Raw genomic sequence first — 57,671 nt, 5'->3', positions numbered from 1 at the left:
CGCCCGAGCTGATTAAGCAACCACAGCGGTAACGTGCGCTCGTGTCCCGCGGTAAATGTTGTGACGATGATTTCGTCAAACGAGAGTGCAAACGCCAGCATCCCCCCGGCCAGCAACGCCGAACCGAGATTCGGCAGGACCACGTAACGGAAGGTTTGCCAGCCGTCGGCCCCCAAATCCATTGACGCCTCGACCAGACTCCAGGAGGTGCGCCTGAACCGGGCAATCACGTTGTTAAACACCACCACCACGCAGAACGTGGCGTGACCAACCACGATGGTGAAAAAACCCGGCTCAAGGTCAATGGTTTTAAATGCCGTCAACAGCGCCAGACCGGTGATAATCCCCGGTAACGCAATCGGCAACAGCAGCAACAGCGAGATCGCATTTTTGCCAAAAAACGCGCTTCGCCACAGCGCCGCTGCAGCAAGCGTGCCAAGCACCAGCGCGATAGCCGTCGACAGTGCAGCGATTTGAAGTGACAACGTCACTGATTCAATGATGTCGCCACGCCCCGCGGCCACGGTGAACCACTTCAAGGTCAACCCCTGCGGCGGAAAACTGAACGCGGCGTCTTCGGTGTTAAAGGCGTAGGTCCCAATAATCAGCAGCGGGAAATGAAGGAAGATAACGCCTCCCCAGGCTGCCACTTTGAGGAACAACAGTGCGCGTTCAGAGTGCATCGAATGCTCCCAGACGTTTCACGAACGCCAGATAAAGAGAGATGAGGACAATTGGCACCAGGGTGAAGGCCGCGGCCATGGGCATATTGCCGATAGCGCCCTGCTGGGAATAGACCATATTGCCAATAAAGTACCCCGGCGGCCCCACCAGCTGTGGAACAATGAAATCGCCCAGCGTCAGGGAAAAAGTGAAGATTGACCCTGCGGCAATGCCCGGGATTGCCAGCGGCAAAACGACGTAACGAAAAGTCTGGTGTGGTCGCGCGCCGAGATCGGCTGAAGCCTGCAGTAACGACGCGGGCAGCCGCTCCAGCGCCGCCTGTACCGGCAGGATCATAAACGGCAGCCAGATATAGACGAACACCAGAAAACGCCCCAGCCCGGAGGTGGAAAGCGTGTTTCCGCCAATGGCCGGTAGCGTAAGGATCGCGGTCAGGATCGGCTCCAGCCCCAGGTGGCTCAGAAACCACTGCGCCACCCCGTCTTTCGCCAGCAGCAGCGTCCAGGCATAGGCTTTAACAATATAGCTGGCCCACATTGGCAGCATCACGGCGATATAGAAGAACGCCTTCCACTTGCCGCGAGTGTAACGTGCCATGTACCAGGCCATCGGAAACGCGAGGATAGCGCTGGCGATGGTCACCGCAATGGCCATCATCAGCGTACGCAGAATGATGTCATAGTTTGCCGGATTAAAAAGCGCCAGGATATTGGCGAACGTCAGGTCCGGCGTGACCGCCATGGTGAAATCGTCAAAGGTATAAAACCCTTGCCATAAAAGCGTGAGAAGCGATCCCAGATAAACGATGCCAAACCACATTAGCGGCGCGAGCAGCAGCAGGAACAGCCCAAGCGATGGCTTACGCCAGAACAGTGCGGTAAGGCGGCTCATGCGGCTACGGTGGGCGGGAGGCGGCGCGACACGCGTGTTCATGTCACCTCTCCTCTTGCAGGCGAACCATGGCATCACGTGACCACGACGCCATCACCGCCTGCCCCGGCGTCACGCCGCTCAGCGTTGCGGCATCGCTAAAATTGGCCTGGCTGACCAGCAGTTTTGCACCGTCAGCGAGTTTTAGTTCAAGTCGCGTTGCCGCCCCCTGATACTGTACTGCCTGCACCACGCCCTCAACCTGAACCTCACCGCTCTCATTGAGGCGAATATGTTCCGGCCGTAAAGAATAGATGCCTTCCATCCCGCACACGTTGTGTGCCATACCGGCGTCAAACACGTTTGAGGTCCCGACAAAGCTCGCCACGAATGGCGTTCCTGGACGCATATAGAGATCGCGCGGGGTGTCGACTTGCTCAATGCGGCCATTATTGAAAACCGCGACCCGGTCAGACATCGACAGGGCTTCCCCCTGATCGTGAGTGACGAAAATAAAGGTGATGCCGAGCTCCTGCTGCAGCTTTTTCAGCTCGAACTGCATCTGCTCACGCAGTTTAAGATCGAGCGCGCCGAGCGGTTCATCCAGCAGCAATACCCGGGGTTCATTGACCAGCGCCCGCGCGATGGCGACACGCTGACGTTGCCCGCCGGAAAGCTGCGAAGGCTTACGCGTGACAGCAAAGCTTAGCCCCACTTTTTCCAGCGCTTGACGCGCCTGCGCATGCCGCGTTTTCTTGTCGATACCTTTGACCATGAGTCCGTACGCGACGTTATCGAGGATCGACATATGCGGGAACAACGCATAATCCTGGAACACGGTATTCACATCGCGTTCCCATGGGGGAAGTGCGCTCGCCTCTTTACCGAAGATTTTGATTGCGCCGCCTGACAGCTGCTCAAAACCGGCTATCAGACGCAGGCAGGTAGTTTTGCCGGAGCCCGAAGGCCCCAGCATGGAGAAAAACTCTCCGTCATGAATAGCAATGGTGACCCCATCCACCGCCCGCACGTCACCGTACAGACGGGAAACGTCATTAAACTCTACTGCGTACGTCATGTTCTGCTCCTGCGATTAACGGCCGCCCATGATGGCGATGTAATCCTGTGTCCAGCGGCTGTAAGGAACGAATTTGCCGCCTTCTGCAATCGGGGTTTTCCAGAACATGATTTTGTCGAAATAGTTGTAGCCGTTCGTTTCGCAGCCTTTATCGCCAAGCAATGCGCTGGCTTTACACCCTTCCGGTACCACGGGCAACGAGCCAAACCAGGCCGCCAGATCGCCCTGCACTTTAGGCGTCAGCGACCAGTTCATCCATTTGTAGGCGCACATCGGGTGCTTGGCCTGCGCGTGCAGCATGGTGGTGTCCGCCCAGCCGGTTACCCCTTCTTTCGGGAAAACAGTGGCGACAGGCTGGTTCTCCGCTTTCAGGGCATTGGCCTGATAGGGCCAGGCGCTGGAGGCCACTACGCCTTCATTTTTAAAGTCGCTCATCTGAACGGTGGTGTCATGCCAGTAGCGGTGGATCAGCGCATGCTGGTCACGCAATACCTTCAGTACGGCGGCATACTGTTTTTCTGTTAGCTGGTACGGGTCGGTGATACCCAGCTGCGGCTGCGTGGCTTTGACAAACAGCGCCGCATCGGCGATGTAAATCGGGCCATCATAGGCCTGCACGCGGCCCTGATTGGTTTTACCGTCAGGTAAATTCTGTTTCGTAAAGACGACGCTCCAGCTGTCCGGCGGCGTCGGGAACGTTTTGCTGTTGTACATCAGCAGGTTTGGCCCCCACTGATACGGCGTGCCGTAGACGTTGCCGCCGACGTTAAACCATTCACCTTTGACGATCCGCGGGTCGAGGGTTTTCCAGTTTGGGATAAGGTCGGGGTTAATCGGCTGAACGCGTTTCCCCATGATCAGGCGCAGTGAGGCATCGCCCGAGGCAGTGACCAGATCGTATCCGCCTTTCGCCATCAGGCTAACCATTTCATCCGAGGTGGCCGCGGTTTTAACGTTCACCGCGCAGCCGGTCTCTTTTTCGAACTGCGTGACCCAGTCATAATTTTTATCGGTTTGTCCCCGTTCGATGTACCCGGGCCAGGCAATAATATCCAGTCGTCCTTCCCCGTCGCCGATTGCCTTCGGTGGCTCTGCGGCGTGCGCTGTCATGAGGGTCATGCCGAGCGCGCACAGGCTGCTGCGGGCAAATTTTTTGCTCATAAGAATTACTCCTGTCGCAATGAAATTTAGCGGCAGCCGTGCCGTAAAAATATCTCCCTTATTAAACGTAGACCGCGCAAATGCGCCGCACCGTGCGGCTTAAAGAAATTTCATCAAGGTGTGACCGAGGGCGCATTCCCCGTTAACTGGATTATAGACAAGGAGTTAGCGTTGAGAGGCGGTATGCAGATTTCCTATGATGCGGTACTGCGGAATATTCGCCCTACCGCCATCAGGATAAGGAATGATTATTTTAGAAAGGTGCGGAGATTATTATTCGAGCATGCTGCTAATTAATTTCCCTAACTGAATCACAGCCTGTTCTTCCCGCTCCCCCCACGCCCAGGAGGTATTAAACCGGAAGAACGGTGTCCAGGCGTCAGAGGTCGAAAACATCTTACCGGGGGCAATACTGATGTGGTGCATTAGCGCTTTCTCGCTCAGCAGCCCGGCATCCAGCTGCGCCGGGAGTTCCAGCCACAAAAAATAGCCGCTGTCGTTGTGATGAATTTTGACGCCTGCCGGCATATGGCGCAAAAGCGACTGCCACGCCTGCTGTTTGCGTTCGGCCAGCGTGCGGCGCAGGCGGCGAAGATGGGCGTCATAGCGTTTTGTCGCCAGGTAATCCACCAGCGCCAGCTGCATGGGTGAACTGGTCGATAAGGTGCTCATCAGCTGTAGCTGCTGAATGCGTCGTGCATGTTTACCTGCCGCCACCCAGCCGATGCGAAACCCCGCCACCAGACATTTCGAGAAGGACGAGCAGTGCAGCGTCATATCGTCACGATCCCAGGCTTTCGCTGGCAGGGGTTTCTCCCGGCCAAAATAGAGTTCGCTGTAGACATCATCTTCGATCAGGGTGACGTTGTGCCTGGCGAGAAGCGCGACCAGGTGCGCTTTTTTCTCTGCGCTGAGCGTGAAGCCGAGGGGATTTTGACTGTTGGTCATGAGCCAGCAGGCTTTGACCGGATACTCATTGAGCGCCTGCTCAAGCGCATTCAGATCGATCCCTTCGCGGACGTCCGTCGCCACCGACAGCGCTTTGAGTTTCAGGCGTTCCAGCGCCTGTAGCGCACCGTAGAAACAGGGGTTTTCGACAATCACCCAGTCACCAGGCTCGGTAACGGCCTGCAGGCTAAGATTCAGGGCTTCGAGTGCGCCTGCGGTAATGACAATCTCATCCGGCGAGATATTCATTCCCTGCTGCGCATAGCGGCGGGCAATGGCGTGGCGAAGGTCAACGTTACCCGGAGGCAGGTTCTCAATTACGCTCATTGCTGTGGCGGTTTTACTGACATTGGCCAGCGAACGGTTAAGTTGCTGCAACGGGAAAAGCCGGGGGTCGGGGAAGGCCGAAGCGAAAGGAACAACGGACGGGTCGCGGCTGGCCTGTAATACGTCGAAGATATAGGTGTTGATATCCACCACTTCGTCCCGCATCACCTGGGCAGGCGGCGCAGGTTGGTGTGCGGTCGGGCGCGAGGCAACGTAATAGCCCGACTGCGGCCTGGCGACGATACGCCCCTGGCTTTCCAGCATCTGATACGCGTGGCCAACGGTCATAAAACTCATGCCGCTGCTCGCGACCTGCTCTCGCAGAGAAGGCAGCTTATCGCCCGGCAACCATACGCCAAGCTCGATCTGCGAGATAATTTGTTGCGCCAGACGCTGGTATTTTTTCATCAGATTCTCCTTATGACCGACAGTGTATATCAGCAGGAGAAAAAGAGAAGATTTTGCTAACTGTTATAGTTAGCCAGATGCATTACTTACGCAGTTCGGTGACGTTACGCTGAGCGTGGCAGGCAGCGGCCAGATGATCGAGGGTAATCATCGACGATTTGCAAAAAATGCATTTTGCACCGAACGGGTTTTTCTCAGACACATCAAAAGCTGAGGTACGGTACTGCGAACCATGGCAGCATGGGCAGCGGAAATGGATATAAGAAGTCATAGGATTCTCCTGTAAACGTAAAAACGTTAATTGCTTAATGGGCCCTTCAGGCGATAGTGGTTTGAAACAAAAACTAATCGGAGTGTAGAAAAAGACCCAAGAGAGGCTGCGGAGAGGCACAACGTGATGAGAACTGCTTTATAAAACTACGTCAGATGTTTATTTGGACTCAAACCCAGAGGGCCATTAACGCATGTTGTTGATAACAAGGCAAGCTGTTTAATGCATAAATTTCATAAAAATAATTTTTTTATTCTTTCACGCAAGCTATATCAGATGTGCAAAGCGTGATGTTTTCATGAACTGTTATAGGTAAATTTCGCTTTTCTGCGTCTGATACTCGTTATTTCGCCCCTATACCATAACAGCACACCGTTTGACATTGAGGTTGTGCATGTTTGGTTTAGATGCTTTTCATCTTGCACGGATACAGTTTGCCTTTACCGTATCCTTCCACATTATTTTCCCGGCTATTACCATCGGTCTGGCGAGTTATCTCGCTGTGCTAGAAGGCCTGTGGCTGAAAACCAAAAACCCGGTCTGGCGTTCGCTGTACCATTTCTGGTCGAAGATTTTTGCCGTTAACTTCGGTATGGGCGTGGTCTCCGGGCTGGTCATGGCCTACCAGTTTGGGACCAACTGGAGTGGGTTTTCACAATTTGCCGGCAGTATTACCGGCCCGCTCCTGACCTACGAAGTGCTTACTGCCTTCTTCCTCGAGGCAGGATTCCTCGGCGTTATGCTGTTCGGCTGGAATAAAGTCGGGCCGGGTCTGCATTTCTTTGCAACCTGTATGGTGGCACTGGGGACCATTATCTCAACCTTCTGGATCCTCTCATCAAACAGCTGGATGCAGACGCCACAGGGATTTGAAATCGTCAACGGACAGGTGGTGCCGGTAGACTGGTTTGCCGTGGTGTTTAACCCCTCCTTCCCGTATCGCCTGCTGCATATGTCGATAGCGGCCTTCCTGAGTAGCGCCCTGTTTGTCGGCGCATCCGCAGCCTGGCATTTGCTGCGCGGAAACAACACCCCCGCCATCCGCGCGATGTTTTCCATGGCGCTGTGGATGACCCTGATTGTGGCTCCCCTTCAGGCGATGGTGGGTGATATGCACGGGTTGAACACCCTGAAGCACCAGCCCGCTAAAATAGCAGCCATTGAAGGCCACTGGGAGAACCCACCGGGTGAACCCACCCCGCTGCTGCTGTTTGGCTGGCCGGATATGGAACAGGAGCGCACCCGCTATGGGGTGGAGATCCCGGCGCTTGGCAGCCTTATTCTGACGCACAGCCTCGACAAACAGGTTCCGGCACTGAAAGAATTTCCAAAGGAAGACCGGCCAAATTCCACCATCGTCTTCTGGTCATTCCGCATTATGGCGGGCTTAGGCATGCTGATGCTGCTGCTTGGGGTAACGGCGCTCTGGTTACGTTATAAAAAGCGCGTGTACGCTTCGCGTCCCTTCCTGTGGTTTGCCCTCCTGATGGGACCCACCGGGCTGATTGCCATCCTGGCCGGATGGGTCACTACCGAAGTGGGCCGCCAGCCGTGGGTCGTCTACGGGCTTCAGCGAACGAAGGATGCGGTTTCTGCCCATGGTGACTTGCATATGAGCGTGAGTCTGCTGGCCTTCTTCGTCGTCTACACCTCCGTATTTGGCGTGGGTTACAGCTATATGGTCCGCCTGATTAAAAAAGGACCTCAGCCTCATGAATCGTTTGCCACCGAGTCCGATGGACGTCCCGCACGCCCGCTTTCTGCCGTTACTACTGAACATAAGGAGCAACCATAATGGGTATCGATCTTTCCATTATCTGGTTTGTTATCATCGTCTTTGCCACGCTGATGTATATCGTGATGGATGGTTTTGATCTGGGGATAGGTATCCTGTTCCCGGCTACGCCTGATGCCGACGATCGCGATGTGATGGTGAACAGCGTTGCGCCGGTCTGGGACGGCAATGAAACCTGGCTGGTGCTCGGCGGTGCAGCGCTGTTTGGCGCGTTTCCGCTGGCCTATGCGGTCATTATTGATGCCCTCACTATTCCGCTGACGTTAATGCTGATCGGACTTATTTTCCGGGGCGTGGCATTTGAGTTTCGTTTTAAAGCCACGCCGGCACACCGCCCTTTCTGGGATAAAGCGTTTATTGGCGGTTCGATCCTGGCGACCTTTACCCAGGGCATGACGGTGGGCGCAGTGATCAACGGCTTTAGCGTCACCGGGCGTGCCTACAGTGGCGGACCGTTCGACTGGCTGACCGTTTTTAACCTGTTCTGCGGCGCAGGTCTGGTGGTGGCCTACGCGCTGTTAGGCTCGACATGGCTGGTGATGAAAAGCGAAAACGCGCTGCAACAGCGAATGCGACGGGTATCCAGAACGCTCCTGATCCTGCTTCTGGTATTCATTGCAGCAATCAGCCTCTGGACGCCACTGGCGCAGCCGGCCATCGCCGCACGCTGGTTTACCCTGCCGAATCTTTTCTTCCTGCTGCCCGTGCCGGCACTGGTGGTGATCCTGAGCCTGTGTCAGTGGCGTTGCCTGAATAATCCCGACAGCCATCATCTGCCGTTTATCCTGACGTTAGGGCTGATTTTTCTCGGCTTTAGCGGACTTGGGCTCAGCATCTGGCCGCACATTATTCCCCCGTCAATCACGCTCTGGCAAGCGGCGGCTCCGACACAAAGTCAGGGCTTTATGCTGGTGGGCGCGTTGTTGATCATTCCCGTGATTCTGGTCTACACCTTCTGGAGTTACTACGTGTTTCGCGGAAAAGTACAGCATGGAGAGGGTTATCACTGATGCAACAACCTTTCTGGAAAAGAGTCATGTGGCTGGCCATTATCTGGGGCGGCAGCGTACTGGCACTGGCGGCGGTCAGTATGCTCTTTCGCATGTTAATGACGGCCGCAGGGTTTAAATCGCACTGATCGTATTGCGGGCAACGACAACGTTGCCCGGTACCCGCCCGCACTTTCAGATAAACCCCATTAACGCACGGCAGAGTATCGTTACACTGAAAAAAAGATTCACAGTATCTATCGTCTGAGAAGAAAAATGAAAAAGCTCATTGCGTTAAGTGTTATCAGTCTTGTCCTCACCGGGTGCGTTAATCCTGGTAAAGCCTCCGTTCAGCCGGACCAACTTAAGAGCCACCGTTTTGTACTGGAGAATGTGGACGGGAAAGCCGTTAAGGCCACGACAACGCAACCAGAGATCAGCTTCAAAGCCCTGTCTGATATCAGCCTGGTTAATAACATTAGCGTTTCCGGCGTGATGTGTAACACGTTTAACGGACAGGGGAAATTGTCCGAAGGTGAGCTCAAGGTCAAAACGCTCGCCATGACGCGCAAGCTCTGTACCGAACAACAGTTGAACGAACTGGATCAGGCCATTGGCGACATGCTGCGCAAAGGGGCGCAGGTCGACCTGACTGAAGACCAGTTAACGCTGGCGACAGCCGATAAAACGCTGATGTTTAAGCGTGCGGAGTAATCAGTAGTTTCCGCAGGATCCTACGGCAAGCGACTGTTCACTGCAGCGTTTGCCGTTTGGCAATGCGCACATCCCGATAGCTGAGCCGTCAAGCTGGCGGGCAACAGACAGCGAGCCGCCAATCATCGCGCAGTTGGCTTGTCCGGAGCTGGACATCGCCGCTTTCATTCCCGGCGTTACGTGTGCCGCCGTTGCCTGCTGAACAGGTTCACTGCTGCATGCCGATAATAATAACGCGGCACACCCGACCCAAAATGCTGAACGCATGCTCTCTCTCCCCCATTAATAATGCGAAACCTATGCATAATAGGCATCACATGCCGTGTCGTCGAGAGCGAAAGTGCGTATTTATGCGCTCCTGAAACAATTTCTCGCAATTTTTTCGCCAAAAGATTGATCTACTCATTGATGTCGAGAATACCGAGGACACAAAAGCGAAAATCGTAAAATCCGACCTTTGCTAAACTAAGGGAATAATATTCAAAGCCCGTTGTGTTTTTTTCGGGCTCCTTTTTTTGCGCAATGTAAGGGTGTTGTCCTATGCAAACTATTGACGGTAATGGTGCAGTCGCGTCCGTCGCGTTTCGCACCAGTGAAGTTATCGCCATCTACCCAATTACGCCAAGTTCTACGATGGCCGAGCAGGCCGATGCCTGGGCGGGAAACGGACTGAAAAACGTCTGGGGCGACGTCCCAAGAGTCGTGGAAATGCAGTCTGAGGCTGGCGCTATCGCGACCGTCCACGGGGCGCTGCAGACCGGTGCTCTGTCGACGTCATTCACGTCGTCGCAGGGATTATTGTTGATGATCCCGACGCTCTATAAACTGGCAGGACAACTTACCCCGTTTGTGCTTCACGTTGCCGCACGAACCGTTGCGACACACGCCCTCTCCATCTTTGGCGATCACTCAGACGTGATGGCCGTCCGCCAGACCGGTTGCGCCATGCTGTGCGCCAGCAGCGTTCAGGAAGCACAGGACTTCGCGTTAATTTCGCACATGGCGACGCTGAAGAGTCGCGTGCCCTTTATTCATTTCTTTGATGGTTTTCGTACCTCTCACGAAATCAATAAAATTGTTCCGCTGGCTGACGACACCCTCCTCAATCTTCTGCCGCAGGCGGAAATCGACGCGCATCGCGCCCGTGCGCTGAACCCGGAACACCCGGTGATCCGCGGGACATCGGCCAACCCGGATACCTATTTCCAGTCCCGGGAAGCAACGAACCCGTGGTACAACGCCGTTTATGATCACGTTGAGCAGGCGATGGATGATTTTGCCGCGGCCACCGGACGTCAATACAAACCGTTTGAATACTACGGTCATCCGCAGGCGGAACGGGTCATTGTGCTCATGGGGTCAGCCATTGGCACCTGTGAAGAGGTGGTGGATGAACTGCTGACCCGTGGTGAAAAAATCGGCGTGCTCAAAGTGCGGCTCTACCGACCGTTTTCCGCGCGACATTTGCTCTCCGCCCTGCCGGAAAGCGCGCGCACCGTGGCGGTGCTCGATCGCACTAAAGAGCCTGGCGCCCACGCAGAACCTCTGTATCTGGACGTCATGTCCGCGCTGGCTGAAGCGTTTAATTGCGGTGAGCGCGAAACACTGCCCCGCGTGATCGGGGGTCGCTATGGGTTGTCCTCCAAAGAGTTTGGCCCGGACTGTGTGCTGGCGGTGTTTAATGAGCTGAGCGAGGCTAAACCAAAACCGCGCTTTACCGTCGGTATTTATGATGACGTGACCAACCTCTCTCTGCCCCTGCCGGAAAACACGCTGCCTTCCACCGCAAAACTTGAGGCGCTGTTTTATGGACTGGGCAGCGACGGTAGCGTCTCCGCGACCAAGAACAACATTAAGATTATCGGGAACTCCACGTCGTGGTATGCCCAGGGGTATTTTGTCTACGACTCCAAAAAAGCAGGTGGGCTGACCGTTTCCCATCTGCGCGTCAGCGAGCACCCTATCCGCTCGGCGTACCTTATCTCGCAGGCTGATTTTGTGGGCTGTCACCAGCTGCAGTTCATCGATAAGTACCAGATGGCAGAGCGCCTGAAACCGGGCGGTATTTTCCTGCTCAATACGCCATACAGCGTGGATGAAGTCTGGTCGCGGCTGCCGCAGGAAGTGCAGGCGGTGCTGAACCAGAAAAAAGCCCGCTTCTACGTCATTAACGCTGCAAAAATTGCCCGCGAGTGTGGCCTTGCCGCGCGAATCAACACCGTGATGCAAATGGCCTTCTTCCACCTGACGCAGATCCTGCCGGGAGACAGCGCGCTAATGGAACTGCAGGGGGCGATTGCCAAAAGCTACAGCAGTAAAGGTCAGGAGCTGGTCGAGCGTAACTGGCAGGCGCTGGCGCTGGCACGCGAGTCTTTATTTGAAGTACCGCTGCAAGCGGTTGATGCGTCCAGCCCGAACCGTCCACCGGTGGTTTCTGACGCGGCACCGGATTTCGTGAAAACCGTGACGGCAGCCATGCTGGCCGGGCTGGGTGATGCCCTTCCCGTCTCCGCGCTGCCGCCGGATGGCACCTGGCCGATGGGCACCACGCGCTGGGAAAAACGCAACATCGCCGAAGAAATCCCCATCTGGAAAGAGGAGCTGTGTACCCAGTGCAACCACTGCGTAGCAGCCTGCCCGCACTCGGCCATTCGTGCCAAAGTGGTCTCCCCGGAAGCGATGGAAGACGCCCCGACCAGCCTGCATTCACTTGATGTGAAATCCCGTGATATGCGCGGACAGAAGTATGTTCTGCAGGTCGCTCCGGAAGATTGCACCGGATGTAATCTGTGCGTTGAGGTCTGTCCGGCGAAAGATCGTCAGGATCCGGACATCAAAGCCATCAATATGATGTCGCGCCTCGAGCATGTCGAAGAAGAGAAGGTAAATTATGACTTCTTCCTGAACCTGCCGGAGATCGACCGCAGCACGCTGGAGCGTATTGATATTCGTACCTCGCAGCTCATTACTCCGCTGTTCGAGTATTCAGGCGCCTGCTCCGGCTGCGGTGAAACGCCGTATATCAAGCTGCTCACGCAACTGTACGGCGACAGAATGTTGATCGCTAACGCCACGGGCTGTTCATCAATCTATGGCGGTAATCTGCCTTCCACGCCGTACACCACCGACGCCCATGGCCGCGGTCCGGCATGGGCGAACTCGTTGTTTGAGGATAACGCCGAGTTTGGTCTGGGCTTCCGTCTGACCGTTGACCAGCACCGCGCACGCGTGATGCGGTTACTGGAACAGTTTGCTGGCCACATCCCGGCGGAGCTGAATGAGGCGTTGCACGCCGATGCAACGCCAGAACGTCGTCGTGAGCAGGTTGCGGAACTGCGCAATGCTCTGCAGGGCGCGGAAGGTGCCGGGCAGCTGTTGACCGACGCTGACGCGCTGGTGGAAAAATCAATCTGGCTGATTGGCGGTGACGGCTGGGCGTATGACATCGGCTTTGGCGGGCTGGATCACGTGTTAAGCCTTACCGAAAACGTCAACATTCTGGTTCTGGATACGCAGTGCTATTCCAACACCGGTGGCCAGGCGTCAAAAGCTACTCCGCTTGGCGCAGTAACTAAGTTTGGTGAACACGGCAAGCGCAAGGCGCGTAAAGATCTCGGCGTCAGCATGATGATGTACGGCCATGTATATGTCGCGCAAATCTCGCTGGGCGCGCAGCTGAACCAGACGGTGAAAGCCATTCAGGAAGCGGAAGCCTACCCGGGTCCGTCGCTGATCATTGCCTACAGCCCGTGCGAAGAGCATGGCTACGACCTGGCACTCAGCCACGATCAGATGCGCCAGCTGACCGCAACCGGCTTCTGGCCGCTCTACCGGTTCGACCCGCGCCGCGCCGATGAAGGTAAATTGCCTCTGGCGCTGGATTCACGCCCGCCTTCCGATGCGCTGGCCGAAACGTTAATGCAGGAACAGCGCTTCCGTCGCCTCAACGCGCAACAACCAGAGGTGGCCGAGCAGTTGTGGAAAGATGCCGCCGCCGATCTGCAAAAACGGTATGATTTCCTGGCGCAAATGGCCGGAAAAACGGAAAAACCCACCCGCGACTGACTCTCCGTCTGCCCGGCTTGTCCGGGCATTTTTTTGCCATAAAAAAAGCCCGATGTATTCACACCGGGCGAGTCCAGATAATTAATGAATATCACGTTAAATCACTAAATGACATTCACATAAATTATGGATGAAAAATCTTAAAGGCATATAACGCCGCTGAGATTATCTGATTTAAGGGGCAATTAATAATTTTTATTTAATATGATTAGCTTTAAATCATTCATAAAGCCAATGACTATTTCCGCCGCATAATCCGGTTAAGAATTAACTTAACTCGTAACAATTATATTTTATTGTTCTTGGTGAGGAGTGATTTAGCATGAGACAGCTTTCTCGTGTGGAAAGTTCAATACGTAATTAAATAAAAACAACTGCAAAGGAATTCCAAAATGCAAAGAAAAGTACTGGCCCTGATGATTCCAGCGCTGTTAATGGCTGGCGCTGCGCATGCTGCAGAAATTTATAATAAAGACGGCAATAAATTAGATCTGTACGGAAAAGTAGATGGTCTGCATTACTTCTCCGACGATGCCTCTAAAGATGGCGATCAAACTTATATGCGTCTGGGCTTCAAGGGTGAAACCCAGATCAACAACATGATGACCGGTTACGCCCAGTGGGAATACAACATCCAGGCCAATAACACTGAAGGGTCTAATAACCAGTCATGGACGCGTCTGGCCTTCGCCGGTGTTAAAGTCGGTGACTATGGCTCCTTCGATTACGGTCGTAACTACGGCGTTCTGTACGACGTGGAAGGCTGGACCGATATGTTGCCTGAATTCGGTGGTGACTCTTACACCAATGCAGACAACTTTATGACTGGCCGTGCCAACGGGGTTGCAACCTACCGTAACACTGACTTCTATGGTCTGGTACAGGGTCTGAACTTTGCCCTGCAGTATCAGGGTAAGAACGAAGATGCCAGCAACAACCAGGAAGGCACCAACAATGGTCGCGACACGCGCCATGAGAACGGTGACGGCTTCGGTATCTCCACCACCTATGACTTTGGCATGGGTATCAGCGCGGGTGCTGCCTATACCTCTTCTGACCGTACCAACGAACAGGTGATGAATACCACTGCCGGTGGCGATAAAGCGGATGCCTGGACTGCAGGCCTGAAATATGACGCCAACAATATTTATCTGGCGGCAATGTATTCTGAAACCCGCAATATGACCCCTTATGGCGATAATACGGATGCCGTGGCCAATAAAACACAAAACATTGAAGTGACCGCGCAATATCAGTTCGACTTCGGCCTGCGCCCGGCAATTTCTTATCTGCAGTCTAAAGGTAAAGACCTGGCCAACGGTCAGGGCGATCAGGATCTGGTTAAATATGCTGACGTAGGCGCAACCTACTACTTTAACAAAAACATGTCCACCTACGTTGATTATAAAATCAACCTGTTGGATGAAGATGACAGTTTCTACAAAAATAACGGCATTAGCACGGATGATGTCGTTGCATTAGGTCTGGTTTACCAGTTCTGATCCCAGGAGCCCGCATCGTGATGCGGGCTCGTTATTTTCGTTGCGACGCCTGACGCCAGCCCTCCTCTTCTCTCCCATCATATTTCCCTCTCTTCGCGCCTCTCGGCTCAGTGAATGTGTGAATCATCTCAAAAGGAAAATTTATGACGGTGTCGTTAAGGGTAAGTTTAAAGAAACCCATGTAGACTAGCCTTATAGACTTTGCTTCATTAAGGATAACTGCATTGTTTGGTCGTGTATCAGTTGCCGTACTTACCCTTCTGGCGATTATATGGATGGCGTTAATTTTTGATTTTGGTGGTGTCGTTGGGCATCTCGGCGCGCTGTTGAACCATCTGGATGGCAATTAAGGTTTTCCCCAAACAATACGCCACCAGCAGGGCCGGTGGCGGGAAACGTATCAACGGACTATTTTTTGACCGGCTGAGGCTTTTTATCACCTGACTCAGGCGCCTCACGCGGCTCGTCTTTCTCAACATACAGCATATTTCTCTCCTGTTTCGGATACCCACTCCCCACTATAGGCCGCATTGTATAAATCTGGCCAGGCGGCAGTTACGCTTCTTTTTGACGAAAAGAGAGGTAGCCGAAAACCCCGCTGTCGCCATCCGCGGGATGATTAACGCCGTCCATCACCGTCACTTCGGCAAAATCAAAGGGGGTCACATTTTCAAAACAGGCCACATTCACGCCGTATTCGTTGGGATTTGAACGCCGCTGATGGAAGGTATAAATCCCGCAGACCGAGCAGAAGAAATGGCGTGCTGTTCCTGTGTTAAAACGATATTCCGTGAGCTTATCCGCCCCTTTCGTTACGGTAATGCCCGACAGCGGTGCCGAGACCACCACGGCGCCCCGCATCCGGCAAAAAGAGCAGCTGCAGCGCCGGGCGGTATTTAATCCGTCTGAGAGTTCAACGGTAAACGTCACCGCGCCACAATGGCACTGTGCATGACGAATATCAGCCATCGGTTACACCCCCTTTCTCACGAGCTCGGCAGCCTTAACGAAAACCTCATCTTCAACGCCATCGCCTTTCTGTCTGCCGAGTCTGACCAGTTCACTCACAATACTGTCGCGATGGATGGGTTGCTGTGCTGAAACAAGACCGATAACGGCGGCACCAATCGCCAGTCCCACTAATCCCGTTTGTTCATCTTTGTTCTTCATGTTTGTGCTCCCTTGTACAACACAAAAAGCGTAGCAGGATTGTGGTAAAACGTGGCGTTGTCACGGATGCTATTTATTCTGTGATACAGGGCGTAACCCCTTAGCTAACAGGTGATGAGGTCGAGGTGTACGTGTCAGAATCGCGGCGCGAGGCCGTATTTGGGCGCATTAATGTTCGCGGCCCAGACCTTGATGTCGTTTTGAAGAAGTAAGGTAAAATCCGATTTCAGATGGTTAACCATGCCGTTAACGCTCTGCGCATCTTTCACCGAAAAATGCTCTATCCGGTTCTGCCCGACCTGAACACAATAATACGTGGCCGCAAGCACTTTGCCATTCACGTTAAGTTCTTGCCGGGTCCCGTCACAGCGCCCTTCGGTGATATAGGAGACCAGCAAATTTGCTGATTTCCGCTCAGGCTGAGAGATGCTCAACATGACCGGGAAACCGTCTGAGGTCTGGGTCATATCGTAAAGAACAGCATTTTTTATATACCAGGTATTATATTCCCGCTCCTGAAAAGCTGACCTCGAAGGCGCAGAAACGACCACCAGCATTGCCAGTGTAATAGTTTGAATTTTCATGAGATGTTGTCATCCGTGTCGTTGCACACATTATTCAGATCGTGCAAAAAACAGCAACACCTTAAGAATATTCCTACTACTATTGGCAGTCGTTTTTAGTTATCTACCGTGGTCATCGCGTTATTGCATTCCGTTTGTACACGCTCAGTACGTTAAAACAGGAAAGAGTTGGTACACCGCCACCATCGCTGAAATACTGACGATGACACTGACAATGAAGTAGGTTTTGAAGGGCTGCTTTTGCGTTTTATGGCGAAACAGTTGCTGACCTATAATCGCCCCGGGCCATCCGCCGATAAGGCCAAATACCAGCAGTGTGGCTTCCGGCACTCTGCGCATGGCCCTTCGCGCCGCCATTTTGTCGGCGCCATACATCGCTAACGTCAGTACGTTGATAAGCAGGAGCCACAGGATAAACGGATGCGAGGTGAATAGACTTCCGATTGCGGCGATCAACAGAAGCAAATAACAAAAGCGATTGAGGGTCATAGCACAAGCCACTGGAATGTTCAGAGTATGTCGAAGCCGCATTATACGCGATATCACAAAGCAAGGTTGCTGCCGTCCACAATTCAAAATCCTGTAAAACGTGCTGGCATTCGGCGCAACAATCCGTACCATACACGGCACACTTTCGCATGCTGGTGGTTAACCGCAGGCGCTGACCCGTCTTTTATTGCCAGTCAGATGGGGCACTAAAATGCGCAGAGGGTGTTTGAAATCTAAGCTTCATAGAGTGAAGAGATGAACAGCAAAGAGAGGGCCATGCTGACAGAAGCTGCCCCTCTAAACCGTTTGCCCCACTGGTGCCCCATTTGAAATTTGAGTACAGATTAAATGCAACAAAATCAAGATATTAATAAGAAAGAGCAATACAACCTGAATAAACTGCAAAAGCGTCTGCGCCGTAACGTTGGTGAAGCCATTGCAGACTTCAATATGATTGAAGAAGGCGACCGCATTATGGTCTGCCTGTCAGGTGGTAAAGACAGTTACACCATGCTCGAGATCCTGCGTAATCTTCAGCAAAGCGCGCCGGTGAAGTTTTCGCTGGTGGCGGTTAACCTCGATCAAAAGCAGCCTGGTTTCCCGGAACACATTCTGCCGGAATACCTGGAAAAACTGGGTGTTGAGTACAAAATCGTAGAAGAAAATACCTACGGGATTGTGAAAGAGAAGATCCCGGAAGGCAAAACCACCTGCTCACTCTGCTCTCGTCTTCGCCGCGGCATCCTGTACCGTACCGCGACAGAACTGGGTGCAACCAAAATCGCACTCGGCCATCACCGCGACGATATCCTGCAGACGCTGTTCCTGAATATGTTCTACGGCGGTAAGATGAAAGGCATGCCGCCAAAACTGATGAGCGATGACGGCAAACACATTGTGATCCGCCCGCTTGCCTACTGCCGCGAGAAAGATATCGAGCGGTTCTCTCAGGCCAAAGGGTTCCCGATCATTCCATGTAACCTGTGCGGCTCTCAGCCGAACCTGCAGCGTCAGGTGATTGGTGACATGCTGCGTGACTGGGACAAACGCTACCCGGGCCGTATCGAAACCATGTTCAGCGCGATGCAGAACGTGGTGCCTTCTCACCTCGCGGACGTTGAGCTTTTCGATTTCAAAGGTATCAACCATGAGTCGGAAGTGGTGAATGGCGGCGATCTGGCGTTTGACCGGGAAGAGATCCCCGTGAAACCTGCTGGCTGGCAGCCAGAAGAAGATGACAATCAGTTTGAAGAACTGCGCCTGAATGTCGTGGAAGTGAAATAGTGGAATAATGCAAACGCGTCTCAGACCACCGTCTGAGACGCGTTTAAACCTTATTTCAGCAGACGAACGCGACAGGTTTTACCCTTGATTTTCCCGTTCTGCAGCTGTTTCCAGGCCTTATGGGCAACCGACTGGCGAACAGCAACATAAACATGTGCAGGATGTACCGCAATCTTGCCGATATCAGCCCCATCCAGCCCCACGTCTCCGGTCAGCGCACCGAGCACATCACCCGGACGCATCTTGGCTTTTTTACCGCCATCAATACACAGCGTTGCCATTTCTGCTTCCAGCGGAACGAGACTGACGTTGCCCGGTGCATTCACCCAGTTAAGCTTAATCTGCAGCATTTCAGACAGAATATTGGCGCGCTGCGCCTCTTCCGGTGCGCAGAAACTGATGGCCAGACCGCTGTTTCCGGCACGCGCAGTACGGCCGATACGGTGAACGTGTACTTCAGGATCCCATGCCAGCTCGTAGTTCACGACCAGCTCAAGCGATTTAATATCCAGACCGCGCGCCGCCACGTCGGTGGCAACCAGCACGCGGGCGCTGCCGTTGGCGAAACGGACCAGCGTCTGATCGCGATCGCGCTGTTCCAGATCGCCATGCAACGATAACGCGCTCTGACCTGCGGCGTTCAGGGCGTCACAGACCGCCTGACAATCTTTTTTGGTGTTACAGAACACCACGCAGGAAGCGGGCTGATGCTGACTGAGCACCTTCTGCAGGAGCGCGATTTTTCCGTGCTGGGACGTTTCATAAAACTGCTGCTCGATAGCAGGCAGCGCATCAACACTGTCAATTTCGATGGTGAGCGGATTTTTCTGCACGCGGCCACTGATTGCGGCGATCGCTTCAGGCCAGGTCGCCGAAAATAACAGCGTCTGACGGTCTGCAGGCGCGAAACGGATCACTTCATCGATAGCATCGCTGAAGCCCATATCCAGCATCCGGTCTGCCTCATCCATGACCAGCGTGTGTAATGCATCCAGCGAGACCGTACCTTTTTGCAGGTGGTCGAGCAGTCGGCCAGGCGTCGCCACAATGATGTGTGGAGGATGCTGAAGCGAATCACGCTGTGCGCCAAACGGTTGTCCGCCACAGAGGGTTAAAATCTTGGTGTTAGGCAGGAATCGCGCCAGACGACGCAGCTCGCCCGCGACCTGGTCCGCCAGTTCGCGGGTTGGGCACAGCACCAGAGACTGCGTCTGAAACAGCGCAGCATCAATATGCTGTAGCAGACCCAGACCGAAAGCCGCCGTTTTTCCGCTCCCTGTTTTAGCCTGAACGCGTACATCACGCCCCTCAAGAATGGCGGGCAATGCGGCCGCCTGAACAGGCGTCATGGTGAGGTATCCCAACTCGTTGAGGTTATCGAGTTGGGCGGCGGGCAGTACATTCAGGGTTGAAAAAGCGGTCACAATAGTCTCTCGTGGTCATCTTTGCGGTCAGATGGCGCGTATCCTCGCAGATCTCGGGGTTCGATGCGACAATTTAATCGGTTCTTCATCGGGCGGCGGGTCAGGCATGGGTTGCGGACGCGGAACAGGATCGGGCATCGGTGTCGGATCGGTGGGGATCGGATCGGACTGACGTGAATACTGCAGTTGCAGAGCGAGTAAGATGCTCATCATTCCCTCCAGGTTTTACTGACGTCCCTTTTAGGGTAGACGCTGGGGAACAGGAGGCAAAAAAAAGCCGACTAGTTAAGTCGGCGTCGTACGAATCAATTGTGCTATGCAGTAATTCAAAAAAGGAAGTAAGACAATATGGAGCGCAACGCCCATCGCTTGACGTTGCATTCACCTGCGGGAGTAATATTGCACCTTACGCGGTCATTGTTTATTGACTTCGCTCAATTAAAAGAGCGTTTTGATCTCCGTAAAAGCTGAAAAAAGCGTAAATTTACAGCCATTTACTACGATGCAACCACCATGCAACACCACCGATCAAAACAACTAACATGACGCAAAATGCGGTAAAGCCATAATGGGCCGCGCCGCCGGGAATTCCGCCCAGGTTCACGCCAAACAATCCCGTCAGGAATGTGCTCGGCAGAAAGACCATTGCCATCAGCGACATCGTATAGGTTCTTCTTGCCAGCGACTCCTGCATCACCTGCGCGATCTCATCCGCCATGACGCCCGTGCGGGCAATACAGGAATCGATTTCATCAAGTCCGCGGCCCAGCCTGTCGGCAATATCCTGCATTCGGCGTCGCTGATCGTCATTCATCCAGTTGAGCCTTTCGCTGGACAGACGCGCGTATACGTCCCGCTGCGGCGTCATATAGCGGCGCATGACTATTAACTGCTTACGCAGGAGCGCCAGAAAACCGCGCGGCGGGATCTGCTGATCGAGCAGGTTATCTTCGAGGTCGATGATTTTATCGTGCAGCTCTTCGATAAACTCACTCGCATGGTCAGTCAGCGCGTCGCAGACGTCCACCAGCCAGCTTCCGCAATCGGTCGGTCCGGTGCCCTCTTTCAGATCGTTCACAATATCATCCAGCGCCAGAACTTTACGCTGACGGGTGGAGACAATCAGACCATCGTCCATATAAACACGCATCGCGACCAGCTGGTCAGGACGTTCATCGGTGCTGCCGTTAATGCAACGCAAAGTAATGAGCGTGCCGTCCCCCATTCTGCTCACGCGTGGCCGCAGGCTTTCACCCGCCAGCGCATCACGCACGTTGTTCGGCAGGAGCGGCGTCGAGGCCAGCCAGTCGGCACTGTCCGGATGGGTATAGTTAAGGTGTAGCCAGCAGGGATGCTCATTATCAATAACATCGTTGTCTTCCAGCGGTCGGGCACCGCCACGACCATCCAGCACCCAGGCAAAAACTGCATCAGGAACGTTTAGTTCTGATCCTTTTATACTCTCCACCGCGCCTCCCCCTTTTCAGCTCTTTCGTTGTCAGTCTAGCTTTCATCAGGGGTTAAGCAACAACTATGTTTCGCATCGCGCTGAATTCGCTCAGGAAATAACCGTATTCCGCCAGGCGCCTTTTCAGACCGCACGGGAGGGTAATTCAGTGGCGAGAAGTCCGGATAAAAGAGCCCGGTTGACCAGGCTCTTTTCGTGCATCAGAGGGAGTGACCGGGACGCGATTGGAATGACAGCGGGCCAGCATGAGAAGGCGTGGATTCAGCCTGATCCCCCTTTTCGAGCCGGAAGTTACGCGTCCGCGCCTGCAGTTCACTTACCTGATTACGCAGTACATCAGAGGATCCGTTGAGTTCTTCTGCCATCGTAACGTTACTTTGCGTGACCCGTTCCAGCTCAGACAAGGCCAGCGTAATCTGGGAAATGCCTTTCTCCTGCTCTGACGTCGAGGTGAAAATGTCATCCATCAACTGGCTGACATTGCCGGAGCCGGTCACAATTTCTTGCATATTCTTTTCAGCTTCGGACACAACGGTCACGCCCTGAGTAACGTTATTGCTGGTCACTTCAATCAGCGTTTTGATGTTTTTGGCGGCATCCGCGCTGCGGTGGGCCAGGTTTCGCACCTCTTCTGCCACCACCGAAAACCCTTTTCCGTGGTCACCGGCTCTGGCCGCCTCAACGGCCGCGTTTAGCGCCAGGATATTCGTCTGGAAGGCAATGCCGTCGATCATTGAGATAATCTCCGTCATTTGCTGTGCACATTCGGTAATGGATTGCATATTGGTGGCCACCTGCCCCATCAACTCGCCACCTTTACGCGCCTGCAGTGTCGCCCTGTTTGCCTGCTCGCTGGCCAGTCGGGTGTTATCGGCATTATTTCGGGTACTTGCTGCCATCTGCTCCATGCTGGCAGCCGTTTGCACCAGCGATGCAGACTGCTGCTCTGTTTTCACCGAAAGCTGCGCGCTACGCGCGGAGAGTTGATCGGACAAGGTCATGGCGGTTTGCGACGAGGCCCTGATCTCGCGTACCAGGGTCGCGATGTTGCTGGAGAGGCTGTTAATCCCGGGGATTAAACGCCCTGCACAGTTATTGCCAAATTCAGGGATAGTCACGCCAAGATTGCCTGCAGTCACTTCTTCAATACTTTTTTTCACCGTATTGATCGGCGTCACAAGATACTTTGTCATGTAGCCCCAGAGCAAAAATAGCGCAACGAAATTAATGATATTGAGTGAAATAAAGAGAGAGGATTTGCTGGAAAATAGAACAACGACACCTGCATCAACCAGGAAAAGACATAAAAGGAACCCGGCAATGAAGGTTCTGACACTAATATTTTTTAGCATGATTATATCCACGATTTTATATTTTGGTCGGCATTAAGATTTATAGCATTCGTGTTGTTGTTTGTCCTGATGAACAACGCTGGTTTCACCTTTCGCCGTTAGCCACCTGAGATTTAACTTAAGTCAGATAAAAACAGGGTATTAGTGAAAATGTTATATGCAGCATCCTGTGATACTGGTTTCCTGCCACTTTAAGCGATACCATCGCCTGCGATGAGACAATATGGCCGCGCTCATATTTAAGGAGCTTTGCTGCAATTATTCGCCTTTGTTTAGCAATGCTTAATAAGTGCCGGAAAGAATATATTTTATATTCACCGCCAGCCTTAACATTTTAATATGACCGGTCGTTTTGCACGATACCTAACTCATATTATTTGAATGCGCATGTACGTTGCCAGATAAAGACGTGCCCGGCAGGCGAAATCGGTAACCCTCTTTGGCGTGGGATTGCATAATGCTCAATATATCGTGGGACCCTGTGTTAATAGCCCTCTCGTATCTGGTGGCCTTTATCGCCTCATTTGTGGCCCTGGACGGCGCCGGAAAAATCCCGCTTTCCAGCCGTAAAACAGCGATGTTCTGGCGTATCGCCGGAGGCGTCACGCTTGGGATCGGGATCTGGTCAATGCACTTCATCGGCATGCTGTCGATACAAATGCCGATGATAATGAGCTATAACCTCTGGTTAACCCTCGCCTCACTGGGCGTGGCGGTAGTTGCATCCACGGTCGCCATCAATATTGCCGTAACGGGTAAAACCCTTTCCCCTTTTCGATTGATCGTTGCCACGGTGCTCCTGAGTGCTGGCGTGGTCTGTATGCACTTTATCGGTATGGCCGCACTGATGCTGGACAGCCATATTCTCTGGGATCGACGCATTGTTGCCGTGTCCGTGTTGATTGCCGTTATGGCCTCCGGCGCGGCGCTGTGGCTGGCATTTCGCCTGCGGGATATGCGCAAAGGGGTGTTTATCAATCGTATTCTCGCGGCCTGCGTGCTGGGTGTCGCCATCTGCGCGATGCACTACACCGGCATGCGTGCCGCCCATTTTCAGGAAATGACGCATACCCTGCCCGGCGGTATCAGCGAGTTGGGGTTATCGGTCTGGGTTTCTGTCACCACACTGTGCCTGCTCGGCGGTATGTTAATGATTTCGCTCATCGACTCGCACCGGCGGACGAACCGACTGACCGATAACCTACGCCAGCTTAATCGTCAGCTTGAACTGCAGGCGCGGTTTGATGCGCTCACCGGTCTCGCTAATCGCCACCAGATGGACATTCGGATGCAGGATTGCCTGCGCAGCGCATTGCTCAGCAAGAAGCCATTCGCCGTGATTTTCCTCAACGTCGATCATTTCAAACGCATCAACGATACCTGGGGCCACAACACCGGGGATGAGTTGTTAATCTCTCTCGCGCAGCGCATTACCGCCCGCCTTACCCGCGAGATGACCCTCGCCAGGCTTGGCGGCGACGCCTTTATCCTGCTGGTTCCCGAGTGTGACGACGATAAACTCAACCCGCTGCTCACGACATTGCTGGAGGATATGCGCCGCCCGTTTTCACTTTGTGGGCACACGCTGAGCACAACAATCAGCGCGGGTATCAGCCTCTACCCGCAGGATGGCGAGACGCTGCATGAGCTGAAGCTAAAAGCCGATGCGGCCCTGAATCGCGTCAAAGAGGATGGACGAAACGGCTGGGCCGTCTACCGGAACGAGATGTCAACGGCCATTCCGGCCAACCCCGGCTTCCTGCAGGAGTTAACTCAGGCGCTGGAACGCGATCAGTTTGAACTGTGGTATCAGCCGACCTGGCATGCAAAAGACACCACTATTCACGGTTTTGAAGCCCTTCTGCGCTGGCGGCACCCTGAGCAAGGGGTGTTGCTACCTAATCTGTTTTTACCGTCGCTGGAACAAACGGGGCTGATCATCCCGGTGGGGAACTGGGCGATTGAAGCGGCATGCCGTCAGCTTCATTTCTGGACAGAACAAGGTTTCAGCCAGTGGACATTGTCCTTTAACCTCTCCCCCGTCCAGTTCGAACAGCCGGATATCTTCCACATCATTTCGTCGATGTTGCATAAATATAATCTGTCGCCCTCCCGGCTTATCCTTGAGGTGACAGAAAGTACCGCACTGAAAAATCTCGACCGCAGTATTGAATTACTCAATGCGTTCAATCAAGCCGGGATTACCGTCTCGATTGATGATTTTGGCACCGGCTATTCCAACCTGTTGATGTTGAGCGTTCTGCCCGCTAAAGAGCTAAAAATCGACAAAAGCTTTGTGCACTCGATGCTGGTAAATGAAAAAAGCCGCAAGCTGGTGGAAACCATTATTAATATCGCCAGGACCATGGAAATGAATGTGGTTGCGGAAGGGATCGAGACGCAAGAACAACAGGTGGTGCTGACGGACCTCGGCTGTGATTACCTGCAGGGGTTTCTTTTCTCCCGTCCTTTACCTGCCGAACAGGTTCCCTGGCTGCTGCTGCAAAAAAACTCAGACAAACAAATTATACCCATTGGTAAAATTCACGCGGAACCCGCATATATTTCACAAAAAAATCATGCCTGACCGGGTTAAGTAGAGTATGTTTCAAAGGAGTCCACTCCCGTTAATTCTGTCATGATCCTCAGGCACATTGTGCCGATGTACAGGAATACGCTATGTCGCAAAATTGTTTTGATGCGCTGAATTTAATTAAAACCCCCGTGTGGCTCATTTCACCTGCTTCAGAACAGATCATTTTTGCAAATGTGGCCGCCGCTCAGATCATGGGCGATAAAACCCTGGATGACCTACGCAAAGGTACCTATTCCGCCAATGCGCATCACGTGCTGTCGATGTATGTGCCTGAACTGAAGAGTGAGCAGGAGATCGTCGAAATCTGGACCATCTCGCGCGATGGACATGAAACCGCGCTGAGCTGCCGTCTCTCGCTTGCCCATTTCGTGCCCCAGGGGAATGTTATTGTTTTTGAAGGGCTGACGCAGCAGGTTCTCTCCGGGCTTAAGGCCAGCCGCTCCGCGACCTACCAGCGCAAAAAACAGGGATTTTACGCGCGCTTTTTCCTGACCAACAGCGCGCCAATGCTGCTTATCGATCCGTCCCGGGATGGCCAGATTGTGGATGCCAATCTGGCGGCGCTGACTTTTTACGGTTATGCGCATGATGAAATGTGCAGGAAACATACCTGGGAAATCAATACCCTGGGGCGGGATGTGATCCCCGTAATGACGGAAATTGCCGCGTTGCCGGGCGGCCATAAGCCCCTCAACTTTATCCACCGTCTGGCCGATGGCTCCACCCGCCATGTTCAGACCTATGCCGGGCCGATTGAAATTTACGGTGACAAATTGATGTTGTGCATTATCCACGATATCACCGAGCAAAAAAGGCTGGAGCAGGAGCTGGAACACGCGGCGCTGCGTGATTCCATGACGGGCCTGCTCAACCGGCGTCAGTTCTATATCATCACCGACCAGGCCAATACCCATCATCTTCCCGCGCAGCAGCAATTTAGCCTGCTGCTGGTGGATACCGATCACTTCAAAAATATCAACGACCTCTTCGGCCACCTGAAAGGTGATGAGGTACTGATCTCGCTCTCGCGCACGCTGGAAGCCTGTAGCCGCAAAGAGGACCTGGTCTTCCGCTGGGGCGGTGAGGAGTTCGTCATCCTGCTGCCGCGCACCCCGCTCGACACCGCCCTGCAAATCGCCGAAACTGTGCGCGATGCGGTCGCCCGTATCACGATCCCGGGTTTACCTCGCTTCACCGTCAGCATTGGCGTGGCGCGATATAATCCGGGCGAGAGTATGGATGAGCTGTTTAAACGTGTGGACGATGCGCTTTATCGCGCCAAAAGTGATGGGCGCAATAAAGTCCTGGCGGCATGAAACTGGTGTATCTTCGTAAGCCCCGTTACAATGCCCCTCTCGAATAAATGGACCACAGGTGGGTAGATGTGCAATGGGAAAAACAGAAATAATACTCACCATAATTATTTTATTCGTTATTATATTTGGCTTCTGGTTTATTTTCAGCGGTGAGATCTGGTTTCTGGTGGAATACCTTGAGAACAGTATCTACCCCACCTTCGATGCGCTATGACGCATGTTTAATTCCTTGTTTCACCTACCGAATCTGTCAGGTATCAGCATCGGTAAGAGGTGCGTAAAATACGCAACGTTATCCTCCAACAAGTTGATAACGAATCATTAAATCATTTGCTTATTTCGCCCGTTCTCTGACGGGCTTTTTTTATTTCCGGCAATTCAGCCGTGCCAGGCTATATCTTAAACATCGTTAAACCTAAAGGTGAGAAATGATGAGCAAGAAAATCCTGATGTTGGTCGGCGATTACGCCGAAGATTATGAAACAATGGTGCCCTTTCAGGCTTTACAGATGATTGGCCATCAGGTGGACGCCGTCTGCCCGGACAAATCCCGTGGCGACTACATCATGACGGCGATCCATGATTTCGACGGCGCCCAGACCTACAGTGAAAAGCCGGGCCACCGTTTTATCCTCAATGCCGATTTTTCCGCCGTAAAAGAGCAGGATTATGACGCGCTGCTAATCCCGGGCGGACGAGCCCCTGAATATCTCCGGCTAAATGATGACGTGCTGAAACTGGTGCAGGCCTTCGACGCCGCGCGCAAACCGATTGCTGCGGTTTGCCACGGACCGCAACTGCTCGCTGCTGCCGGCATATTAAAAGGACGAACCTGTAGCGCCTATCCCGCCTGTGCGCCTGAAGTCCGCCTCGGCGGCGGGCACTATGCCAATATCGGTATCGATCAGGCGCACGTAGACGGTAATCTGGTCACTGCCCCCGCCTGGCCTGCGCATCCGCAATGGCTGGCGAAATTCAGTGCATTGCTAGAATAACGTTGCCCTGCTCCCGCCAGCAGCGCCTGGCGGGAGCAATCCGCGGGGAATAATGTGTCGCCCGGCGATTTAGCGATCCTGCTGCTCCCACTGCGCTTCCCGCTCACGCGCTTTTCTGCGGGCTTCATCTTTTTCACGATACAGTGGCGGATAGTAGATGTTCCCCCAGTCCCATTTACCGAACCAGAGACTCATCAGCGTACTAAAGATGAGTATAAGTACGGTATAAAACAGAACGGTTCCGCTTTCACCGCCGTGGCTGAACAGATCGATGACCAGCGAATGCTGCGCGTCGCTAAACCACTGCGGATGGTCATCAAGCATCATGAAAAACAGGATCCCAAAGAGTAAATCCCCGACTTTAAATCGTTCATGAAATTTCGTGCGCCAGTTTGCATTATGTTTTTCATAATAATTTAGCAGGAACTGGTTGTTTTCCTTCAACGCTAAATCAAGTACTTCGCCTGAAGGAACTTCACCCGACCTCTTCTGATAATCACTCTGCGCGCGCAAGAAATCCGGGAAGATACTGCTGTAGATGAGCTCATTGAGTAATAGCCTGACGATATTGGCTATAAAAGGCATCACGGTGGTGGCAATCAAACCTAAGGCGGCGAGCGCCACGCAGAAAAAACCCAGATGTTCGGTCCAGTTAAGTGTCTGAACAGGCCAGGTCAATATTCCTTGCCCGCTGTATACCAGCAGCGCCAGATCGGCGAAAAGGACAATATAGATGAAGCGGATAATCCATTGCCATTCCCAGATTTTATCCATAATCCCTAACCCTGCCGGGAAAGACGCTTTCTCTTTCTTTTCATCCGTCATCATTTACCTCCCCTTTGACTCACGGAACAAACATCCCTCGTTCAATAAAGAAAAACTGGCGCAAATGCGCCAGCTCTTAATTTAACGTTCACAACGAAGCCCGGCGGTTACCGGCTCGTCAGTGTTTCTCAATATACATCGTCCGGCTATAAGCCACGTCTTCCGGGTTATTAATGGGGTAACCTTTCACCCATGGTTTGATCAGGCGGCCGTTGGTGTACTGGTAAATAGGTGCGATTGGCGCTTTTTCCGTGAGGATTTTCTCCGCCATGTTGTAGTCTGCGTTGCGGGCTTTCGCCGTGTTTTCGAGCGTCGCCTGATGGATAATTTTATCGTACGCCGGATCGTTGAAACGCGAGATATTGCCGCTGTGGGTTGAGGTCAATAACGACAGGAAGGTCGATGGCTCATTGTAATCCCCGACCCATGACGCGCGGATCACATCGAAATTACCGGTATTACGGCTGTCGATGTAGGTTTTCCACTCCTGGTTCTGCAGTTTGACGTCAACGCCGAGGTTTTTCTTCCACATCGAGGCCACCGCAATCGCGATTTTCTGATGGTTTTCTGACGTGTTGTACAACAGGTTCAGCTTCAGCGGGCGCTGAGGGCCATAGCCCGCGGCCTGAAGCAGCGTTTTCGCCTGGGCATTAAGTTCCTGCTGTGACATTTGCTCAAACGGCGAGGTTTCTGGCGTAAACCCTGCCGTCACGTCTGGCGTGAAATGCCAGGCGGGCTTCTCACCGGTTCCTAACACTTTGTCCGCCATGATGCGGCGATCGATGGTCATGCTCAGGGCGAGGCGTACACGGGCATCGGCCGTGGGTCCTTTTTGCGTATTAAACGCATAGTAATAGGTGCCCAGCTGAGGCGGTGTATACACCTGTCCCGGAATGTCCTTGAGCAGCTTCTGATACATGTTTTTCGGGAACGATTCGGTGATATCAATATCATCCGCCAGATAGCGTTTAGTGGCCGAGGATTCCTGGTTAATCGGTACGAACGTCACTTTTTGCAGGACGGTTTTGGCGTTATCCCAGTAGTGTGTATTCGGCACCACAACCAGTTTTTCATTCACCACGCGATCTTTCAGAACGTAGGCGCCATTTCCGACCAGAGCCCCCGGACGCGTCCACTCTTTTCCGCTCTCCACATTGGCCTTTTGCACCGGATAGAAGGCAAAGTTTGCCGTCAGATTGCTAAACCACGGCAGCGGTTTATCCAGCTGCACACGTAAGGTTTTTGCATCTACGGCCGTCACGCCCAGCGTATCTGGCGCGGCTTTACCATCAATTATCGCCTGTGCGTTATGGATACCCGCCAGCGCAGCAAACCAGGCAAACGGAGACGTGGTTTTCGGATCAACCAAACGCTGCCAGCTATAGACAAAATCCTGAGCGGTAACCGGCGAACCGTCAGACCATTTCGCGTTATCACGTAAGGAGAAGGTCCAGATACGGTTATCATTACTCTGCCAGCGCGTCGCCACGCCTGGGGTCAGTTCACCTTTCTCATTCTGATTAACCAGTCCTTCAAAAAGGTCGCGAATGACCTGTATCTCGGGTAATCCCACGGCTTTTGCCGGATCAAGGGAAGCCGGCTCATCTTTAATATGTCTGACCAACTCCTGTTTTTGCGCCAGTACCGTGCCCTGTGGCACATCAGCGGCGTACGAAAGTGAAGAGAGTCCGCACAGCAACAGTGCAGCACAGAGACGCGAAACAGGATGCTTCATAAGATCCCCTTTTATGAATTCAGGTAATAAGCAGATGCGTAATTATTTGTTTCGACAATGAGAATTGCAAATACCTTCCTCCGGAAAGTTGATATCCGGCAATTTTCCCGCCATACGGAAACTATTTGATTAACCGCGAGTTTTGCACAACACTGCCAGTAGAGACTTCTTTATCAGGATTTCCTATGGCAATCACCCGACCCAGAGCGGAACGCGGCGCCTTCCCGCCAGGTGCAGAGCAGTATGGCCGTTCATTTTTAGGCGCATCGCTGATTTGGTTTCCGGCCCCCGATGCCGATCGCAACAGCGGTTTGATCATTGCCGGCACGCACGGCGACGAGAACTCGTCTGTCGTCACGCTCTCGTGCGCGCTGCGCACGTTGACGCCCAGCTTACGACGTCATCACGTGATTCTGGCCGTCAACCCGGATGGGTGTCAGCTTGGGTTGCGCGCCAATGCGCGGGGCATCGATTTAAACCGTAATTTCCCTGCAGCAAACTGGCGCGCCGGTGAAACGGTTTATCGCTGGAACAGCTCCGCCGAAGAGCGTGACGTTGTCTTACTGACCGGCGACACGCCGGGCTCGGAGCCGGAAACACAGGCGCTGTGCCAGTTAATCCATAAGATCCACCCGGCCTGGGTTGTCACCTTTCACGATCCGCTGGCCTGCATCGAAGATCCGCGGCACACCGAGCTGGGCGAATGGCTGGCGAATGCTTTCGCCCTGCCGCTTGTCTCCAGCGTGGGCTATGAAACCCCTGGCTCATTCGGCAGCTGGTGTGCCGACCTGGGATTACCTTGCATCACCGCGGAATTCCCGCCGATATCGTCAGATGAAGCCAGCGAAAAATATTTAAAAGCCATGGTGGAGCTTCTGCGCTGGCAACCTCAAAAATGAAGGACGCCGCTGGTAAACGTGAGTGCCGGTGAAACGTCAACCGCCAGCCATGTCGGGCCATCAAGATCGGCAAAACTGACATGATTTACCAGCGGCAGCGCCGCGTTGATCGCCCGGGATGTACACAGCATACATCCCAGCATGATTGAAAACCCCTGAGCTTGCGCCTGTTCTGCCAGCGCCAGCGCCTCTGTCAGCCCACCGGTCTTGTCGAGCTTGATATTGACCATCTCGTAACGACCCTGCAGTTCAACCAGGCTATCGCGCGTATGGCAGCTTTCATCCGCGCAGATAGGCAGCGGGTGGATAAAATTCTTCAGCGCCGCATCATCCTGTGCCGGCAGAGGCTGTTCCAGCATGGCTACGCCCAGGTCGGCCAGCAGCTGACATCGTGCGGCAAGGCCTTCGGGATGCCATGACTCATTCGCATCCACAATTAACGTGGCTGTCGGGACTGCCGAGCGGATAGCGACCATACGCTCGCTGATCAGACGATCGTCAAGCTTCACCTTTAACAGCGTCGCCCCCGCATCAAAGAGTGCTTTTGCGCTGGCGGCCATGTGTTCAGGCTCGCCAATCACCACCGTTTGCGCCGTGACAACCGATGTCGGCAACGTGACGCCTAGCAGCGTCGTCAGCGAGGTTTGCTGTTTGGCAGCCTCCAGGCTCCAGAGTGCGCAGTCAATCGCATTACGCGCCGCGCCGGCGGGTATACGCTGCTGTAACGCCTCGCGGGTGAGCCCTTTTTCCAGATCGGGAACGAGCGTCATGATAAGTGCCATTACCGACGCCAGACTTTCGCCATAGCGCGGGTACGGCGTGCACTCGCCGGCGCCCTTAATGCCGTCCTCTTCTATCTCCACCACGACCACACTGGCTTCGCTTCGACTGCCGCGGGAGATCACAAACGGGGTATGCAATGGCCAGGCTTCTTCATAGACCTTAACGCTTCTCATCACTGACTCCTTGCGGCCCGGAAAGGCGAAAAAATTGGTTTGCCGTGTTATCCGCTGATGGCATACACTAGCCCCGACGTTAACTATATGTAAACAGGAAGATATCTATGTCACAACTCGTTCATTTCCAGGGCAACCCGGTTACTGTTGCAGGTTCCATTCCACAGGCTGGCAGCAAAGCACAGGCTTTTACTCTGGTGGCTAAAGATCTGTCTGACGTCACACTGTCTCAGTTTGCTGGCAAACGCAAAGTCCTGAACATTTTCCCAAGCATCGACACCGGCGTCTGTGCTGCATCCGTGCGCAAATTCAACCAGCTGGCGACGGAAATGGATAACACCGTTGTGCTGTGTATTTCTGCCGACCTGCCGTTCGCCCAGTCCCGTTTCTGCGGTGCTGAAGGCCTGAGCAACGTCATTACCCTCTCCACCCTGCGCAGCCCGGATTTCCTGGAAAACTACGGCGTGAGTATCGCGGAAGGCCCACTGAAAGGCCTGGCAGCGCGCGCTGTACTGGTTATCGATGAAAATGACAACGTCGTGTTCAGCGAACTGGTTAACGAAATCACCACCGAGCCGGATTACACTGCCGCGCTGGACGTGTTGAAAGCATAATGAATGCTTAGCATTCTATATAGCTTAGCAATCTAATGAAATAACAGGGTTTATTTCTCTTTGCAGGCTCTGGAAGACGACACATGACAAACCTCGCACTGGCGGGGTTTTTTATTCCCTTTAAGCTGAATCGTTAAAGCTAAACCCTTCACTGTTCACATTTACTGTGCAATTAATTGTATTGAAGTTAACTTAATTGCGATCTTATTCTCATATTAGACCTTAAATATTCATATTTTCTTCCCTAGTGAAGCACATCACATTTCCCTTCAGGTCAAAACATTAGATTTGCTGACGAAAGTAAATAATCGTTTCAGCAAAAAGGAAAGGATATGAAAATTAAACTGGCTATTACGCTCCTTGCGGCTTTGATTTCGGGTCATGCTGCGGCGAAAACCTGGGTGCTGACAAGCGCTGAAAGCGGCGTGGAGAAAGGAAACTGGAAAATAACGAGCGATGCGCTGAAGGTAAAAGATCAGGCGTTCAGCATTGAACAAAAAGTGTTGCACGGTGGGAAACAGGAAGGCAGCAAAATCCTTGTTATCAGCAGTAAAAGTGGCCTGACCATTACCTTAAGCCCCTCTCGCGGTATGAACCTGCTCCATGTGGAAGGCTTCGGCACCAGAATGGGCTGGGATTCCCCGGTAAAAGAGGTCGTGAACCCGGCATATATTAATCTGGAAAGTCGCAACGGGCTTGGCTGGCTGGAAGGTTTCAACGAGATGATGGTGCGCTGTGGCTATGAGTGGACGGGCCACCCGGTCACGGCTGACGGCCAAATCTACACGCTTCACGGCAAGGCGGGCAATACGCCTGTCTCGCAGGTTGAAGTGGAGGTGGCTGACGCCGCCCCCCATGAAATTCGAATTCGTGGTTTGATCAAAGAGAGCACGTTCAAAAAAGCAGATTTGCAGACCATGACCGAACTGCGCTACGTCCCAGGAACCAACCAGTTCAGTTTGCATGATGTCCTGACAAACCATGCCGATTACCCGCATGATTATCAAATCATCTACCACAGCAACTTTGGTACCCCGATCCTCGAAGAAGGTGCGCGCTTCCTTGCCCCGGTCGCGAGCGTCAGTCCATTCAATGACTACGCGAAAGCCGGTGTCAACGACTGGCAGACCTATGCCGGGCCAACGAAAGGCTTTGATGAGATGGTGTTTAACCTCAAACCGCTTGCGGATAACAACCACGAAACCCTCGCGGCCGTGGTGAATAAAGCCGGTGATAAAGGGGCGTCCATTCAGTTTGATACCCGCCAGTTGCCGGTGCTGACCTTATGGAAAAACACCGACACCCTGAAGCAAGGTTATGTCACCGGTATTGAGCCGGGTACCAGCTACGCCTACCCGGTCACCATTGAGCGCGAACAAAAACGCGTTAAGCAATTGCAACCGGGAGCCAGCACACAGTTTGATCTGACCTATACCCTGCTCCATAACCCGCAACAGGTGAAAGACGTGGAGAACCGAATTGCATCGATTCAGGGAGAGACAAAGGTCGACATTAATAGCACTCCTATCGCAAAAGAATGAGTAAAAAAAAAGCCTCTTTACAGAGGCTTTTTACCGTTATTCGTCACCCTTCTTCTGATTCAAACCATACTCTCGCAACTTATTGGCAATCGCGGTGTGTGAAACGCCAAGGCGTTTTGCCAGCTTACGGGTGCTTGGATAGCTACGGTACAGTTGCGTCAGCACGGAGCGCTCAAAACGGCTGGTAATGTCATCCAGCGAACCTTCCATCGCCTCTTCACCTACTGATACCGTCCCGGCATCGTAATCCGGTAACAGAATATCCTGCGGACGCAGTTCATAACCTTCCAGCTGCGTCAGTGCGCGGTAAACGGCGTTCTTGAGCTGGCGAATGTTGCCCGGCCAGCCGTAGCGCATGAGCACCGTGCCGAGATCGGCTGAAAGCTTCGGACGCGGTACCCCCTGCTCGTCGGCAAAGCGCGCCACAAACAGTTCGGTCAGCGGCATGATATCCTGCGGGCAATCGCGCAGCGGTGGGATATTCAGGGTCAGGACATTCAGGCGGTAGTAGAGATCCTCGCGGAATACCCCTTTTTGCACCAGTTCGACCAGGTTTTTCTGCGTCGCACAAATCACACGCACATCCACATGAACTTCGTGATCCTCGCCTACGCGGCGGAACGTGCCATCATTGAGGAAGCGCAGCAGCTTGGCCTGCATGCGTGGCGACATTTCACCAATCTCGTCCAGCAGCACGGAGCCGCCGTTAGCCTGCTCGAAGAACCCTTTTTTACCTTCCGGCGCGTGACCAAATAATTCGCTTTCGACGGCATCTTCCGGAATCGAGGCGCAGTTAAGGGCCAGATACGGTTTTGCCGCTCGCGGGCTGGCCAGATGCACAGCGTGCGCCAGCAGGTCCTTTCCGGTACCGGTATCGCCGGTAATCAGCAGTGGCGCGGTCAGACTCGCGAGTTTGCGCGCCTGATCCACTACATGCCGCATTTTCGGGCTGACGGCAATAATCTGGCTGAATGCCCCCACATCCTGACTGGAGATATTTTGCAGCTGACGGCCCATGCGCACGGTGGAACGCAGCATGATCACGGCGCCGGTCAGAACGCGCGTGTCGGCCTCGCCTTTCAGATAGACCGGCGTTATCTCCATTAAGAAATTCTGTCCGTGGATAACCACATGCTCGCTGTGGGTGTTCTGCGGATTGCTGTCCAGCCAGCGCTGGAAATTAAAGCCGGGAATCAACTGTGCTGCGTTGTGGTTGCTGAGTTTTTCCTGACTCTGCGCGAACAGCTGGCAGCTGGCATGGTTAACACGCTCAACCTTACTTTTTAAATCCAGGGAGAGGAAAGGCTCTGGCATGGCTTCAAGCAATGCGCTCAATGCCAGATGCTCACGCTCCGACGGCATCCAGGGGATGGTGCGTACATCCGTAACGCCAGCGATACGGCGTATTTCTGCCATCAGGCTACTGAACGTATTAAATTCAATTTCGGCAAAATTGAGGTAAATTCGCCCGACAGGATCGATCTCAATGCCACGTAAATCAATGCTACGTAAAACAAGAAGATCGAGTAATTCGCGGGTCAGACCGAGACGGTCTTCACAGAAGACTTCAAGACGCATGGGAAATTCACCGTTTTAAGCCAATAACATTAAAATGATATGTCAGAACACGGTGATCGGGAAGATGGCTGTCAACAAATATTGACAGCCAGCACGATTAATGACCAAACCGGCTACTGAACCGGTTTTTTATTGAGCGTCTCTTTGAGCTGACCGATTAACTCACGTCGGAAATCCCCCAATCGCGGCTTATCGCCATCAATCCACGGCAGTGGACGGCACACTTCCATCGCTTTGATGCCCAGACGGGCGGTCAACAAACCGGCACCAATACCCTGCGCGGCACGGGCAGAGAGACGCGCCGCCAGATCCTGCGACATCCAGTCCATCCCCACTTCCCGCACCAGCTCGCTTGCTCCGGCAAAGGCGATGTTGAGCAATACCAGACGGAACAAGCGAAGGCGGCTGTAGTACCCCAGCTCAATACCGTATAAAGCAGCAATCCGGTTAATCAGACGCAGGTTACGCCAGGCGATAAACGCCATATCCACCAGCGCCAGCGGGCTGACGGCAATCATCAGGGTTGATTCCGCAGCAGAGCGGCTGATTTCGCGCCGCGCCTGGGCATCCAGCACCGGCTGCACCATGTGGGAATACAGCGTCACCACTTCACGATCGTTCTGGGTTTCATGGATAGCGGCATACCAGCGCTGAAGCGCCGGGTGTGACTGGTCAATACCCGCCTGACTGGCCAGCTTTTCACAAAACGCGCGGCCTTTGCCGGTTCCGTGACTGTGGAGCAGATCCCGCGCTTCATCACGCTCATGGGCGCGCTGTCGCAGGCGCCACAGGCGACGCCACTCGGTCGCAACAGACCCGACACCCGCCCCCACAATCAGAGCACCGGCAGCGCAGCCGCCCAACGCGACCCAGTCCTGGGTTTGCCAGGCGTTGACCGCCCACTGGACGCCTTGCCCAACCACGCTGACGCCAAACAATGCCAGCCCGGCAGTCACCATCTTTCGCCACAGGCTGCGTTTTGGGCGTAGCGCGGCTTCCACGACCGCTTCAGCCGGCCCCTCTTCAACAAGCAGCTCTTCGGTCAGCGCCGGGGCAAAATTATCTGCCTGCGGGCCATTAAACGTCTGCGCAGTTTTAAACGCCTCCGGGTGCTCTTGCTCAAGCGTTCCGGTAAAATCAATGCGCGGTTTTAACGGTTCCGTCATCGCAATTTATCTCCAATCAAAAACTCCAGCGCCGCATCCAGACGGATATGCGGTAACGGCTGATCGACCGTCATGGCCTGCGGGCGGAAGGCTTCAAACTGGAAGCCCTGGTTCTGCCAGAAGGCCGGCCCCGGAAGGCGTGCGGGCACTTCGCCCGGATAGACAGTAAGCGGTTCGCCGTCGCTGAGACGGTTCCCGCGCAATGCCGGTATTTTCTCGCCATTAAGGTCAATCAACCCACTCTGTGTCGCCTGTACGGAAGCCAGTCCGAGGCAATCCATGCTGATCCCTTCGAACGCGGCATTCTGCCAGGCGTCCTGCACCAGTTGCTGCAGCAGCGACACCATATTGGCATGCTGATCGACCGTCACGTGATCGGCTTTTGTGGCCGCAAACAGCAGCTTGTCGATAACGGGTGAGAAGAGACGGCGAAACAGCGTGCGCTGCCCGTAGTGAAAACTTTGCATTAACTGTGTCAGCGCCAGGCGCATATCGTTGAAGGCCTGCGGCCCGCTATTCAGCGGTTGCAGGCAATCCACCAGCACAATCTGGCGATCAAAACGTAAAAAGTGGTTTTTATAAAAACCTTTCACCACTTTTTCACAGTAGTAATTGTAACGCTCGCGCAGCATTCCGGCGTTAGTGTGTTTGTCCGCCTGGGCCAGTTTTGATTCCCCGATGCCATCCACGTCCGGCCACGGGAAAAACTGCAGCGCAGGTGCGCCCGCCAAATCTCCCGGCAGAACAAAACGGCCCGGCTGGATGAAATGCAGCCCTTCCGGCTTACACTGATGCAGATACTCCGTCCAGGCCTCGGCAATCGCCGCCAGCCGGTTTTCATCGGCAGGCGCCAGCGGATCCAGGCCTTCGCACAGTTTTCGCCATTTCGTCGACCACTCGGCGCGGTTGCCCTGCAACAGCCCCGTCATCTGCCGTGACCAGCTGAGATAGTCTTGTGCCAGCATAGGTAAATCGAGCAACCACTCACCGGGGTAATCCACAATTTCCAGATACAGGATGGAGGTATCCTTGAAGTGGCGCATCAGGGATTCATTAGAGCGAAAACGCAGCGCGAGGCGAATTTCACTCACCCCGCGCGTCGGCGTCGGCCAGGTGGGCGGTTCACCATAAAGCTGAGCCAGCCCTTCATCATAGGTAAAGCGGGGAATGCCAAAATCGCGCTGAGGCACACGTTTAACCCCCAGCAGGCGCTCTTCCCGCACGGCGCTCAGCAGCGGCAGCCGCGCCCCACTGTGCAGGTTAAGCAGCTGGTTCACCATCGCGGTGATAAACGCCGTCTTGCCGCTGCGGCTCAGCCCCGTCACCGCCAGACGCAGATGACGGTCAACGCCACGGTTCACCAGTGAATTGAGTTCGTTCTTAAGTCGCTTCATCGCCGTCCTTCATTGCCCGGAAGCCTCAAATACATTGCTTCAGAATACAATAAATGGGGGCAGATCGTTGATTATCAATTCTTATTTATTGCTATTGCCGTTTTCTCTCCAGTAAGATGAACGACATTGCTGTTAGTCAGGAGTGAGTAAGGTGTATGTCACCCACCATCTATGATATCGCACGGGTTGCCGGCGTTTCGAAATCAACCGTCTCCCGCGTTCTGAATAAACAAACGAATATTTCTCCTGAAGCGCGTGAAAAAGTGTTGAAGGCGATTGACGAATTAAATTATCAACCCAATAAACTCGCCCGCGCCCTGACCTCTTCTGGCTTCGACGCCATTATGGTTATTTCGACACGCTCGACGAAAACCACCGCCGGCAACCCTTTTTTCTCTGATGTTCTGCATGCCATAACAGCCAAAGCTGAAGAGGAAGGTTTTGACGTTATTTTGCAAACCTCGAAAAGCAGTGAAGACGATCTGCTGAAATGCGAAAGTAAAATAAAACAAAAAATGATTAAAGGGATCATCATGCTAAGCTCACCGGCAAATGAATCCTTTTTCACAACGCTGGATGCTTATGGCGTACCGGTGGTCGTCATCGGGAAAGTCGAAGGTGATTTTCAGAATATTTACTCGGTCGACACGGATAATTTCCAGGACAGTGCTACGCTAACAGAAACCTTTATTAAAAATGGCCGACGTAACATTGCCTGTCTGCACGCGCCGCTCAATTATCATGTTTCGATTGATCGTCTTGCCGGTTATAAATCCAGCCTGGAAAAGCACGGCATCGCCATTAACCCGGCGTGGATCATCGACGGCGGATATACCCATGAAAGCGCGCTTGCCGCGGCCACAGAATTGCTCTCCTCGGCCACGCCACCTGATGCGGTATTTGCCACTGACAGCATGAAGTTACTCAGCCTTTATCGCGCGGCGGATACTCTGGATCTGAGGATCCCCGAGCAGGTGGTGATTGCAGGATACAGTGACCCGATGCTCTCCCTCATTTTAACGCCAGCACCCGGGGGTTTTGATATCCCAACCCGCAAGCTGGGTGAAGAGAGCTGCAATCTTCTTTTCAGGCGTATCGCCGGTCAGCCTGCGCCACAAAAAGTGCTTGTCGATACCCATTTTACGTTAGCGCCCTCTCTTCGCTAAAACCAGGGGCTGAAAGCCCCTGGCATCCGGTCTGTCAGAACGCGTAATTAACGCCAACACCCGCGTAGTGGAAACGGTCGCTGTCGCCTTCGTCATGGTTTTCCCATTCGTAGGCGTATTCCAGCGTCATGGATAATCCATTGTTGAAGTCATACGCGTACAGTAAACCCAGTCGGTTGAAATCGTGTCCTTCACGATCGGGATCGTCCTGCCAGTCCCAGTTCGACCAGCGATCCAGCCCCAGACGGGTATATGGCGTGAGCGTCGTCTGGCCTAATGAAACAGGCAGATACGCACGAATTTCCTGCGTTGAAAATTCGCCGTTATTACGTGAACTGTCCATATTGAAACCGCGCTCAAGATAATAGTTCACTTTTGCAGAGAAGGTTTCATTAATGGTCCAGGTAAAACCCGTTTCCGTTTCTACACGGCTGTCGGCATAACCGGTTTTTTCCAGGTCATTTGCAAACTGATACATGGCAAACCAGCCACCAAAACGCCAGTCGTCGGACAATTTAATATCCCAGTCGGGCTGAATTTTGTAGCGCTGCATATTTGCGCTACCGTCTTTGGCACCGTGTTCATCTTTAAAGTGATAACCGTAATTACGGAAACCGCCGGTCAACCCGAGTGTAAAATCATCGGTGCCAATAAAGCGATAGCGTAATTCAAATTCCGGACGGTCAAAATAGGTCCCACGGGTCATGCTGCTGTAATCAACCGGTCCTTCCTGATACATTGCCAGCGAAAGGGTCCAGGCATCCCACGTGGCATTAAACCACACAGAGGGTTCATATAATCCATCTTTATCGTCGCCCTGACCTTCGACGTTTTCAATTTCATACATGGCACCGATATTAAATTCCCAGTGTTTTGCTGATTCCGTTGCGTGCGCGCAGCTAACCCCTGCGCACAGAACGAGCGCAGCACTTCTTAGTAGAGTACTCATTTAAATGTTCCCTTTATAATTAACTCAAAAAAAACCGGAAATTTGCATTTCCGGCGAACGCCTTTCTTATCTAATAGCCACTTCAGTATCAGCGTCGAAGAAATGACATTTATTCATATCGAACTGGATGCCGATATTATCCCCGGCCGCATAATCATTTACCGCTCCTGCACGAACGACAAGCTCATGCCCGCCCACGGTGGCATAGAGCATGAACTCAGCCCCGGTCAGTTCGGCCACGCTGACTTTTGCCGCAATATCATCCCCACGGCTTTGCAGCGTCAGAATATCTTCCGGCCGGATCCCAAAGACCACGGCTTTACGCTGATATCCGGCGGCATTCACCGCCGCCAGCGTGTCTTCAGGTATCTCCAGACGCAGCGTTTCCGTCACGAAATAGCGATCGTCTATCGCGCCCCGAATAAAATTCATTGCCGGTGATCCGATGAAGCCCGCCACAAACATATTCGCCGGTTCGTTGTAGACCTGCTTAGGTGCCCCCACCTGCTGAATAACGCCATCCTTGAGGATCACAATGCGGGTCGCCATCGTCATCGCTTCCGTCTGATCGTGGGTCACGTAAATCATTGTGGTGTTGAGCTTCTGGTGCAGCTTGCTGATTTCAGCGCGCATTTGCACACGCAGCTTGGCGTCCAGGTTAGAAAGCGGTTCATCCATCAGAAAGACGCCGGCTTCGCGCACAATCGCCCGTCCTAACGCCACGCGCTGACGTTGCCCACCCGACAATGCGCCAGGTTTACGCGTGAGGTAATCACGCAACCCCAGGATTTGTGCCGCCCAGTTCACACGCTCTTCAATGACCGCGGGGGGAATTTTCTGCATCTTCAGGCCAAACGCCATGTTGTCGTAAACCGTCATATGCGGATAAAGCGCATAGTTCTGGAAAACCATCGCAATGTCGCGGGACTTGGCGGGCACATCGTTCATGCAGACACCGTCAATCACCAGCTCACCGGCAGAGATCTCCTCCAGCCCGGCAATCATGCGAAGCGTTGTCGATTTACCGCACCCCGAGGGACCCACAAAGACGATAAACTCCTTGTCCTCAATTTCGAGGTTAAAATCCTTAACCACATGGACCTGGTTATCGTAGATTTTCTGAATATGTTTCAGAGACAGTTGAGCCATTTTTAATTCCTTATCATTACCGTTCGGGATGCCCAGAAATCCGTCAGGCATTTCCAGGTCAGTTCCTGCGTTGAATGAAGTTGTAATCCCGCATGGTTCAGGCCAGGTCCAATCCCGACCGAGAGCATTCCCGCCGCGTTGATTGCCTCAACGCCGGCTGCAGCATCTTCTATTCCGATAGCCTGCTCGGGGCGCACGTTCAGCCCGGCGCAGGCCGCAAGAAAGATCTCCGGGTCCGGTTTTGAGCGGGCAATGCGCGAGGCATCGGCGCAGAAATCAAAAGCCCTCTCAATGCCCAGCGCCTGCAAAATACCGGGGGCGTTAAGGGACACTGAGGCCAGCCCGATTTTGACGTTCGCCGCACGAATTTCCGCCAGCACCTCGCGGATGCCCGGAAGCAGAGAATCCTGCGTCAACGACGCCAGAGACCCGACGTAGCGCGCGTTCTTTTTATCCGCGAGCGCCTGCCGCTGCTGGTCGTTAAACTCCCCCTCTTTTCCGCCATGGCGCAGGATCCGCTGCAGCGATTCCATACGGCTTATCCCTTTCAGCTCGTCGTTGAACACCACGTCGAACGAGATGCCAATTTCCTGCGCCACGGCACGCCAGGCCAGAAAATGCAGATGCGCGGTATCGGTGATCACACCATCAAGATCGAAGACAACGGCCTCAGGCTTCATGATGTGCTCCTGTGGTAGCGGTCCCACCAAGAGATGTAAAAAAATCCCTGAAAGAACAGACCTGCCGATCCGTTATGCACAGGGTTTTACCCCACAGCGTTAAGGCCACCGGTGCAGTGGTTTCAATCGTTAAAACATCATTTTCAAACGTGAAGTGCATGCGCGCGTTTCTCCATCGCAGCGGGAAAGCCAGTTTTCGCCAGTGGGCAGGCAGCTTCGGGGCAAGATGCAATTCCCCCTGGACGATCTGCATGCCGGCAAATCCCTGAATAACGCCGGACCAGATAGCCCCGGTGGCGGCAGCATGAATCCCGTCATCGCAGCTGTGCGGATCGTCGCCCAGATCGATGGCGATACCCTCGCGCCAGAAGGCGTAGGCCCTTTCCGTATCGCCACACCGGGCAGCAACAATTCCATGAATCGCTTTGCTCAGCGAAGAGTCGTGTATGGTACGCGGCTCGTAGTACGCCAGGTTGGCAGCACACTGCTGCGGGGTAAACCGTTCCGGCAGCAGGTAGTTGAGCATCACCACGTCGGCCTGTTTAAGAATCTGCATCTCGTTCACTTCCGCGCGGGAGTAATCGAGCAGAATGGTCTGTTTACCCGCTTTCGCCTTATAGCGGCTCAGGTCGATAGCCGGTTTCGCCATGAAGGTGTCATCCTGAGGAAGGACCCCTTCTGCGTTGGCTTGCGGTAACCACAAACGGGACATAAACCGGCTGGCATTCTCCATGAAGCCGGCATCTTCACGATTGAACATCGCCATAAACTGGCGCGCACAGGCGACATTGTGCCAGGCCAGATAGTTTGTGTACGCATTGTTATTGACGTGCTCTGTGTACTCATCCGGCCCGATCACATCGTGGATTTCCAGGCGACCATTGACTTCCGTCGCCCGCCCCATCCAGAACGTTGCCGTCTCTATCAGTAGCGTCAGCCCTTCGTTACGCATAAAAGCGTCATCATGTGTCGCCTGCCAGTAAGCCACGACAGCCCAGGCAATGTCCGCCACAATGTGATGTTCTGCCAGCGCAGAGGCCACTTTCTGGCGCGTGCCCGTGCGGATGTTGATTGCTGCATATTCCGGCGTCTCTTCCTGACCGCTCGCGGCACTCTCCCAGGGGAAAAGTGCGCCAGGCCAGCCGTTGCGACGCGCTTTTTCACGAGCCCCGGCCAGGTTGAGCCAGCGATAACGCAGCAGACTGCGGGCGACCTGCGGACGCGTAAAGAGATGGAAAGGCAGCAGGAAAATTTCGGTATCCCAGAAGACGTGGCCTTTATACCCTTCGCCGGTCAATCCTTTCGCGGCGATACTGCAGCGCTCATTGTCGGCAGGCGTCATGGCGGTCAGATGCCAGACGGTATAATCCAGCGCGAGCTGATCCTGCGGTTCCGCAGACGTTACCGCCACCCGCGCATCTCGCCAGAAGTCTTCCCAGGCGCAGGCAGAGCTCTCCAGCAACGATGCGTAGCCTCGCGCTGCGCACACCTTGAGTTCGGCCAGTGCGTTACGCGCAAACGACGACTGCGAAAGGGCTTTGTCACTGCGGTGGGCGACCCAGACGATCTTTTCAAGCGTGACAGTGTCACCCTGCGAAACGTTCAGGTCGTAATGCGCACTGATGCGACGATTTTTAGCGGTAAAGCAGCTTTCGCTACCCGCTGAAAGCCGGCAGAACGCGGATATAACGACGTCAGAGACCCGGTCCTGCGTTTCATACACGCCCTGCATACAGTTCTGGTCGAATACCCGGACTGAAATCTCATCCAGATGCTGCCTGCCGCTGTTGGTTTGCGTCGCATCGATTCCGGTTTTCAACACCACCTGCGAGGGCCCATCAAGGGGAGTGATGGCGAGTTGCATTGCCACTAACGGCAACTGAGCGAGAGAAACGAAACGACGGCTCTCCAGGCGATAGCGTTTCCCGTCGGGCGAGCGCCAGAGCACGCTGCGACGCAGTTCACCATTGGCAAACGCCAGCTCGCGCTGCCACTCAAGAAGCGCCCCGGAAAGCAGGGTAAAATTCACACCATCCAGTTCAACCTCAATACCGGTAATATCCGGCAGGTTGATTAACTCCGTGGTCTCATTGCGACCTGCGCGATGATAAAGCCCGGCGAGATACATGCCTCTGGTTTGCTGGGTGTAATCCTCTTCGTGTGCCGCGCGAATGCCCATGTAGCCATTGCCGCAAGCCATGATGGAGGCGTATTTATTCAGACTGTGGGGAGAGAAGCCCGGTTCGGTTAAAACAGACACATTCAGCATAACGTCACGCTTTCCCCTGTATCCGCCGATTCATAAAGCGCGGCAACAAGTTGCTGGATAACCAGCCCCTGTTCCGCATCTGCGATCATAACCGGCTCTCCCAGCACATGGCGTACAAACGCCTCCATGCTGCGCAGGTGACGCTGGTCGTCTGCCTCATCACGCTGCATGAGGGTCTGTAAAACGCCCGCCTCATCGTGGTAAATGTGAGCCGGGAAGAGCGTGGCCCCCGCCTTTTCGCCACAGAATGAAACATTCATGATCGACTGCTCGCGGATATTCAGCGCAAACGAGGTATCCAGGCGCAGAACGCCGCCATTGCAGAATTCAATTGTGCCAAACAAAGCATCTTCAACGGTAAACCGGGCGGGATCCCACTCGCCAAACTGTCCACTGTTTTTACGGTTCCCCAGCTTCTGGAAGCTGTGGGCGGTAACCCTTTTTACCGCCGGGAAACCCAGCACATACATCGCGGCATCCAGCATATGAATACCGATATCGATAAGCGGTCCGCCGCCCTGTAGCGATTTGTTCGTAAAGACGCCCCAGCCCGGCACGCCGCAACGACGCAGCGCCTGCACCGACGTAAAGTAGATCTCACCTAACGCCCCATTTGTGACAGCGTCACGGAGCAGCTGGGTGTCGAGCGCAAACCGATGGTGAAAATCATACGCCAGCACTTTTCCCGCTTTACGGGCCGCCATGCGCATCTGGTCAGCCTGTTGCGGCGTCATGGCAGGCGGTTTTTCGCACATCACATGACATCCGGCCTCCAGTGCCGCCATGACATGTTCAAAATGGAATCGGTTTGGCGAGCAGACGCTGACCACATCAGGTTTTACCGCCTGCAGCATTTCAGATGCATTCTGCCAGACCGAAGGAATTGCATGACGTTCCGCAAACGCCTGTGCCTGTTCAAGGCCGCTGTCCATGACAGCGACCATTTGAACATCACTGCGTGTGGCGTAATACGAGGCATGCACTTTGTCCGCGACCTGCCCGGCGCCAATAATGGCGACGCGCAGAAGCGAAGGTGTTGAAGCACTCATCACGCTCGTCATCCTTAGCATTCACGCAGATACGTGAGTGAATCCTGGTAAGCCTGGGCCGGATCGTCGGCGCGGACACGGCACTCATACACCACGTAGCCCTGATAGTTGTCCGCACGAAGCTGCCCGAACAACGTGGCAAAATCCAGGGTCCCGCTGCCAGGCTGATAGCGATGGTTATCGGCGATATGCACATGACCCAGCAGATCCCGGTTGCGATGCAGCGCCTCTGTTAGCGAATCTTCTTCGATATTCATGTGGTAAAAATCGCCGATGATCTGCACATGCCTGAGCGCGTTCTCTTCGATATAGCGACGCGCATCCGCGAGCGTGTTGATCATGTGATCCTGGTAGCGGTTGAGCGGCTCAAGGTAAACGGTGGTCCCGGTACGCGCCGCCACCTCATCCAGATAACGCAGCGAAGCACTCACCGCTTCGCGATCACCCGCCAGGCTGCGTGGAGAGGTCATCGGCGGCAAGCGGAAGGTAAACATTCCCCAGGCGGCGGGCACAATAATCCCCTTTCCACCCACTTCAGCCAGCGCTTCCAGGATGCGTTCGATCTGTTTTAATCCGTTCAGACGACGTTCTTCAATGAAGTCACCAATCCAGCCGTCATATCCCCCGCAGGCGGTGGTCACCGGCAGGCCCGTGGCGGTGATTGCGGCTTTCACTTCATCGAGATTGTCCACCAGCAGTTTGCCGTCAATTTCAAAGCCATCAAAACCCATCGCTTTGATGTACTGGAATTTCTCCAGAATAGAAGTCGGGAAAAAGGCCTGGTTTTGCGTTGCGATTTTCATTGATGCTCTCCTTAGCTTAAAATGTGACGCCCATCTTGATGCTCAGTTCCGGATGCTGATCGACATACTTCATGTAGCTCTCAGCGCTGGTGGTAAAGGTGACAACCGGGTCAATCAGATCTTCGCAGTTCAGATAACCGTTCATCAGCAGTTCCCAGCAGGTCTCTTCAATACGCTTGCGGCTCCAGCGCGGGTAATCCGGGTTGGGTTCGCTGCAGGCGCGCGAGAAAACGATTTTCGCGTTATTGAAGTGGGCTTCACGCCCCAGATTGAACCCTTCTGCGAACGGTTTCGCGAAAGCCACGTAGGCGATCGTTCCACCGTAGGCGAGCCCGCGCAGCGCAGACTGCAATGCATCGGCAAAACCGCTGGTTTCGATAATCACGTCAGCGCCCTGCTTTCCGGTCAGTTTTTTAATCTCCAGACCGACATCGGTGCCAAACGGACTGAGGCAGTAATCAGCCCCGTGACGGCGGGCAATTTCGCAGCGATGCGCGATAGGATCGACACCGATGACGATGGATGCACCGGCTTTTTTCGCCAGCTGAATCGCAATCTGCCCAATGGCACCCAGTCCGACCACAACGACAAAATCCCCTACCCGCACGTTAGCATCACGCACGCCGCTCATGGCGAACTGCGCAGGGTCGTAACAGACGGCATTTTTCCAGGAAGACCCTTGCGGCATTTTGCGCAGCTTGTAGTTATTAACGGCATTCACGATGACCGTCTCCTGCAGCGGCCCATAGCAGCAGACACGGTCGCCCGTCTGGTAGTCCGTCACGTCATCGCCGCATTCGATAATGTCGCCAACGATCATGTTGCCCAGCTGGAACTTACCAAACTCAATGCCCCGCGCCGCGCCCTCTTCACGCGGGGTAAACATCTGCCACTCCGCGTTAAACTCCTCATCAATGAAGGGACTTGCCGCACGGAAATCTACCACTTCGGTGCCGTGTTTTGGCGCGCCGAAGCGCGCACGAATTTTCACTTCATGGACGGCAACAGGACGATCTTCATATTCCACCAGCGCCGCTACACGAGGCGCTGTCGCAACTAACTTTTTCATGACTGACTCCTAGTTAAAACTGGCCGCCTCAGCCCTTAACGCCACCGGCGGTCAAACCACTTTTGATAAAACGTTCAGACAGTGCGTACAGGATGACCACCGGAAGCGCTGTCACCAGCGATGCCGCCATCATCCGACCCCAGATATAATCTGGCGTGCTAAAGAGGGTGTTCAGCCCAACCGGCAAGGTGAAATTGCTGGCGCTGGACAGGAAAATGGATGCAAACAGGTAGTCGTTCCATGCCACCATGAAGCAGTAGACGAACACCGACACGAGGCCGGAAATCGCCAGCGGAACGGTAATGCGGAAGATAATTTGCAGGCGGTTAAGCCCGTCCATCATCGCGGCTTCTTCTATTTCATCCGGAATGGTGTCGAAATAGCTGCGCAGCATAAAGACGGCTGTCGGCAGCGTCTGGGTCACCATGGTGATAATCAGCGCCAGCTCCGTGTCATAGATCCCCAGCGCGGTGATGATTTTGAACAGCGGCACCACCAGCAAAATCCCCGAGAACATATAGACGGTGTAAAAACTCGCATTGATCGTCGTGCGTCCTTTAAAACGCAGTTTGGATAACGCGTAAGCCCCCAGCGTGCCGAGAAAAACGGCAATTACCGACGAGGTCAGCGAGACCACCATGCTGTTTCTGAAGTAGTCCACAAACGGGAAGATCAGCGGATTAAAGATGTCGATGTAATGCTGCAGCGTCCACGCCTGCGGCAGGATGGTCGGATGGAGCGATATCGCCTCTTTCGCGCTCTTAAGCGAGGTCATTAACATCACAAAGAACGGGAACAGCGTGATGATCAGAAACACCGCCAGCCCCAGATAAAAACCGAGACGACCCAGTACGCGTTTATTTGTTGCCATTGAGGTTTACCCTTTTTCTGGTCAGCAGAATGACGGCGAAGATGATCACGAACAGCACCACGGAGATGGCAGCGGCTTTCCCGAGGTCATTGAAGGCAAATGCGGTCTTGTAGAGATAGACGCCTAAAATATCGACCTTGGTGGTCAGGAGATAAACATCAGCGAACATATAGAACATCCAGATGGTTCGCAGTGTAATCACCGTGGCCAGCACCGGCATAATGGCGGGCAGCGTGACGATACGAAAACGCTGCCAGGCATTTGCCCCATCCATTTCCGCGGCTTCGTACAGCGATTTATCAATGGTCTGCAATATCGCGAGGAACGAGATAAACGCGTAGGGGAAGTAACGCCAGATGGCGAACAGCACCACCAGCACAAAACTGCTGCCCGGGTTGTCGAACCACAGCGGCGCCTGGTCATACAGGTGCAACAGATCGACACCCAGATAGTTCACAATGCCGTAGCCGTTGTTGAACATGTATTTCCATGCAAACACCAGCGAGATGGATGGTGTGACGTAGGACAAAATCACCAGTGAACGCGCCGTTTTCCGCAGGCGAAATTCCCGGTTAAAAAAGACGGCAACGGCCAGCCCCAGCGCCGTGCTGCCCATCACCACCAGGGCGGTGTACCAGAACGTCATCCACAGGGAGTGCCAGAATGCGCCATCGCTGAGGATACGAACATAGTTATCCAGCCCGACAAACACGGCGCTAATGCGCGGGTTAAGCGGCAAACGTAAAAAGCTGATTTCAATATTGGAAATCATCGGCCAGGCCACCAGGCCCCCCAGCAAAATCAGGCTGGGGGCCAACAGCAGCATGGCGAAAGGCATATCTGAACGACCAGAAAACAACGTCTTCATAATTTCCTTCCGCAGAGCGCTCCTATCGTTGTGAAATCAGGTCAGTCAGTCGCTTTTGGCTGTTGCTTAACGTTGCAGTGAGATCCTGTTGACCTACTGTGACGTTATGCACCATGGAACTGATGATGCCGGACCCCGTTACATCACCCATGCGGGTAAAGTTTTTGTCGCCCACGGCGCCAAATACCTGCACATTCGGGAACTGGGCGATAAGCTCGTAGGGAAGTTGACCAAACGCTTTAATGACCTCGTTGTCTTTCCAGGAGTCCGTGCCGACGACCAGTTTGTTTACCGGCAGCGCGGCACCCGGGGACATCATCACCCAGTCAGACGCGTTCTGTGCCTGTTCCATCCAGGTGACAAACTTCTGTGCAGCCTGGGTTTCATCTTCTGTTTGATCGGAGGTGATCGTCAGCGATGTGACCATGCCGTAGACCGCTGAAGACGTTTCAGTCGGAACGACAAAGCCCAGGTTGGCCGGGTTGCCGTCTTTATAGACCGCCGGCAGGATATAGGTGGAATACACCGCCATCGGCGCCGAACCATTCATAAAGGCATCTTTAATCTCCATGACATCGTTCGAGCCCGGCATGGTGGTCGCGGCCAGTGCTTTATAGAACGCCAGCGCGTTCACCATTTCCGGGGTATCAATGTTGATTTTCCCGTTGGCGTCAAAAACGTTCGCGCCACCGGAAAGCGCAAACTGAGAAAACGCCTGCTCAGTCATCACGCTTTCTGCCGTGGGTAGCGCAATGCCATAGCGTTTTTTAGCCGGATCGTTGAGGCGTTGGCTGGCTTTCAGCAACTGTTCCCAGTTATGCGGCTCCTCAATACCCGCCGCAGCAAGCACATCTTTGTGATACCAGACGCCAGACAGCCAGGCGCTGATTGGCACCCCCGTCCAGGCTGAGCCGTCTTCCGTGCGAACGACACGTAAAATTCCGTCATAGAAGGTGTTTTCGCCCACCGCTTTGATGGCGGCGTTGATCGCATCCCGGTCCAGCAGCTGCTCTTTATCCATGACTTTTGCGTAGTCATGGCTGACCTCAATGACCTCGGGCAGCGCACCGGTGCGGGCCAACGTAATCACTTTGGTGTTGTAGGCATCCTCTTCTACCGGTACCTGTTTCACCGTAATGGTCGGGTTCTCTTTCTCGAATTTTTCAATCAGTTTTGTAATTACCGCCTGACGCTCCTGTTCAACTGAGGAGTGCATAAACTCAATGGTGACAGCAGAGGGTTTGTCATCCTTACAGCCTGACAACAAGGCGCACGAAACCAGTGCTGATATCAGCACAATTTTGGGCATATTCATGTTTAAGGTCCTTTTTTAGTTTTCTTTAATCCACAACACCTGCCATGGATTAAGGGTCAGAGTCGTACCAGTAATATCTTTCCCGGCGATCAATTCCCTGCCGGATGGAATATTCGACTCAAGCGTTTGAACGCGATCGCTGAAATTAAATAACGCGGTAACTTTTTCGCCACTTTGCGCAATACGCATTATTTTTAATACATGCTCGCCTGCCGTACTAAAACAAGCCTGACTGTCAGGGTGGAATGCTTTTTCTGCACGCCTCAGGGCGATTAATTCACGCAATCTATAATAGACTTTCTGCCGCAGGCTATTTTCGTTCTCAAGCTCACTGTCGATTGCACCGGCGAGGTATTTTTTGCGGTTAATCGCACGGTTATATCCCAGGCGCTCCACGCCCTCATAATCATTACGCGAGCCAAGAATACTTTGAATATAGACGGCAGGCACGCCGGGGAAACTCAGGAGTACAGCATGAGCCAGAATAAACCGGGCAATACGGTGATTGTCATCGCAGTCCCTTGTGCTTAACGCATCAAGATAAGTGACATTGATTTCATACGGGCTTCGCGTTCCATCCGGATTGTTTTTCCAGTTGACCAGCGCTCCCTCGGCCTGAAGTTTCTCAACCAGCGAGAGGATCTCAGACTCGGGTAAAATTCCGCGTAACGGATTGAGGCCAATCCCGTCATGCGAGGCCAAAAAGTTAAACCAGGTGGTTTTCGTGGAAGGAAGCGTCAACGACGACGCCCACTGACACAGCGCCCGGACATCCTGACGGTGTACCGCATGCAGCACAAGCGGCGGCAAGGAGAACTGATACACCATCTGCGCTTCATTGTTGCCGTCACCAAAGTAGGCAACGTTGTCTTTATGCGGGACATTGGTCTCAGTGATTATCACCGTACCCGGCGCGACAGCCTCGGTAATGGCACGGAAAAGCTGGATAAGCTGATGGGTTTGTTCCAGATGGATACAGCTCGTTCCGGGTATCTTCCACATAAACCCAACGGCATCCAGACGAATGTAGCGCGCCCCTTCAGTCAGGTAGTGCAGCAGCACGTCTACCATCGCAATCAGAACCTGAGGAGAGGCAAAATTGAGATCGACCTGGTCGCTGCTGAAGGTGGTCCACAGGTGGCGTACGCTGCCATCGTGAAGCGTAAACGGCGTGAGGAGGGGCAAAGCACGCGGTCGCGTGACGGCCGACAGATCCGTTTCAGGGTCAACAGAAATGAAGAAATCGTTATACCCCGGCATTTGCTTAAGGTAATTCGCGAACCATTGACTTTGCGCCGACATGTGATTGCAGACGAAATCAAACATCAAACTGGCTGATTGTTTTAATTCGGCGATGTCCTGCCACGTTCCTGTTTCTGGTGCGACGTCGTGGTAATCAATAACAGAAAAACCGTCGTCAGAAGACCACGGATAAAAAGGTAAAAGATGAACATGTGAAAAGGAGTGAGAGAGCCACTTATTATAAAACCGTGTGAAAACCGGCAAGGCTTTCTCCCCTTCTGCCGAAAACTGATCGGCATACGTAATCAGGACAACATCTTTTTCATCCCACCCCACCTTACGCTTATCTGTAATAACAGAAATCGCGTTATCAATCTTTTCCAGCAACACCGAAAAATGGGTATCGGAAAATGATTCCCCGTAAACAAGATTAATGATTTCTTTAATTTTAGCCTGCATTTTATTTTCCATGGTAGCGGTCCCATGGAACGCAATCTACTCCCATGAAAAATATCTGTCAACGGACCGGGACGCAGAAAAAGGCGATTGCAAAGCAGCTCAACGCAGTATTGTGAGCTGCCGCAAAGAAAGAAAGGGAAAGCGAAGAAGTATCGCTAGCCTGCCCCGAAAACGAGAAAGGCTAACGTACGCAGGAATTATTGGGGAAAGTAGCGGCGTGAAAGCCGTTTTGCCACTTTTTGCAGCAGAGGTTCGAGCGCCACAGCCAGCAACATTCTTACCGGCTTGCGGGCAACAGATTTTATCGCCCAACCCGCCACACCTGCCGGGCCGAAACGTAATGCCGTCAGCAGGACCAGTTTACCTGCGATTTTCAGGCCGGGTTTTACCTTCTGACCGGCCTGTTGCCAGTTTTGCTTCATGTATATTCTCTCTTAAAGCTGACGAAAACGGCTTCTCAGCGTGAAGGTGTCAGACGTGACATAGCGCTCCATCTCACGTAACCGCTTCTCCCCAGCGGCGAGTTGATCGTCAACCGCGTTGAGAAGATCGTTGCTGGTCGGTGCGCCTTCTGCGGCCAGTTCACCTTCCGGCATCGGGTCGAGTACAAACGACAGCACGATGTACGCCACCAGGGTGATAAACGCCAGACCGAAGAAGATCGACAGCACCGTTACCACGCGAACCAGTTTTACCGGGACATCAAGATAATGGGCCAGTCCCGCACAGACGCCGCGTACCATTCCCTGCTGCGGAATGCGCCACAATTTTTTGTTCAGATTCAGTCCGGCCATTAACGGTCCCTCCAGTTTGGATGTTCTGCATCGAGGATATCTTCCAGCGCCTGAATGCGTTCGCGCATTTTATTCGCCTGTTCGGTCAGCTGTACGAGACGCTGTTGTTCACTCTGGGAAAGTTCACCACGTGAAGAACGGTTGCTGTAGTGCAGCCATAACCAAAGCGGCAGAACAAACAGCACGAAAATGGTCAGGGGAATAGCCAGAAAAAGCGCGCTCATGTGTACTCCTTGTCTTACGATGCGTGGCGGCACACTCAGGTGCCGCACAAATTATTATTGGTTGTCTTGCTTCATTTTGGCTTTCAGCGCAGCAAGTTGCTCGCTGATTTCATCGTCCGCTTTCAGGTCAGCGAACTGCTGATCCAGTGACTTTTGTTTACCAATGCTGTGACTTTCCGCTTCCGCTTCCATATGGTCGATACGGCGTTCAAACGACTCAAAACGTGCCATTGCTTCATCCAGCTTACCGCTATCCAGCTGGCGACGTACATCGCGGGATGAGCTTGCCGCCTGGTGGCGCAATGCCAGCGCCTGCTGACGCGCACGCGTTTCGTTCAGTTTATTCTCAAGCTCACCAATCTCTTTCTTCATACGCGAAAGCGTATCATCGACCAGTGTGACTTCATGCTCGAGCGTCGCGACCATGTCTGCCAGCTTCTGTTTTTCAATCAGCGCGGCGCGGGCCAGGTCTTCTTTATCTTTACGCAACGCAAGTTCTGCTTTTTCCTGCCATTCGTTAAGCTGAGCGGTCGCCTGCTCAATGCGGCGCGTTAACTGTTTTTTCTCAGCCAGCGCACGGGCGGAGGTAGAACGCACTTCAACCAGCGTATCTTCCATTTCCTGAATCATCAGGCGCACCAGCTTCTGCGGATCTTCCGCTTTCTCAAGCAGTGAGTTGATATTGGCGTTCACGATGTCGGCGAAACGAGAAAAAATACCCATAATGTGATCCTCATAGTTCTGTTATCGGGCGATGCCCTGCTACATAGCTAATACAAATACTGTGCCAAGTTTTTATCTTGTTGATTTTACTTGATGTGGTTGATTTCCAGGCATCGGCACACTATGCTCACCTGGTGAATATCACTAAGGAGTGGTTAATTTCATCATGGCTGGATACAAAGACAATTTACTCGGCGAAGCCAACAGTTTTCTGGAAGTCCTCGAACAGGTCTCCCGTCTCGCGCCGCTCAACAAGCCAGTGCTTATTATCGGTGAGCGCGGCACGGGTAAGGAACTGATTGCTAACCGTCTGCATTATTTATCCGGACGCTGGGATGGCCCCTTCATTTCGCTTAACTGCGCGGCGTTGAATGAAAATCTGCTCGACACGGAGCTTTTCGGTCATGAAGCCGGTGCTTTTACCGGTGCCCAAAAACGCCATCCGGGTCGTTTTGAACGCGCCGACGGCGGCACGCTGTTTCTTGATGAACTGGCCACCGCGCCCATGCTGGTACAGGAAAAGCTGCTGCGCGTGATTGAATATGGCGAGCTGGAGCGTGTCGGCGGTAGCCAGCCGTTGCAGGTCAACGTGCGTCTGGTGTGCGCGACCAATGCCAACCTCCCGCAAATGGTGGCAGAGGATAAATTCCGTGCCGACCTGCTCGACCGGCTGGCCTTTGACGTCGTTCAGCTCCCGCCGCTGCGCGAGCGAAGAAGCGACATCATGCTGCTGGCAGAGCAGTTTGCGATTCAGATGTGTCGCGAGCTCGGCCTGCCGCTTTTTCCGGGGTTCAGCGAGTATGCAAAGGAGACACTCCTCGCTTACCACTGGCCGGGAAATATCCGTGAGTTAAAAAACGTCGTGGAGCGTTCTGTCTATCGCCACGGCAGCAGTGAGACCGAGCTGGATAACATTATTCTCGATCCTTTTCAGCGTAGCCCGCAGCCAGCTTCCGCCCCGCCCGTGTCCGGGGCTTCCCCTGCACTTCCCCTGGATTTGCGGCAGTTCCAGCATGAACAGGAACAACAGCTGCTTGAGCAGAGCCTGAAGGTGGCGAAATATAACCAGAAACGGGCGGCTGAACTCCTGGGTCTGACCTACCATCAATTAAGGGCATTGCTCAAAAAGCATCAAATGCGCTGACAATATCAGCACTTACCCGCAGACATTTTTACGAAGCAGGCGTAAGTGCGATACACTTTGCAGATCGAACCTAAAAACCTTAAAAATTATGCGTCTGGTTTTATCGTCCTTCTTTGCACTTGGTCTGTTCAGCAGCCTGGCGTTTGCTGCGCCCGAACCCGCTACGCAACCTGATATTCGCGACAGCGGCTTCGTCTATTGCGTAAGCGGTCAGGTTGATACATTTAACCCGCAAAAAGCGGGCAGCGGCCTGATTGTGGATACCCTTGCCGCGCAACTCTATGACCGTCTGCTTGATGTGGATCCCTACACCTACCGTCTGGTGCCAGAGCTTGCCGAAAGCTGGGAAGTCCTGGATAACGGCGCGACCTACCGTTTCCACCTACGCGATGATGTCGCATTTCAGCACACGCCTTGGTTTACCCCAACGCGCAAACTGAACGCAGATGATGTGGTCTTTACGTTCCAGCGTATCTTTAACCGTAATCACCCGTGGCATAACGTTAACGGCAGTAACTTCCCCTACTTCGACAGCCTGCAGTTTGCCGATACCGTTAAAAGCGTTCGCAAGCTGGATAACCGCACGGTGGAATTTTCGCTGAAGCGCCCGGATGCCTCTTTCCTCTGGCACCTGGCCACCCACTATGCGTCCGTTATGTCTGCTGAGTACGCCGCGAACCTGAGCAAAATCGATCGTCAGGAGTTAATCGATCGTCAGCCAGTCGGTACCGGTCCGTTCCAGCTGGCCGAATATCGCTCCGGACAATATATCCGCCTGCAGCGCCATGCGCATTTCTGGCGCGGCACGCCGCTGATGCCACAGGTAGTGGTCGATCTTGGCTCTGGCGGGACGGGGCGTTTATCAAAACTGCTGACCGGGGAGTGCGACGTGCTGGCGTGGCCTGCTGCCAGCCAGCTCACCATTTTGCGCGACGATCCGCGTTTGCGCCTGACGTTACGCCCCGGCATGAACATCGCCTATCTGGCGTTTAATACCGATAAGCCGCCGCTGAACAACCCTGCCGTACGCCACGCGCTGGCGCTGGCCATCAACAACCAGCGTCTGATGCAGTCGATCTATTACGGTACGGCAGAAACCGCCGCCTCTATTTTGCCGCGAGCCTCGTGGGCCTATGACAGTGAAGCTAAAATTACGGAATACAACCCGGCAAAAGCGCGTGAACAGCTGAAAGCGCTGGGGGCGGAAAACCTGACGCTGCAACTCTGGGTACCGACCAGCTCTCAGGCCTGGAACCCAAGCCCGCTGAAGACCGCCGAGCTGTTGCAGGCAGATATGGCGCAGGTGGGGGTGAAAGTGATCATCGTGCCGGTTGAGGGTCGTTTCCAGGAGGCGCGCCTGATGGACATGAACCATGATTTAACCCTGACAGGCTGGGCGACCGACAGTAATGACCCGGACAGCTTCTTCCGTCCGTTGCTGAGCTGTGCGGCGATTAACTCCCAGACCAACTACGCCCACTGGTGCAACCGGGAATTTGACGGCGTGCTGCAAAAAGCGCTGGCGTCCCAACAGCTGGCGTCACGCATAGACGCCTATGATGAAGCGCAGAAGATCCTTGCCGAAGAGCTGCCCGTGCTGCCGCTGGCCTCGTCCCTGCGCCTGCAGGCCTATCGCTATGATATTAAAGGCCTGGTGTTGAGTCCGTTCGGCAACGCCTCCTTCGCTGGCGTGTCTCGCGAAAAAGAACAAGAGGTGAAAAAACCATGATCATTTTTACCTTGCGCCGCCTTCTGCTGCTGTTGGTGACGCTCTTTTTCCTGACCTTTGTTGGTTTCAGTCTGAGCTATTTCACCCCGCACGCCCCGCTTCAGGGGTCGTCGCTGTGGGATGCGTGGCTCTTCTGGTTTAACGGTCTGCTGCACTGGGATTTCGGTGTTTCAAGCATCAACGGACAGCTCATCTCCGAGCAGCTGAAAGAGGTTTTCCCGGCGACAATGGAGCTGTGCATTCTGGCATTCGGTTTTGCCTTAATGGTTGGTATTCCGGTAGGGATGCTGGCAGGGATTTATCGCAACAAATGGCAGGATAAATTTATCAGCGCCCTCGCCCTGCTCGGCTTCTCGATCCCGATCTTCTGGCTGGCGCTGCTGCTGACGCTTTTCTTCTCCCTCAACCTGGGCTGGCTACCGGTTTCTGGCCGTTTTGACCTGTTGTATACGGTAAAAACGGTGACCGGGTTTGCTATCGTTGACGCCTGGCTGTCTGATTCAACCTGGCGACATGAGATGATCGTTAGCGCCGTACGCCATATGGTCTTGCCGGTACTGACGCTGGCGGTGGCACCGACAACCGAAGTGATCCGCCTGATGCGCCTGAGTACCATCGAGGTGTTCGATCAGAACTATGTCAAAGCGGCCGCCACGCGCGGCTTATCGCGCCTGACTATCTTGCGCCGTAATGTGCTGCATAACGCCCTGCCGCCTGTTATCCCGCGACTGGGGCTCCAGTTTTCCACCATGCTCACCCTGGCGATGATTACCGAAATGGTCTTCAGCTGGCCGGGGCTGGGTCGATGGTTGATCAACGCTATCCGCCAGCAGGACTACGCCGCCATTTCGGCGGGCGTCATGGTGATTGGCTCTCTGGTGATTATTGTTAACGTGATTTCCGATATTTTGGGTGCTATGGCCAACCCGTTGAAGCATAAGGAATGGTATGCCCTACGATAACGTATACA

Annotated in this window: 55 protein-coding genes and 1 pseudogene (2 of these 56 only partly in view); 21 read left to right on the top strand and 35 right to left on the bottom strand. The window is 53.7% G+C overall.

Annotated features, from left to right (window positions below):
- The 6 genes from AB6731_RS04285 to AB6731_RS04260 form a co-directional block, all read right to left on the bottom strand.
- A protein-coding gene (locus AB6731_RS04285) for an ABC transporter permease (RefSeq protein WP_371005926.1) crosses the window boundary here: on the bottom strand, positions 1-683 show its 5' portion. The gene continues 124 nt to the left of window position 1, outside the view; only the first 683 of its 807 coding nucleotides appear in the window; the start codon lies at positions 681-683; its stop codon lies beyond the left edge, outside the window.
- Positions 673-1,575 carry an ABC transporter permease gene (locus AB6731_RS04280; protein WP_200900464.1) on the bottom strand — a complete coding sequence of 301 codons (903 nt, stop codon included), beginning with the start codon at positions 1,573-1,575 and terminating at the stop codon, positions 673-675. The genes AB6731_RS04285 and AB6731_RS04280 overlap by 11 nt, the downstream gene beginning before the upstream one ends.
- 43 nt (positions 1,576-1,618) lie before the next feature.
- Positions 1,619-2,632, bottom strand: coding sequence for an ABC transporter ATP-binding protein (locus tag AB6731_RS04275; RefSeq protein ID WP_020884017.1), 1,014 nt, complete (start codon positions 2,630-2,632; stop codon positions 1,619-1,621).
- 15 nt (positions 2,633-2,647) lie between these two features.
- On the bottom strand, positions 2,648-3,793 hold the full coding sequence (ydcS, locus tag AB6731_RS04270) for a putative ABC transporter substrate-binding protein YdcS (RefSeq protein ID WP_025204106.1): 1,146 nt from the start codon (positions 3,791-3,793) through the stop codon (positions 2,648-2,650).
- A gap of 273 nt (positions 3,794-4,066) precedes the next feature.
- A complete protein-coding gene (locus AB6731_RS04265) occupies positions 4,067-5,476 on the bottom strand; it encodes a PLP-dependent aminotransferase family protein (RefSeq protein WP_020884015.1) in 1,410 nt (469 codons plus the stop codon).
- Positions 5,477-5,558: 82 nt separating this feature from the next.
- Entirely contained in the window at positions 5,559-5,747 is a 189-nt protein-coding gene (locus AB6731_RS04260; protein ID WP_025204105.1) for a hypothetical protein, read from the bottom strand.
- Between the two features lie 394 nt (positions 5,748-6,141).
- Between AB6731_RS04260 and AB6731_RS04255 the strand changes: the two genes are divergently transcribed.
- The 4 genes from AB6731_RS04255 (at position 6,142) to hslJ (ending at position 9,245) form a co-directional block, all read left to right on the top strand.
- Complete coding sequence (locus AB6731_RS04255) at positions 6,142-7,542, top strand: cytochrome ubiquinol oxidase subunit I (RefSeq protein ID WP_025204104.1); 1,401 nt, start codon at positions 6,142-6,144, stop codon at positions 7,540-7,542.
- Positions 7,542-8,552 carry a cytochrome d ubiquinol oxidase subunit II gene (gene cydB / locus AB6731_RS04250; RefSeq protein ID WP_025204103.1) on the top strand — a complete coding sequence of 337 codons (1,011 nt, stop codon included), beginning with the start codon at positions 7,542-7,544 and terminating at the stop codon, positions 8,550-8,552. The genes AB6731_RS04255 and cydB overlap by 1 nt, the downstream gene beginning before the upstream one ends.
- Complete coding sequence (locus AB6731_RS04245; protein WP_014170274.1) at positions 8,552-8,680, top strand: DUF2474 domain-containing protein; 129 nt, start codon at positions 8,552-8,554, stop codon at positions 8,678-8,680. The genes cydB and AB6731_RS04245 overlap by 1 nt, the downstream gene beginning before the upstream one ends.
- A 127-nt stretch (positions 8,681-8,807) precedes the next feature.
- A complete protein-coding gene (gene hslJ / locus AB6731_RS04240) occupies positions 8,808-9,245 on the top strand; it encodes a heat shock protein HslJ (protein ID WP_371005925.1) in 438 nt (145 codons plus the stop codon).
- Here the strand turns inward: hslJ and AB6731_RS04235 are convergent, their stop codons facing one another.
- Complete coding sequence (locus tag AB6731_RS04235) at positions 9,246-9,512, bottom strand: DUF333 domain-containing protein (protein ID WP_014170276.1); 267 nt, start codon at positions 9,510-9,512, stop codon at positions 9,246-9,248.
- A gap of 273 nt (positions 9,513-9,785) precedes the next feature.
- On the opposite strand from AB6731_RS04235, the gene nifJ reads away from it, so the two are divergent.
- The 3 genes from nifJ (at position 9,786) to AB6731_RS04220 (ending at position 15,162) form a co-directional block, all read left to right on the top strand.
- Positions 9,786-13,310, top strand: coding sequence for a pyruvate:ferredoxin (flavodoxin) oxidoreductase (nifJ, locus tag AB6731_RS04230; protein ID WP_371005924.1), 3,525 nt, complete (start codon positions 9,786-9,788; stop codon positions 13,308-13,310).
- 392 nt (positions 13,311-13,702) lie between these two features.
- Positions 13,703-14,812 (top strand): porin OmpC, encoded by a 1,110-nt coding sequence (gene ompC / locus AB6731_RS04225; RefSeq protein WP_020884010.1) that lies wholly within the window; start codon positions 13,703-13,705, stop codon positions 14,810-14,812.
- A 224-nt stretch (positions 14,813-15,036) separates the two neighbouring features.
- Positions 15,037-15,162: a hypothetical protein gene (locus AB6731_RS04220; protein WP_277600521.1), complete on the top strand. Its 126-nt coding sequence runs from the start codon at positions 15,037-15,039 to the stop codon at positions 15,160-15,162.
- Between the two features lie 205 nt (positions 15,163-15,367).
- On the opposite strand, the gene AB6731_RS04215 is transcribed toward AB6731_RS04220, so the two are convergent.
- From AB6731_RS04215 to AB6731_RS04200, 4 genes are all read right to left on the bottom strand, one after another.
- Positions 15,368-15,781, bottom strand: coding sequence for a GFA family protein (locus AB6731_RS04215; RefSeq protein ID WP_257805709.1), 414 nt, complete (start codon positions 15,779-15,781; stop codon positions 15,368-15,370).
- Between the two features lie 3 nt (positions 15,782-15,784).
- Complete coding sequence (locus AB6731_RS04210) at positions 15,785-15,982, bottom strand: hypothetical protein (RefSeq protein ID WP_014170281.1); 198 nt, start codon at positions 15,980-15,982, stop codon at positions 15,785-15,787.
- A gap of 134 nt (positions 15,983-16,116) precedes the next feature.
- Positions 16,117-16,566, bottom strand: a complete 450-nt coding sequence (locus AB6731_RS04205; RefSeq protein WP_040017613.1) for a hypothetical protein — start codon at positions 16,564-16,566, stop codon at positions 16,117-16,119.
- A gap of 144 nt (positions 16,567-16,710) precedes the next feature.
- On the bottom strand, positions 16,711-17,055 hold the full coding sequence (locus AB6731_RS04200; protein ID WP_020884005.1) for a DUF1294 domain-containing protein: 345 nt from the start codon (positions 17,053-17,055) through the stop codon (positions 16,711-16,713).
- Positions 17,056-17,145: 90 nt separating this feature from the next.
- Between AB6731_RS04200 and AB6731_RS04195 the strand changes: the two are divergent.
- Together AB6731_RS04195 and ttcA are read left to right on the top strand one after the other, a co-directional pair.
- Positions 17,146-17,262 (top strand): annotated as a pseudogene (locus tag AB6731_RS04195) (site-specific integrase); the annotation flags it as partial.
- Between the two features lie 141 nt (positions 17,263-17,403).
- Entirely contained in the window at positions 17,404-18,339 is a 936-nt protein-coding gene (gene ttcA, locus AB6731_RS04190; protein WP_032678259.1) for a tRNA 2-thiocytidine(32) synthetase TtcA, read from the top strand.
- 50 nt (positions 18,340-18,389) lie between these two features.
- Here the strand turns inward: ttcA and dbpA are convergent, their stop codons facing one another.
- From dbpA to AB6731_RS04175, 3 genes are all read right to left on the bottom strand, one after another.
- The gene (gene dbpA / locus AB6731_RS04185) at positions 18,390-19,763 is read right to left on the bottom strand and encodes an ATP-dependent RNA helicase DbpA (protein WP_014170312.1); all 1,374 of its coding nucleotides are present in this window, start codon (positions 19,761-19,763) and stop codon (positions 18,390-18,392) included.
- 484 nt (positions 19,764-20,247) lie between these two features.
- Positions 20,248-21,231, bottom strand: a complete 984-nt coding sequence (gene zntB, locus AB6731_RS04180; protein ID WP_047356423.1) for a zinc transporter ZntB — start codon at positions 21,229-21,231, stop codon at positions 20,248-20,250.
- A 200-nt stretch (positions 21,232-21,431) separates the two neighbouring features.
- The gene (locus AB6731_RS04175) at positions 21,432-22,583 is read right to left on the bottom strand and encodes a methyl-accepting chemotaxis protein (protein WP_371005923.1); all 1,152 of its coding nucleotides are present in this window, start codon (positions 22,581-22,583) and stop codon (positions 21,432-21,434) included.
- A gap of 457 nt (positions 22,584-23,040) precedes the next feature.
- Between AB6731_RS04175 and AB6731_RS04170 the strand changes: the two genes are divergently transcribed.
- From AB6731_RS04170 to AB6731_RS04155, 4 genes are all read left to right on the top strand, one after another.
- Complete coding sequence (locus tag AB6731_RS04170; RefSeq protein ID WP_371005922.1) at positions 23,041-25,170, top strand: putative bifunctional diguanylate cyclase/phosphodiesterase; 2,130 nt, start codon at positions 23,041-23,043, stop codon at positions 25,168-25,170.
- A gap of 92 nt (positions 25,171-25,262) precedes the next feature.
- The gene (locus AB6731_RS04165) at positions 25,263-26,495 is read left to right on the top strand and encodes a diguanylate cyclase domain-containing protein (protein ID WP_371005921.1); all 1,233 of its coding nucleotides are present in this window, start codon (positions 25,263-25,265) and stop codon (positions 26,493-26,495) included.
- A 73-nt stretch (positions 26,496-26,568) separates the two neighbouring features.
- Positions 26,569-26,709, top strand: a complete 141-nt coding sequence (locus AB6731_RS04160; RefSeq protein ID WP_020882478.1) for an Ecr family regulatory small membrane protein — start codon at positions 26,569-26,571, stop codon at positions 26,707-26,709.
- 217 nt (positions 26,710-26,926) lie between these two features.
- Positions 26,927-27,490 carry a DJ-1/PfpI family protein gene (locus AB6731_RS04155; protein WP_025204027.1) on the top strand — a complete coding sequence of 188 codons (564 nt, stop codon included), beginning with the start codon at positions 26,927-26,929 and terminating at the stop codon, positions 27,488-27,490.
- Positions 27,491-27,559: 69 nt separating this feature from the next.
- Here AB6731_RS04155 and AB6731_RS04150 read toward each other — a convergent pair whose 3' ends face one another.
- Both AB6731_RS04150 and AB6731_RS04145 read right to left on the bottom strand, forming a co-directional pair.
- Complete coding sequence (locus AB6731_RS04150) at positions 27,560-28,318, bottom strand: hypothetical protein (RefSeq protein WP_371005920.1); 759 nt, start codon at positions 28,316-28,318, stop codon at positions 27,560-27,562.
- Positions 28,319-28,433: 115 nt separating this feature from the next.
- Positions 28,434-30,050: an ABC transporter substrate-binding protein gene (locus tag AB6731_RS04145; protein ID WP_047955687.1), complete on the bottom strand. Its 1,617-nt coding sequence runs from the start codon at positions 30,048-30,050 to the stop codon at positions 28,434-28,436.
- A gap of 185 nt (positions 30,051-30,235) precedes the next feature.
- Between AB6731_RS04145 and mpaA the strand changes: the two genes are divergently transcribed.
- A complete protein-coding gene (gene mpaA / locus AB6731_RS04140; RefSeq protein WP_020882474.1) occupies positions 30,236-30,949 on the top strand; it encodes a murein tripeptide amidase MpaA in 714 nt (237 codons plus the stop codon).
- Here the strand turns inward: mpaA and ycjG are convergent.
- Positions 30,940-31,905: an L-Ala-D/L-Glu epimerase gene (gene ycjG / locus AB6731_RS04135; protein ID WP_113656274.1), complete on the bottom strand. Its 966-nt coding sequence runs from the start codon at positions 31,903-31,905 to the stop codon at positions 30,940-30,942. The two genes, mpaA and ycjG, sit on opposite strands and share 10 nt — an antisense overlap.
- 107 nt (positions 31,906-32,012) lie before the next feature.
- On the opposite strand from ycjG, the gene tpx reads away from it, so the two are divergent.
- Both tpx and AB6731_RS04125 read left to right on the top strand, forming a co-directional pair.
- A complete protein-coding gene (gene tpx / locus AB6731_RS04130; RefSeq protein WP_020882472.1) occupies positions 32,013-32,519 on the top strand; it encodes a thiol peroxidase in 507 nt (168 codons plus the stop codon).
- A gap of 332 nt (positions 32,520-32,851) precedes the next feature.
- On the top strand, positions 32,852-34,060 hold the full coding sequence (locus AB6731_RS04125; RefSeq protein ID WP_371005919.1) for an aldose 1-epimerase family protein: 1,209 nt from the start codon (positions 32,852-32,854) through the stop codon (positions 34,058-34,060).
- Positions 34,061-34,096: 36 nt separating this feature from the next.
- Here the strand turns inward: AB6731_RS04125 and tyrR are convergent, their stop codons facing one another.
- The 3 genes from tyrR to AB6731_RS04110 form a co-directional block, all read right to left on the bottom strand.
- Positions 34,097-35,638 (bottom strand): transcriptional regulator TyrR, encoded by a 1,542-nt coding sequence (gene tyrR, locus AB6731_RS04120; RefSeq protein ID WP_014170325.1) that lies wholly within the window; start codon positions 35,636-35,638, stop codon positions 34,097-34,099.
- Between the two features lie 113 nt (positions 35,639-35,751).
- Positions 35,752-36,804, bottom strand: a complete 1,053-nt coding sequence (locus AB6731_RS04115) for a YcjF family protein (protein WP_020882470.1) — start codon at positions 36,802-36,804, stop codon at positions 35,752-35,754.
- Positions 36,801-38,198 (bottom strand): YcjX family protein, encoded by a 1,398-nt coding sequence (locus AB6731_RS04110; protein WP_371005918.1) that lies wholly within the window; start codon positions 38,196-38,198, stop codon positions 36,801-36,803. Before AB6731_RS04110 ends, AB6731_RS04115 begins: the two co-directional genes overlap by 4 nt.
- 155 nt (positions 38,199-38,353) lie before the next feature.
- Here AB6731_RS04110 and AB6731_RS04105 point away from each other — a divergent pair, with 155 nt between their 5' ends.
- Positions 38,354-39,364, top strand: coding sequence for a LacI family DNA-binding transcriptional regulator (locus AB6731_RS04105; protein WP_014170329.1), 1,011 nt, complete (start codon positions 38,354-38,356; stop codon positions 39,362-39,364).
- A gap of 34 nt (positions 39,365-39,398) precedes the next feature.
- On the opposite strand, the gene AB6731_RS04100 is transcribed toward AB6731_RS04105, so the two are convergent.
- From AB6731_RS04100 to pspA, 15 genes are all read right to left on the bottom strand, one after another.
- Positions 39,399-40,313: an OmpG family monomeric porin gene (locus AB6731_RS04100; RefSeq protein ID WP_025204021.1), complete on the bottom strand. Its 915-nt coding sequence runs from the start codon at positions 40,311-40,313 to the stop codon at positions 39,399-39,401.
- Between the two features lie 66 nt (positions 40,314-40,379).
- Positions 40,380-41,462 carry an ABC transporter ATP-binding protein gene (locus tag AB6731_RS04095; protein ID WP_113656277.1) on the bottom strand — a complete coding sequence of 361 codons (1,083 nt, stop codon included), beginning with the start codon at positions 41,460-41,462 and terminating at the stop codon, positions 40,380-40,382.
- A gap of 2 nt (positions 41,463-41,464) precedes the next feature.
- A complete protein-coding gene (gene pgmB, locus AB6731_RS04090; protein ID WP_032680902.1) occupies positions 41,465-42,142 on the bottom strand; it encodes a beta-phosphoglucomutase in 678 nt (225 codons plus the stop codon).
- Positions 42,132-44,411, bottom strand: coding sequence for a glycoside hydrolase family 65 protein (locus AB6731_RS04085; RefSeq protein WP_371005917.1), 2,280 nt, complete (start codon positions 44,409-44,411; stop codon positions 42,132-42,134). The genes pgmB and AB6731_RS04085 overlap by 11 nt, the downstream gene beginning before the upstream one ends.
- Positions 44,405-45,463 (bottom strand): Gfo/Idh/MocA family protein, encoded by a 1,059-nt coding sequence (locus AB6731_RS04080; RefSeq protein WP_371005916.1) that lies wholly within the window; start codon positions 45,461-45,463, stop codon positions 44,405-44,407. The genes AB6731_RS04085 and AB6731_RS04080 overlap by 7 nt, the downstream gene beginning before the upstream one ends.
- Before the next feature lie 11 nt (positions 45,464-45,474).
- On the bottom strand, positions 45,475-46,263 hold the full coding sequence (locus tag AB6731_RS04075) for a sugar phosphate isomerase/epimerase (protein ID WP_032680900.1): 789 nt from the start codon (positions 46,261-46,263) through the stop codon (positions 45,475-45,477).
- Positions 46,264-46,279: 16 nt separating this feature from the next.
- Positions 46,280-47,332, bottom strand: a complete 1,053-nt coding sequence (locus tag AB6731_RS04070; RefSeq protein ID WP_342863312.1) for a zinc-binding alcohol dehydrogenase — start codon at positions 47,330-47,332, stop codon at positions 46,280-46,282.
- Between the two features lie 28 nt (positions 47,333-47,360).
- On the bottom strand, positions 47,361-48,203 hold the full coding sequence (locus AB6731_RS04065) for a carbohydrate ABC transporter permease (protein ID WP_371005915.1): 843 nt from the start codon (positions 48,201-48,203) through the stop codon (positions 47,361-47,363).
- Positions 48,190-49,071 carry a carbohydrate ABC transporter permease gene (locus tag AB6731_RS04060; protein WP_047356412.1) on the bottom strand — a complete coding sequence of 294 codons (882 nt, stop codon included), beginning with the start codon at positions 49,069-49,071 and terminating at the stop codon, positions 48,190-48,192. Before AB6731_RS04060 ends, AB6731_RS04065 begins: the two co-directional genes overlap by 14 nt.
- Before the next feature lie 22 nt (positions 49,072-49,093).
- Positions 49,094-50,386, bottom strand: coding sequence for an ABC transporter substrate-binding protein (locus tag AB6731_RS04055; RefSeq protein WP_371005914.1), 1,293 nt, complete (start codon positions 50,384-50,386; stop codon positions 49,094-49,096).
- 15 nt (positions 50,387-50,401) lie between these two features.
- Positions 50,402-52,099: a sugar phosphorylase gene (locus AB6731_RS04050; protein WP_032680896.1), complete on the bottom strand. Its 1,698-nt coding sequence runs from the start codon at positions 52,097-52,099 to the stop codon at positions 50,402-50,404.
- A gap of 185 nt (positions 52,100-52,284) precedes the next feature.
- Positions 52,285-52,509 (bottom strand): phage shock protein PspD, encoded by a 225-nt coding sequence (pspD, locus tag AB6731_RS04045; RefSeq protein WP_014170342.1) that lies wholly within the window; start codon positions 52,507-52,509, stop codon positions 52,285-52,287.
- 12 nt (positions 52,510-52,521) lie between these two features.
- Positions 52,522-52,881: an envelope stress response membrane protein PspC gene (pspC, locus tag AB6731_RS04040; RefSeq protein WP_014170343.1), complete on the bottom strand. Its 360-nt coding sequence runs from the start codon at positions 52,879-52,881 to the stop codon at positions 52,522-52,524.
- Positions 52,881-53,105, bottom strand: a complete 225-nt coding sequence (pspB, locus tag AB6731_RS04035; RefSeq protein ID WP_371005913.1) for an envelope stress response membrane protein PspB — start codon at positions 53,103-53,105, stop codon at positions 52,881-52,883. Before pspB ends, pspC begins: the two co-directional genes overlap by 1 nt.
- Positions 53,106-53,159: 54 nt before the next feature.
- Positions 53,160-53,828 carry a phage shock protein PspA gene (pspA, locus tag AB6731_RS04030; RefSeq protein WP_014170345.1) on the bottom strand — a complete coding sequence of 223 codons (669 nt, stop codon included), beginning with the start codon at positions 53,826-53,828 and terminating at the stop codon, positions 53,160-53,162.
- 166 nt (positions 53,829-53,994) lie between these two features.
- Here pspA and pspF point away from each other — a divergent pair, with 166 nt between their 5' ends.
- The 4 genes from pspF to sapC form a co-directional block, all read left to right on the top strand.
- Positions 53,995-54,972 carry a phage shock protein operon transcriptional activator gene (pspF, locus tag AB6731_RS04025; protein WP_044866560.1) on the top strand — a complete coding sequence of 326 codons (978 nt, stop codon included), beginning with the start codon at positions 53,995-53,997 and terminating at the stop codon, positions 54,970-54,972.
- Between the two features lie 88 nt (positions 54,973-55,060).
- A complete protein-coding gene (sapA, locus tag AB6731_RS04020; RefSeq protein ID WP_020882454.1) occupies positions 55,061-56,701 on the top strand; it encodes an ABC transporter substrate-binding protein SapA in 1,641 nt (546 codons plus the stop codon).
- Positions 56,698-57,663, top strand: coding sequence for a putrescine export ABC transporter permease SapB (sapB, locus tag AB6731_RS04015; protein ID WP_371005912.1), 966 nt, complete (start codon positions 56,698-56,700; stop codon positions 57,661-57,663). The genes sapA and sapB overlap by 4 nt, the downstream gene beginning before the upstream one ends.
- A protein-coding gene (sapC, locus tag AB6731_RS04010; RefSeq protein ID WP_014170349.1) for a putrescine export ABC transporter permease SapC crosses the window boundary here: on the top strand, positions 57,650-57,671 show its start. It continues 869 nt past the right edge of the window; the window shows 22 of its 891 coding nt (coding positions 1-22); the start codon lies at positions 57,650-57,652; its stop codon lies beyond the right edge, outside the window. The genes sapB and sapC overlap by 14 nt, the downstream gene beginning before the upstream one ends.

The organism is Enterobacter sp. RCC_40 (assembly GCF_041360735.1).
GTDB lineage: Bacteria > Pseudomonadota > Gammaproteobacteria > Enterobacterales > Enterobacteriaceae > Enterobacter > Enterobacter ludwigii.
Note: the sequence above shows the minus strand (reverse complement) of the source record. Positions and strands in the feature narration are given on the sequence as shown.

Bases quoted from the DNA above. Each gene is read 5' to 3' on its own strand.
- AB6731_RS04280 (WP_200900464.1), bottom strand. From the start codon at position 1,575: ATGAGCCGCCTTACCGCACTGTTCTGGCGTAAGCCATCGCTTGGGCTG.
- AB6731_RS04275 (WP_020884017.1), bottom strand. From the start codon at position 2,632: ATGACGTACGCAGTAGAGTTTAATGACGTTTCCCGTCTGTACGGTGAC.
- ydcS (WP_025204106.1), bottom strand. From the start codon at position 3,793: ATGAGCAAAAAATTTGCCCGCAGCAGCCTGTGCGCGCTCGGCATGACC.
- AB6731_RS04265 (WP_020884015.1), bottom strand. From the start codon at position 5,476: ATGAAAAAATACCAGCGTCTGGCGCAACAAATTATCTCGCAGATCGAG.
- AB6731_RS04260 (WP_025204105.1), bottom strand. From the start codon at position 5,747: ATGACTTCTTATATCCATTTCCGCTGCCCATGCTGCCATGGTTCGCAG.
- AB6731_RS04255 (WP_025204104.1), top strand. From the start codon at position 6,142: ATGTTTGGTTTAGATGCTTTTCATCTTGCACGGATACAGTTTGCCTTT.
- cydB (WP_025204103.1), top strand. From the start codon at position 7,542: ATGGGTATCGATCTTTCCATTATCTGGTTTGTTATCATCGTCTTTGCC.
- AB6731_RS04245 (WP_014170274.1), top strand. From the start codon at position 8,552: ATGCAACAACCTTTCTGGAAAAGAGTCATGTGGCTGGCCATTATCTGG.
- hslJ (WP_371005925.1), top strand. From the start codon at position 8,808: ATGAAAAAGCTCATTGCGTTAAGTGTTATCAGTCTTGTCCTCACCGGG.
- AB6731_RS04235 (WP_014170276.1), bottom strand. From the start codon at position 9,512: ATGCGTTCAGCATTTTGGGTCGGGTGTGCCGCGTTATTATTATCGGCA.
- nifJ (WP_371005924.1), top strand. From the start codon at position 9,786: ATGCAAACTATTGACGGTAATGGTGCAGTCGCGTCCGTCGCGTTTCGC.
- ompC (WP_020884010.1), top strand. From the start codon at position 13,703: ATGCAAAGAAAAGTACTGGCCCTGATGATTCCAGCGCTGTTAATGGCT.
- AB6731_RS04215 (WP_257805709.1), bottom strand. From the start codon at position 15,781: ATGGCTGATATTCGTCATGCACAGTGCCATTGTGGCGCGGTGACGTTT.
- AB6731_RS04210 (WP_014170281.1), bottom strand. From the start codon at position 15,982: ATGAAGAACAAAGATGAACAAACGGGATTAGTGGGACTGGCGATTGGT.
- AB6731_RS04205 (WP_040017613.1), bottom strand. From the start codon at position 16,566: ATGAAAATTCAAACTATTACACTGGCAATGCTGGTGGTCGTTTCTGCG.
- AB6731_RS04200 (WP_020884005.1), bottom strand. From the start codon at position 17,055: ATGACCCTCAATCGCTTTTGTTATTTGCTTCTGTTGATCGCCGCAATC.
- ttcA (WP_032678259.1), top strand. From the start codon at position 17,404: ATGCAACAAAATCAAGATATTAATAAGAAAGAGCAATACAACCTGAAT.
- AB6731_RS04175 (WP_371005923.1), bottom strand. From the start codon at position 22,583: ATGCTAAAAAATATTAGTGTCAGAACCTTCATTGCCGGGTTCCTTTTA.
- AB6731_RS04170 (WP_371005922.1), top strand. From the start codon at position 23,041: ATGCTCAATATATCGTGGGACCCTGTGTTAATAGCCCTCTCGTATCTG.
- AB6731_RS04165 (WP_371005921.1), top strand. From the start codon at position 25,263: ATGTCGCAAAATTGTTTTGATGCGCTGAATTTAATTAAAACCCCCGTG.
- AB6731_RS04160 (WP_020882478.1), top strand. From the start codon at position 26,569: ATGGGAAAAACAGAAATAATACTCACCATAATTATTTTATTCGTTATT.
- AB6731_RS04155 (WP_025204027.1), top strand. From the start codon at position 26,927: ATGAGCAAGAAAATCCTGATGTTGGTCGGCGATTACGCCGAAGATTAT.
- AB6731_RS04150 (WP_371005920.1), bottom strand. From the start codon at position 28,318: ATGATGACGGATGAAAAGAAAGAGAAAGCGTCTTTCCCGGCAGGGTTA.
- AB6731_RS04145 (WP_047955687.1), bottom strand. From the start codon at position 30,050: ATGAAGCATCCTGTTTCGCGTCTCTGTGCTGCACTGTTGCTGTGCGGA.
- mpaA (WP_020882474.1), top strand. From the start codon at position 30,236: ATGGCAATCACCCGACCCAGAGCGGAACGCGGCGCCTTCCCGCCAGGT.
- ycjG (WP_113656274.1), bottom strand. From the start codon at position 31,905: ATGAGAAGCGTTAAGGTCTATGAAGAAGCCTGGCCATTGCATACCCCG.
- tpx (WP_020882472.1), top strand. From the start codon at position 32,013: ATGTCACAACTCGTTCATTTCCAGGGCAACCCGGTTACTGTTGCAGGT.
- AB6731_RS04125 (WP_371005919.1), top strand. From the start codon at position 32,852: ATGAAAATTAAACTGGCTATTACGCTCCTTGCGGCTTTGATTTCGGGT.
- tyrR (WP_014170325.1), bottom strand. From the start codon at position 35,638: ATGCGTCTTGAAGTCTTCTGTGAAGACCGTCTCGGTCTGACCCGCGAA.
- AB6731_RS04115 (WP_020882470.1), bottom strand. From the start codon at position 36,804: ATGACGGAACCGTTAAAACCGCGCATTGATTTTACCGGAACGCTTGAG.
- AB6731_RS04110 (WP_371005918.1), bottom strand. From the start codon at position 38,198: ATGAAGCGACTTAAGAACGAACTCAATTCACTGGTGAACCGTGGCGTT.
- AB6731_RS04105 (WP_014170329.1), top strand. From the start codon at position 38,354: ATGTCACCCACCATCTATGATATCGCACGGGTTGCCGGCGTTTCGAAA.
- AB6731_RS04100 (WP_025204021.1), bottom strand. From the start codon at position 40,313: ATGAGTACTCTACTAAGAAGTGCTGCGCTCGTTCTGTGCGCAGGGGTT.
- AB6731_RS04095 (WP_113656277.1), bottom strand. From the start codon at position 41,462: ATGGCTCAACTGTCTCTGAAACATATTCAGAAAATCTACGATAACCAG.
- pgmB (WP_032680902.1), bottom strand. From the start codon at position 42,142: ATGAAGCCTGAGGCCGTTGTCTTCGATCTTGATGGTGTGATCACCGAT.
- AB6731_RS04085 (WP_371005917.1), bottom strand. From the start codon at position 44,411: ATGCTGAATGTGTCTGTTTTAACCGAACCGGGCTTCTCTCCCCACAGT.
- AB6731_RS04075 (WP_032680900.1), bottom strand. From the start codon at position 46,263: ATGAAAATCGCAACGCAAAACCAGGCCTTTTTCCCGACTTCTATTCTG.
- AB6731_RS04070 (WP_342863312.1), bottom strand. From the start codon at position 47,332: ATGAAAAAGTTAGTTGCGACAGCGCCTCGTGTAGCGGCGCTGGTGGAA.
- AB6731_RS04065 (WP_371005915.1), bottom strand. From the start codon at position 48,203: ATGGCAACAAATAAACGCGTACTGGGTCGTCTCGGTTTTTATCTGGGG.
- AB6731_RS04060 (WP_047356412.1), bottom strand. From the start codon at position 49,071: ATGAAGACGTTGTTTTCTGGTCGTTCAGATATGCCTTTCGCCATGCTG.
- AB6731_RS04055 (WP_371005914.1), bottom strand. From the start codon at position 50,386: ATGAATATGCCCAAAATTGTGCTGATATCAGCACTGGTTTCGTGCGCC.
- AB6731_RS04050 (WP_032680896.1), bottom strand. From the start codon at position 52,099: ATGGAAAATAAAATGCAGGCTAAAATTAAAGAAATCATTAATCTTGTT.
- pspD (WP_014170342.1), bottom strand. From the start codon at position 52,509: ATGAAGCAAAACTGGCAACAGGCCGGTCAGAAGGTAAAACCCGGCCTG.
- pspC (WP_014170343.1), bottom strand. From the start codon at position 52,881: ATGGCCGGACTGAATCTGAACAAAAAATTGTGGCGCATTCCGCAGCAG.
- pspB (WP_371005913.1), bottom strand. From the start codon at position 53,105: ATGAGCGCGCTTTTTCTGGCTATTCCCCTGACCATTTTCGTGCTGTTT.
- pspA (WP_014170345.1), bottom strand. From the start codon at position 53,828: ATGGGTATTTTTTCTCGTTTCGCCGACATCGTGAACGCCAATATCAAC.
- pspF (WP_044866560.1), top strand. From the start codon at position 53,995: ATGGCTGGATACAAAGACAATTTACTCGGCGAAGCCAACAGTTTTCTG.
- sapA (WP_020882454.1), top strand. From the start codon at position 55,061: ATGCGTCTGGTTTTATCGTCCTTCTTTGCACTTGGTCTGTTCAGCAGC.
- sapB (WP_371005912.1), top strand. From the start codon at position 56,698: ATGATCATTTTTACCTTGCGCCGCCTTCTGCTGCTGTTGGTGACGCTC.